Origin of the sequence: Thalassotalea litorea (assembly GCF_005843925.1) — a bacterium.
Taxonomy (GTDB): Bacteria; Pseudomonadota; Gammaproteobacteria; order Enterobacterales; family Alteromonadaceae; genus Thalassotalea_A; species Thalassotalea_A litorea_A.
Map to the genome: position 1 here is coordinate 1 of NZ_VCBC01000002.1, position 57,671 is coordinate 57,671.

At 43.2% G+C, this 57,671-nt stretch carries 50 protein-coding genes, 4 tRNA genes and 1 pseudogene (1 of these 55 running past the window's edge); 14 read left to right on the forward strand and 41 right to left on the reverse strand.

What is annotated here, in order from left to right; all coding sequences use genetic code 11:
• Nucleotides 1-4: 4 nt before the first annotated feature.
• Both FE810_RS00460 and FE810_RS00465 read right to left on the reverse strand, forming a co-directional pair.
• Nucleotides 5-80, reverse strand: a tRNA-Glu gene (locus FE810_RS00460).
• A gap of 158 nt (nucleotides 81-238) precedes the next feature.
• A tRNA-Ala gene (locus FE810_RS00465) sits at nucleotides 239-314 on the reverse strand.
• Between the two features lie 547 nt (nucleotides 315-861).
• Between FE810_RS00465 and FE810_RS00470 the strand changes: the two genes are divergently transcribed.
• Complete coding sequence (locus FE810_RS00470) at nucleotides 862-1,776, forward strand: gluconeogenesis factor YvcK family protein (protein ID WP_138318068.1); 915 nt, start codon at nucleotides 862-864, stop codon at nucleotides 1,774-1,776.
• Nucleotides 1,777-1,875: 99 nt separating this feature from the next.
• Here the strand turns inward: FE810_RS00470 and dcd are convergent, their stop codons facing one another.
• Both dcd and apbC read right to left on the reverse strand, forming a co-directional pair.
• Nucleotides 1,876-2,463, reverse strand: a complete 588-nt coding sequence (dcd, locus tag FE810_RS00475; protein ID WP_138318069.1) for a dCTP deaminase — start codon at nucleotides 2,461-2,463, stop codon at nucleotides 1,876-1,878.
• Nucleotides 2,464-2,466: 3 nt separating this feature from the next.
• Nucleotides 2,467-3,522 carry an iron-sulfur cluster carrier protein ApbC gene (apbC, locus tag FE810_RS00480; protein WP_138318070.1) on the reverse strand — a complete coding sequence of 352 codons (1,056 nt, stop codon included), beginning with the start codon at nucleotides 3,520-3,522 and terminating at the stop codon, nucleotides 2,467-2,469.
• A gap of 182 nt (nucleotides 3,523-3,704) precedes the next feature.
• Between apbC and metG the strand changes: the two genes are divergently transcribed.
• On the forward strand, nucleotides 3,705-5,732 hold the full coding sequence (gene metG / locus FE810_RS00485) for a methionine--tRNA ligase (protein WP_138318071.1): 2,028 nt from the start codon (nucleotides 3,705-3,707) through the stop codon (nucleotides 5,730-5,732).
• A gap of 808 nt (nucleotides 5,733-6,540) precedes the next feature.
• On the opposite strand, the gene FE810_RS00490 is transcribed toward metG, so the two are convergent.
• From FE810_RS00490 to seqA, 12 genes are all read right to left on the reverse strand, one after another.
• On the reverse strand, nucleotides 6,541-7,515 hold the full coding sequence (locus tag FE810_RS00490) for a transposase (protein ID WP_138318072.1): 975 nt from the start codon (nucleotides 7,513-7,515) through the stop codon (nucleotides 6,541-6,543).
• 218 nt (nucleotides 7,516-7,733) lie between these two features.
• Nucleotides 7,734-9,323, reverse strand: a complete 1,590-nt coding sequence (locus tag FE810_RS00495; protein WP_138318073.1) for a dihydrolipoyllysine-residue acetyltransferase — start codon at nucleotides 9,321-9,323, stop codon at nucleotides 7,734-7,736.
• A gap of 9 nt (nucleotides 9,324-9,332) precedes the next feature.
• A complete protein-coding gene (locus FE810_RS00500) occupies nucleotides 9,333-10,310 on the reverse strand; it encodes an alpha-ketoacid dehydrogenase subunit beta (protein WP_138318074.1) in 978 nt (325 codons plus the stop codon).
• 3 nt (nucleotides 10,311-10,313) lie between these two features.
• On the reverse strand, nucleotides 10,314-11,495 hold the full coding sequence (locus FE810_RS00505) for a thiamine pyrophosphate-dependent dehydrogenase E1 component subunit alpha (RefSeq protein ID WP_138318075.1): 1,182 nt from the start codon (nucleotides 11,493-11,495) through the stop codon (nucleotides 10,314-10,316).
• A gap of 357 nt (nucleotides 11,496-11,852) precedes the next feature.
• Nucleotides 11,853-12,926, reverse strand: coding sequence for a succinylglutamate desuccinylase (gene astE / locus FE810_RS00510; RefSeq protein WP_138318076.1), 1,074 nt, complete (start codon nucleotides 12,924-12,926; stop codon nucleotides 11,853-11,855).
• Nucleotides 12,927-13,003: 77 nt separating this feature from the next.
• Complete coding sequence (locus tag FE810_RS00515; protein ID WP_138318077.1) at nucleotides 13,004-15,154, reverse strand: peptidase domain-containing ABC transporter; 2,151 nt, start codon at nucleotides 15,152-15,154, stop codon at nucleotides 13,004-13,006.
• Nucleotides 15,155-15,358: 204 nt separating this feature from the next.
• Complete coding sequence (locus FE810_RS17140; RefSeq protein WP_212744436.1) at nucleotides 15,359-15,715, reverse strand: hypothetical protein; 357 nt, start codon at nucleotides 15,713-15,715, stop codon at nucleotides 15,359-15,361.
• 59 nt (nucleotides 15,716-15,774) lie between these two features.
• Nucleotides 15,775-15,951, reverse strand: a complete 177-nt coding sequence (locus tag FE810_RS17020; RefSeq protein ID WP_171022169.1) for a hypothetical protein — start codon at nucleotides 15,949-15,951, stop codon at nucleotides 15,775-15,777.
• 160 nt (nucleotides 15,952-16,111) lie between these two features.
• Nucleotides 16,112-17,386, reverse strand: coding sequence for an HlyD family secretion protein (locus tag FE810_RS00520; RefSeq protein ID WP_138318078.1), 1,275 nt, complete (start codon nucleotides 17,384-17,386; stop codon nucleotides 16,112-16,114).
• A gap of 238 nt (nucleotides 17,387-17,624) precedes the next feature.
• Nucleotides 17,625-18,425: a glutamate racemase gene (gene murI / locus FE810_RS00525; RefSeq protein WP_138318079.1), complete on the reverse strand. Its 801-nt coding sequence runs from the start codon at nucleotides 18,423-18,425 to the stop codon at nucleotides 17,625-17,627.
• Between the two features lie 74 nt (nucleotides 18,426-18,499).
• Nucleotides 18,500-20,146, reverse strand: coding sequence for a phosphoglucomutase (alpha-D-glucose-1,6-bisphosphate-dependent) (gene pgm / locus FE810_RS00530; RefSeq protein ID WP_138318080.1), 1,647 nt, complete (start codon nucleotides 20,144-20,146; stop codon nucleotides 18,500-18,502).
• A gap of 37 nt (nucleotides 20,147-20,183) precedes the next feature.
• Complete coding sequence (gene seqA, locus FE810_RS00535) at nucleotides 20,184-20,765, reverse strand: replication initiation negative regulator SeqA (protein ID WP_138318081.1); 582 nt, start codon at nucleotides 20,763-20,765, stop codon at nucleotides 20,184-20,186.
• Nucleotides 20,766-21,017: 252 nt separating this feature from the next.
• Here seqA and FE810_RS00540 point away from each other — a divergent pair, with 252 nt between their 5' ends.
• The 6 genes from FE810_RS00540 (at nucleotide 21,018) to FE810_RS00565 (ending at nucleotide 24,122) form a co-directional block, all read left to right on the forward strand.
• Nucleotides 21,018-21,794: an alpha/beta fold hydrolase gene (locus tag FE810_RS00540; RefSeq protein WP_138318082.1), complete on the forward strand. Its 777-nt coding sequence runs from the start codon at nucleotides 21,018-21,020 to the stop codon at nucleotides 21,792-21,794.
• Nucleotides 21,795-21,879: 85 nt separating this feature from the next.
• Entirely contained in the window at nucleotides 21,880-22,101 is a 222-nt protein-coding gene (locus tag FE810_RS00545; RefSeq protein WP_138318083.1) for a DUF2788 domain-containing protein, read from the forward strand.
• 6 nt (nucleotides 22,102-22,107) lie between these two features.
• A complete protein-coding gene (ybfE, locus tag FE810_RS00550) occupies nucleotides 22,108-22,386 on the forward strand; it encodes a LexA regulated protein (RefSeq protein ID WP_138318084.1) in 279 nt (92 codons plus the stop codon).
• Nucleotides 22,387-22,423: 37 nt separating this feature from the next.
• Complete coding sequence (gene fldA, locus FE810_RS00555; protein ID WP_138318085.1) at nucleotides 22,424-22,951, forward strand: flavodoxin FldA; 528 nt, start codon at nucleotides 22,424-22,426, stop codon at nucleotides 22,949-22,951.
• 173 nt (nucleotides 22,952-23,124) lie between these two features.
• Complete coding sequence (gene fur, locus FE810_RS00560) at nucleotides 23,125-23,568, forward strand: ferric iron uptake transcriptional regulator (protein ID WP_138318086.1); 444 nt, start codon at nucleotides 23,125-23,127, stop codon at nucleotides 23,566-23,568.
• 212 nt (nucleotides 23,569-23,780) lie between these two features.
• Nucleotides 23,781-24,122 (forward strand): GNAT family N-acetyltransferase, encoded by a 342-nt coding sequence (locus FE810_RS00565; RefSeq protein WP_246036826.1) that lies wholly within the window; start codon nucleotides 23,781-23,783, stop codon nucleotides 24,120-24,122.
• Nucleotides 24,123-24,178: 56 nt separating this feature from the next.
• On the opposite strand, the gene FE810_RS00570 is transcribed toward FE810_RS00565, so the two are convergent.
• From FE810_RS00570 to dnaQ, 7 genes are all read right to left on the reverse strand, one after another.
• Nucleotides 24,179-24,640 (reverse strand): GNAT family N-acetyltransferase, encoded by a 462-nt coding sequence (locus FE810_RS00570; RefSeq protein ID WP_138318087.1) that lies wholly within the window; start codon nucleotides 24,638-24,640, stop codon nucleotides 24,179-24,181.
• A gap of 46 nt (nucleotides 24,641-24,686) precedes the next feature.
• On the reverse strand, nucleotides 24,687-25,517 hold the full coding sequence (locus tag FE810_RS00575; protein ID WP_138318088.1) for a phytanoyl-CoA dioxygenase family protein: 831 nt from the start codon (nucleotides 25,515-25,517) through the stop codon (nucleotides 24,687-24,689).
• Nucleotides 25,518-26,222: 705 nt separating this feature from the next.
• Nucleotides 26,223-27,893, reverse strand: coding sequence for a glutamine--tRNA ligase (gene glnS, locus FE810_RS00580; protein WP_138318089.1), 1,671 nt, complete (start codon nucleotides 27,891-27,893; stop codon nucleotides 26,223-26,225).
• 235 nt (nucleotides 27,894-28,128) lie between these two features.
• A complete protein-coding gene (locus tag FE810_RS00585) occupies nucleotides 28,129-28,599 on the reverse strand; it encodes a VOC family protein (protein WP_138318090.1) in 471 nt (156 codons plus the stop codon).
• Nucleotides 28,600-28,720: 121 nt separating this feature from the next.
• Nucleotides 28,721-28,797, reverse strand: a tRNA-Asp gene (locus tag FE810_RS00590).
• A 37-nt stretch (nucleotides 28,798-28,834) separates the two neighbouring features.
• Nucleotides 28,835-28,911 (reverse strand) — tRNA-Asp (locus FE810_RS00595).
• A gap of 165 nt (nucleotides 28,912-29,076) precedes the next feature.
• Nucleotides 29,077-29,817 (reverse strand): DNA polymerase III subunit epsilon, encoded by a 741-nt coding sequence (gene dnaQ / locus FE810_RS00600; RefSeq protein WP_138318091.1) that lies wholly within the window; start codon nucleotides 29,815-29,817, stop codon nucleotides 29,077-29,079.
• A gap of 144 nt (nucleotides 29,818-29,961) precedes the next feature.
• Here dnaQ and rnhA point away from each other — a divergent pair, with 144 nt between their 5' ends.
• Both rnhA and FE810_RS00610 read left to right on the forward strand, forming a co-directional pair.
• Entirely contained in the window at nucleotides 29,962-30,426 is a 465-nt protein-coding gene (gene rnhA / locus FE810_RS00605; protein WP_138318092.1) for a ribonuclease HI, read from the forward strand.
• A 62-nt stretch (nucleotides 30,427-30,488) separates the two neighbouring features.
• Entirely contained in the window at nucleotides 30,489-31,349 is an 861-nt protein-coding gene (locus FE810_RS00610; RefSeq protein ID WP_138318093.1) for an MBL fold metallo-hydrolase, read from the forward strand.
• Here FE810_RS00610 and FE810_RS00615 read toward each other — a convergent pair whose 3' ends face one another.
• Both FE810_RS00615 and FE810_RS00620 read right to left on the reverse strand, forming a co-directional pair.
• On the reverse strand, nucleotides 31,350-31,877 hold the full coding sequence (locus FE810_RS00615) for a DUF2919 family protein (protein ID WP_138318094.1): 528 nt from the start codon (nucleotides 31,875-31,877) through the stop codon (nucleotides 31,350-31,352).
• Between the two features lie 20 nt (nucleotides 31,878-31,897).
• Nucleotides 31,898-32,614 carry a DUF599 domain-containing protein gene (locus tag FE810_RS00620; RefSeq protein ID WP_138318095.1) on the reverse strand — a complete coding sequence of 239 codons (717 nt, stop codon included), beginning with the start codon at nucleotides 32,612-32,614 and terminating at the stop codon, nucleotides 31,898-31,900.
• A gap of 254 nt (nucleotides 32,615-32,868) precedes the next feature.
• On the opposite strand from FE810_RS00620, the gene FE810_RS00625 reads away from it, so the two are divergent.
• Nucleotides 32,869-35,241, forward strand: a complete 2,373-nt coding sequence (locus FE810_RS00625) for a carbohydrate binding family 9 domain-containing protein (protein ID WP_138318096.1) — start codon at nucleotides 32,869-32,871, stop codon at nucleotides 35,239-35,241.
• Between the two features lie 213 nt (nucleotides 35,242-35,454).
• Here the strand turns inward: FE810_RS00625 and FE810_RS00630 are convergent, their stop codons facing one another.
• From FE810_RS00630 to FE810_RS00660, 7 genes and pseudogenes are all read right to left on the reverse strand, one after another.
• Complete coding sequence (locus tag FE810_RS00630) at nucleotides 35,455-35,889, reverse strand: DUF3293 domain-containing protein (RefSeq protein WP_138318097.1); 435 nt, start codon at nucleotides 35,887-35,889, stop codon at nucleotides 35,455-35,457.
• Between the two features lie 1,143 nt (nucleotides 35,890-37,032).
• Nucleotides 37,033-37,872, reverse strand: a pseudogene (locus FE810_RS17280) (DUF3300 domain-containing protein); the annotation flags it as partial.
• Nucleotides 37,873-38,372: 500 nt separating this feature from the next.
• The gene (locus FE810_RS00640; RefSeq protein ID WP_138318099.1) at nucleotides 38,373-38,765 is read right to left on the reverse strand and encodes a hypothetical protein; all 393 of its coding nucleotides are present in this window, start codon (nucleotides 38,763-38,765) and stop codon (nucleotides 38,373-38,375) included.
• Between the two features lie 260 nt (nucleotides 38,766-39,025).
• Complete coding sequence (locus tag FE810_RS00645) at nucleotides 39,026-39,421, reverse strand: hypothetical protein (RefSeq protein WP_138318100.1); 396 nt, start codon at nucleotides 39,419-39,421, stop codon at nucleotides 39,026-39,028.
• 9 nt (nucleotides 39,422-39,430) lie between these two features.
• The gene (locus FE810_RS00650; protein ID WP_138318101.1) at nucleotides 39,431-39,922 is read right to left on the reverse strand and encodes a GNAT family N-acetyltransferase; all 492 of its coding nucleotides are present in this window, start codon (nucleotides 39,920-39,922) and stop codon (nucleotides 39,431-39,433) included.
• Between the two features lie 97 nt (nucleotides 39,923-40,019).
• The gene (locus tag FE810_RS00655) at nucleotides 40,020-43,100 is read right to left on the reverse strand and encodes an AAA family ATPase (RefSeq protein ID WP_138318102.1); all 3,081 of its coding nucleotides are present in this window, start codon (nucleotides 43,098-43,100) and stop codon (nucleotides 40,020-40,022) included.
• Entirely contained in the window at nucleotides 43,097-44,326 is a 1,230-nt protein-coding gene (locus FE810_RS00660; protein WP_138318103.1) for an exonuclease SbcCD subunit D, read from the reverse strand. Before FE810_RS00660 ends, FE810_RS00655 begins: the two co-directional genes overlap by 4 nt.
• 302 nt (nucleotides 44,327-44,628) lie before the next feature.
• Between FE810_RS00660 and FE810_RS00665 the strand changes: the two genes are divergently transcribed.
• Nucleotides 44,629-45,393, forward strand: a complete 765-nt coding sequence (locus FE810_RS00665) for a hypothetical protein (RefSeq protein WP_138318104.1) — start codon at nucleotides 44,629-44,631, stop codon at nucleotides 45,391-45,393.
• A gap of 672 nt (nucleotides 45,394-46,065) precedes the next feature.
• Here the strand turns inward: FE810_RS00665 and FE810_RS00670 are convergent.
• The 6 genes from FE810_RS00670 to FE810_RS00695 form a co-directional block, all read right to left on the reverse strand.
• Nucleotides 46,066-46,578 carry a rod shape-determining protein MreB gene (locus tag FE810_RS00670; protein ID WP_212744437.1) on the reverse strand — a complete coding sequence of 171 codons (513 nt, stop codon included), beginning with the start codon at nucleotides 46,576-46,578 and terminating at the stop codon, nucleotides 46,066-46,068.
• Between the two features lie 74 nt (nucleotides 46,579-46,652).
• Nucleotides 46,653-47,330 (reverse strand): hypothetical protein, encoded by a 678-nt coding sequence (locus tag FE810_RS00675; protein WP_138318105.1) that lies wholly within the window; start codon nucleotides 47,328-47,330, stop codon nucleotides 46,653-46,655.
• 85 nt (nucleotides 47,331-47,415) lie between these two features.
• A complete protein-coding gene (locus FE810_RS00680) occupies nucleotides 47,416-47,841 on the reverse strand; it encodes a hypothetical protein (protein ID WP_138318106.1) in 426 nt (141 codons plus the stop codon).
• Nucleotides 47,842-48,459: 618 nt separating this feature from the next.
• Nucleotides 48,460-49,845 (reverse strand): RDD family protein, encoded by a 1,386-nt coding sequence (locus FE810_RS00685; RefSeq protein WP_138318107.1) that lies wholly within the window; start codon nucleotides 49,843-49,845, stop codon nucleotides 48,460-48,462.
• Nucleotides 49,846-49,878: 33 nt separating this feature from the next.
• Nucleotides 49,879-51,051 (reverse strand): vWA domain-containing protein, encoded by a 1,173-nt coding sequence (locus tag FE810_RS00690; RefSeq protein WP_138318108.1) that lies wholly within the window; start codon nucleotides 51,049-51,051, stop codon nucleotides 49,879-49,881.
• Nucleotides 51,052-51,071: 20 nt separating this feature from the next.
• Complete coding sequence (locus tag FE810_RS00695) at nucleotides 51,072-51,908, reverse strand: AAA family ATPase (RefSeq protein WP_246036827.1); 837 nt, start codon at nucleotides 51,906-51,908, stop codon at nucleotides 51,072-51,074.
• 298 nt (nucleotides 51,909-52,206) lie between these two features.
• Here FE810_RS00695 and cysK point away from each other — a divergent pair, with 298 nt between their 5' ends.
• On the forward strand, nucleotides 52,207-53,175 hold the full coding sequence (cysK, locus tag FE810_RS00700; protein ID WP_138318109.1) for a cysteine synthase A: 969 nt from the start codon (nucleotides 52,207-52,209) through the stop codon (nucleotides 53,173-53,175).
• A gap of 718 nt (nucleotides 53,176-53,893) precedes the next feature.
• On the opposite strand, the gene ggt is transcribed toward cysK, so the two are convergent.
• Together ggt and FE810_RS00710 are read right to left on the reverse strand one after the other, a co-directional pair.
• A complete protein-coding gene (ggt, locus tag FE810_RS00705) occupies nucleotides 53,894-55,654 on the reverse strand; it encodes a gamma-glutamyltransferase (protein ID WP_306416796.1) in 1,761 nt (586 codons plus the stop codon).
• Between the two features lie 22 nt (nucleotides 55,655-55,676).
• Nucleotides 55,677-56,273, reverse strand: coding sequence for a tRNA-uridine aminocarboxypropyltransferase (locus FE810_RS00710; RefSeq protein WP_138318110.1), 597 nt, complete (start codon nucleotides 56,271-56,273; stop codon nucleotides 55,677-55,679).
• Nucleotides 56,274-56,330: 57 nt separating this feature from the next.
• Between FE810_RS00710 and rrtA the strand changes: the two genes are divergently transcribed.
• Nucleotides 56,331-56,933 carry a rhombosortase gene (gene rrtA, locus FE810_RS00715; protein ID WP_138318111.1) on the forward strand — a complete coding sequence of 201 codons (603 nt, stop codon included), beginning with the start codon at nucleotides 56,331-56,333 and terminating at the stop codon, nucleotides 56,931-56,933.
• 229 nt (nucleotides 56,934-57,162) lie between these two features.
• Here the strand turns inward: rrtA and FE810_RS00720 are convergent, their stop codons facing one another.
• Nucleotides 57,163-57,671: the 3' end of a S9 family peptidase gene (locus tag FE810_RS00720; RefSeq protein ID WP_246036828.1), read on the reverse strand. 1,996 nt of this gene lie beyond the right edge of the window; the window shows 509 of its 2,505 coding nt (coding positions 1,997-2,505); its start codon lies beyond the right edge, outside the window — the gene reads right to left on this strand; it ends in the stop codon at nucleotides 57,163-57,165.

Consider the following 57,671-nt stretch of genomic DNA (forward strand, 5'->3'; position numbering starts at 1 on the left):
GAAGTGGCGTCCCCTAGGGGATTCGAACCCCTGTTACCGCCGTGAAAGGGCGGTGTCCTAGGCCTCTAGACGAAGGGGACGCAAAAAATATTTAATAAATCAAATTGACCTACTAAGTATATCCGCATAAGAAAATAAGACACTTCGAATCTTAAATTCACCTTCTACAGATTGTTTTATCAATCTGATTTGACTTTTGCCAAAGTCATTGGCTTGGAAAACCAAACCGTAAGAATTCTGGTGGAGCTATGCGGGATCGAACCGCAGACCTCTTCGCTGCCAGCGAAGCGCTCTCCCAGCTGAGCTATAGCCCCAGAACCTGCTTCCTTGAGCGACCTTACTCGTTGAAAGCGAGGCGAATTCTAAGCAGGGTGCCCATCAGAGTCAACAGTTTTTTTGTATAAAAACGTAAAAATAACAAAAAATGGGGTTAAGCGATTATTAATTCATCGCTTTGTTGTTTTTTTGGTTGGCCCTATCGATATCGGCGGCTATTTTAGCAGATCAAAACCTCAGTAATTCGAGTTTTTTAACCAACAGATCATGAATTTTTGAAGTCTCATTGTACGTTGCAGCAATGACATGGGCTAACTCACCAATTTTGCAGGGTCTATCCCCCTGCAATATAAGCTAAATGTATCGCTATAATGCAAAGCCGCACATATATAGGTAGAAATCCTCATCGGATTATCGCTACAATGGCAATGCGCAAATACGTAACCACGCAAACAAAAAAGACAATTTTCTTGTGAAGGTCTGATATAGCTCCTATAACTATGTATGCAAAAACCTTAATTATTATTTTTCTCCGCCGGTCTTATTTTGCGCAGTATTCTTGGCTCCAGAGGTAACTGAAGATTTATGCGCTTACAAAAATTAAATGTAGTTGCCATCGGCGGTGGCCATGGCCTTGGACGAGTCCTCTCTACCCTATCCTTCCTGGGCGATCAATTAACTGGCATTGTCGCGACAACCGATAACGGTGGTTCTACCGGAAAACTTAGAAAGCGAACCAGCTCTATTGCCTGGGGTGACTTACGTAACTGCCTAACCCAATTGGTCGAACCCGAATCCGTTGGCAACCAATTATTCAATTTCCGCTTTGACGGCAACGATGAACTCGGTGGGCATAATCTTGGCAACCTTATTTTATTTGGTTTAAATGAGATCCAAAGTCGACCGCTCGATTCCATTAATCTGATTTCCAGATTGTTGCGTGTTAAAACGAAGGTCTATCCAATGTCTGAAACACCAACCGACTTACTCGCCTTTTATGAACACGGTCGATGTAAGGTAGGTGAGATTTCTGTTGATGATATGCCGTCAATGCCTAACAAACTGATGTTAGCGCCGTTGGTCAAATCCATTCCTGAGTGCTTGATTGCCATCGAAAATGCGGATTTAATTATCCTTGGTCCGGGTAGCTTTCTTACCAGTGTGGTACCGCCACTACTGGTCAATGACCTGCGTAACGCCATTGAAAGGCGAACTGGGCAATGTGTATTTATTGATAATATTAATCAGGAAGACAGCCCAGCTGGCAAACTTTTGTTAGATGATAAATTAAATTGGCTTGAAAGTAATTTGGGTTGCTTACCAATCGATACGGTCATCACTCCGGATAGTGAGGCAACATCGAGTAAGGTAAATGTTGTTTGCAGAGCGTTAAATGATGCCGAGCAAGGGGACTATCACGATAAAAAGCTGTTATTAGCGGCACTTGAAGACTGTGCAGGCAAACTATCCTTTGCATCATCCGATGTAGTCAATGGCTAGCTAAGGCAATTCATCAGACACGATCAAAAAGCCCGGGACATTGTGTGCTCCGGGCTTTTTTAATGGCGCTGTCGCAATGATAAACTAACGCAGTTGAGATTATGCGTCGTCCTGACTAATACGGCTCGCGACTGCGCCTTTTTGATCTTTATATTTAGCATCATCACGTTTGTTATATGGACGGATCGCTTCACCAGACATGGTTTCAAAATTCAGCGCCGCGATTTTCATCTTAGGTCGTAGCGCCAATGGCAATTTACCTGAGTTAAAAAATTCCAGAACGATTTGGCCAGACCAACCCGGATCGATGCGGTGGGCGGTAACATGGACCATTAAACCGAGACGGGCTAATGACGAACGACCGTCTAACCAGCCAACGATATCCGCAGGCAATGTTACCGACTCATGGGTCACAGCAAGCGCCAGTTCTCCAGGGTGCAAAAAGAATGCATCGCCATCAGAAATATGGATTTCATCACTCATTAAGGTGTTCATCGCGTCTTGAACTTCCGCTTTCGGACCACTGAGATCAATATATGGCGCCGTATGATCTTCAAAAACGCGGAATTTATTGCCTAGGCAAATATCCACACTCACGCCGGAAATCATGCTTGAGTCAGGGCGAGGTTCAATACAAATTTTTCCAGCCTCTAATAGGGCTTCAATATCTTTATCACAAAGTCTCATGGCTTATTCTTCTATAATGCTCAAATTGGCAGTCGCAGGACTGCGCCAATCCAGTTGATAATACAAATCGCTTACAATGTTTGTGGCTATTCTACGGTAGATTTGGCTAATGTCACTATCTATATCGGCAAATACTGGTGAATTACCATGATCGGCCCCCTGACGAACCTCAAGATCCAAAGGGATTTGCCCAAGTAACTCGATCTCTCTTTCACCGGCTAGGTGCTCTGCCCCACCCTGGCCAAAAATATGTGACTCGTGCCCACAATTGCTACAAATGTGATAGCTCATATTTTCGACGACACCTAAAACAGGCACCTGAACTTTATCAAACATGCTGATCCCTTTGCGCACATCGATCAAAGCGATATCTTGCGGCGTGGTGATCATACAAGCGGCAGCAACTGGAACTTTTTGTGCCAGCGTTAATTGGATATCCCCGGTACCCGGTGGCATATCAATCAACAAATAATCGAGGTCATCCCAGGCGGTTTCATTTAATAACTGCGTAAATGCCGTACTAGCCATGGGACCACGCCAGATGCTGGCCTGAGAATCCGGAACTAAGAATCCAATCGACATTGCCGACAGACCCAAGCCATTTAATGGCAACATACGTTTACCATCTTCCGAACCTGGCTTTTGATCGCCAATGCCAAGCATTGTCGGTATTGAAGGACCATAAATATCGGCATCAAGTATTCCAACTCTGGCCCCCTCTTCTTGCAATGCCAAGGCGATATTAACCGCAGTCGTCGATTTGCCGACGCCGCCTTTACCCGATGCAATCGCAATAATGTTTTTAACACCACTAATATTATGCTGCCTGACAGCTTCCACCTGGACGTTCGCTTTCAGATCAAGATTAACATCGAGATCTTCAGCCATCTTTTCTATGGCAAGTTTTAATTGTGTAAAACAAGGAAATGCCAAGCAGACATCGACAAGGTAGCCATTCGAATTTTCAGTAACGTTTAGCTTTGTCAATACGTTCAATAAACCAAACGGAAAACACTTGCTGCGGTATTGCTTTATATAACTGCGGATTTCTTCTTCCATTTCTCCACCTTCTTGCAATAGGGTGCATTTAGGTACGAATACCTGCGGCTCAATACAATAAATTAACGCTTTGCTTCATAATAAGTGGCTTTTTCATCAATATCGATAATTATTAATGAAAAAAAGCCGCAAATTTTGTACTATCGCTGCCACGATTACCATTAAAAATTTAAATTCGGACAATGTCGAGTAATAAACGTAAAATCCTTGTCACCAGTGCACTTCCATATGCCAATGGTCCAATCCATTTAGGGCATCTTCTTGAATACATCCAAACCGATATTTGGGTGCGTTTCCAAAAAATGCGTGGTCACGAAACGTATTATGTCTGTGCGGATGATGCCCATGGCACGCCAATCATGCTAAAAGCTCAGCAGCTTGGAATAGCGCCAGAAGCAATGATCGAGCAGGTTCGTCAAGAGCATATGGCGGATTTTGCCGATTTCAATATCGAATTTGATAATTACCATTCAACCCACAGCGATGAAAACCGAGCATTTGCCGAAGAAATCTATCGTCGTCTGGATGCTAATGGCCATATTAAACGCCGTACTATTTCACAGCTTTTCGATCCCGAAAAAGAAATGTTTTTGCCGGATCGTTTCGTAAAAGGGACTTGTCCGAAATGTAAGAGTGAAGACCAAAACGGTGATAACTGCGACAATTGTGGCGCGACCTACTCACCAACCGATCTAATCAACCCAATTAGTGTGGTTTCTGGTGCGACACCAGTACTGAAAGATTCTGAGCATTACTTCTTTGATTTGCCTGCGTTTGAGCAAATGCTTAAAGACTGGACCCGCAGCGGTTCATTGCAGGAAGAGATGGCGAACAAACTCGCTGAATGGTTTGAGCAAGGTTTGCAACAGTGGGATATCTCCCGAGATGCCCCATATTTTGGCTTCGAGATCCCAGATGCACCAGGTAAGTTTTTCTATGTTTGGCTAGATGCCCCGATTGGTTATATGGGCAGCTTTAAAAACCTGTGTGACAAACAGGGCATCAATTTTGATGAGTTTTGGGAAAAAGACTCTGAAGCTGAGCTTTACCATTTCATTGGTAAAGACATCATCTACTTCCACAGCTTGTTCTGGCCGGCCATGTTAGAAGGCGCGAATTATCGCCAACCAACATCGGTATATGCCCATGGTTTCGTGACCGTTAATGGCACTAAGATGTCTAAATCCAAGGGCACCTTTATTAAAGGTCGCACCTATTTAGATCATTTGAATCCAGAATATCTGCGTTATTATTTTGCCGCAAAACTCACCAGTCGTATCGATGATTTGGATTTGAACCTCGAAGATTTTGCGCAACGAGTAAATTCTGACCTCGTCGGAAAACTCGTAAATATCGCATCACGTTGTGCCAGTTTCGTGACGAAGAAATTCGATGGGATTTTGATCGCAAACCCAGCAGACCAAGCGTTAGCTGACGAAGTTATGCACGCGGGTGATAGTATTGCCGCTCACTATGAAAATCGTGAGTTTGGTCGTGCCATGCGTGAAATCATGGCGCTAGCGGATAAAGTCAATGAATACATTGCTGTAAAAGAGCCATGGCAGTTAATCAAAGATGAAAACAAGCAACAGGAAGTTCAGGAGATCTGTTCTTTAGGCATCAACCTGTTCCGTATTTTGATGATTTATTTAAAGCCCGTCATCCCTGCTCTTGCAGAAAAATCTGCTCAGTTTCTAAATGATGAGCTTAGCTGGGAAGGCCATAAGGCACTGTTGAGCAATCACAAGATCAACAAATTTAAAGCGTTATTGCAACGCGTAGAAATGGATAAAATCAACGCTATGGTTGAAGATTCAAAAGAAAATTTAGCGGCTCAAGCCCAACAACCGGTAACGGGGCCGTTAGCTGATGACCCAATTGCAGATGAAATCAGCTTTGATGATTTCGCAAAAGTCGATTTGCGAGTGGCAAAAATCGTAACCGCTGAACACGTTGAAAAGGCTGATAAGTTACTACGCATTGAAGTTGATTTGGGTGGTGAAACCCGTCAAATTTTTGCTGGCATCAAATCGGCTTATCAGCCAGAAGACTTGATAGGTAAATTGACCGTTGTGGTTGCCAACCTAGCACCACGAAAAATGCGCTTTGGCATGTCCGAAGGCATGATCATTGCTGCAGGTCCTGGTGGTAAAGATATCTTTATCTTAAACCCAGACAATGGCGCCGAGCCTGGCATGCGCGTCATGTAATCGACAATCGAAATATACACAGGGACCTGTTTTTCAGGTCCCTTTTTTATGCGTTGTTATCAATTTCACCCTAGCATATCTCACGCCCCTTATTATCAAGACACCCACGATAAGCAAACCTTAGTATCGATTTAGCATAGCTCCCCCCTTACCTATCGAGACACCCATGTTAATAATTGACTGTGATTTGGAAAAGGTAGTTAACGCCTATCCATACAATAAATGGCTACATAGCTGCATTCAGACCTCGTTTGCTTATCAACCGAAATCAAGACACCCATATTAACGACTATTGGCGATTCCGGTAGAGACGGCCAAGAAGCTGACCAATTGTTAAAATAAGAATAAGACTGAAATCATGCCTTAAGACAGGGTGTTTATAGTTTTACAAGACGGTTAAGTCACGTAAAAGTATTAAAGGATAAAGAAAAGCGTTTATTGAAAAAGGAACTATCAAAGTCAAATATGCGCTCGGTGTTTATATTTACCTCTATTGCACATTTTCACTAACAGGTCCGCTTGTAATGTTAAGAAAATCGCAGTAATTAATTACTCCTATGTAACGGCAAAACATCTAACCAAATCTAAAAACCAAGAAATGGATTAAAGGCCATCGAAGCTCAAATCATTCGCAACCTGACTGAAATTCTTAGAGTATTATGGAGCCATGTCAATGATTCACGATTTATAATAAATTTCGTAGGCTCAGAGAATGCAGAAATGATAACTGTAAAAACAACTTTGTTTCTTCATTGTCCTATCAGATTCATCTTAAAGGTTAATATGGCCTAATAGAATCACAACATGTTTACTTAAAAAATCTTGTACTAGCGCAAATATTGCTCCGCCTTTCTCGGTTTTGAATTTCACAAAGATGAGTCAGAGATACGTTATTTCCCACAGGTCCTTTGAAGTGAAACTCGAACCGAGTCGCCAGACTCAGCCAATTACTTGATGAAATGTTTAAACGTGTCAGAATTTTCGGCACATCGTTGTCTAAATATCCACTATTCTTGTCTCTGATCACCCTACTAGTGAGATCCACTAAATTTAAGTAATCTTCGAATTTATACGGCAAGCCTGGAGCCATATCTTGATTTATGTCGCCGACAAACTTAATCAAAGGCTTAGGTTGCTCACCTTTCAAAGCTGACGAAACTCGCCTACGAATACTTGTATACAATGATGTTTCTGGCGTTTGGGCTAAACCGGCCCTTAACGGATTTAGATCAACATAGCTCATACAGGCAGCCAGAGCGGCTTCGTCTAATAAAGCTTGACTCGAAAAACGGCCTTCCCAGAATCGTCCTGTGCACTCATCTTCAGCGTTTGCCATCCTGGCAATTGGTTCATTTAATAATCGCATAAACCAGCTGATATCAAATAACCGATTCCGATAGGTTTTGATGGTATCGTTGAGCGTTGAAGCAAATGATTCCGAAATATGCCCATCTTCGATATATTGCTGGGTAATTAACGTACCTTTACACACCCTATGCCAACGATTGATTACCTCTATGTCATCTAATGCATCAGCTTTGCTTTTATCGACATGCAGAACAATATGGCAATGGTTTGTCATGACTGCATACGCGCAAATATCGATACAAAAAATTTCAGATAGGAATAGTAGTCGCCGTTCAACCCATTCGCGCCTGTGTTCAAAACTTTTATTAGTAAATTTGTCGTTTCCGCACAAAAATGCTCGACGCACACAGCGGCTAACACAATGATAATAAGCTGTTGCTTGAAGGCAAATCTGCCGATTTCTGGGTGTTGGCACAATTCCGCTCCTTGGAATTTAAATATAATTTGAGAATAGCTTTGCATGAAAACGGTGCCAGTCATTTTTTTAATGGAAATAGAATTGATTAGATTTAAGCGTGGGTGTCTTGGTAGCACAAGTGCTAAGTTGGGTGTCTCAATAGTCAAACACAGTACGATAGGATGGGTGTCTATATAAAGAAAAGCCCGCGTTAGCGGGCTCTGCATGCAATACTACTAGCTCATATGCATAAGCATTAAGTTTGGATTTTCCAGGAATGACTTCCATAAATTATTGAATCGAGCAATTGTCCCGCCATCAATAATCCGATGGTCTCCGGACCAACTGACTTGCATAATAGAGCGAGCCTGAACGTCACCATTGCTATCAAATCTTGGCAAAGTTTGCACCTTACCTAATGCAACAATGGCCACCTCTGGTTTATTGATAATCGGGGTTGCAACCGTACCACCTAATGCACCGATATTGGAGATACTGATAGTACCACCTTTTAAATCGGACGAAGAAACTCGACCTTCACGGGCATCTTTAGTTAAACGCGTGACTTCTTTAGCTACATCAACAATCGATTTACTCTGCACCTGTTTCACATTCGGCACTAACAAACCAATCTTGGAATCGACCGCCATACCAATATTGTGATCATCAAAATAAGTTAATTCCGTACAATCATCATTGGGTTGTGTATTCATTAGCGGAAATTCTTTAAGGGCCAATGACATAGCCTTAATAAAGAACGGCATCATCGTTAACTTAATATCTTGCCTGGCATATTCGTCTTTTACCGACTTGCGCAATGCAATCAAATCCGTCAAATCAATCTCTTCACAATAAGTAAAGTGCGGAATTGTAGTAACCGATGCGGTCATGGCTCTGGCCATTGCAGCTTTTACCCCTCGGATCGGTTCAACACGAGTATTCCCGTTTTTCCCAGAGAAACTTTCCTGAGATTCAGCCGCAACGGAGGCTGTTACTTCCCCGCCACTTTGAGCAAACTTAACAACATCTTGTTTAAACACTCGCCCTTTCGGCCCACTCCCCTGCACCAATTGAATATCAACCGACATTTCACGGGCAACACGGCGAACGGCAGGACTTGCCAAGGCTTTACCTTGTGTCACTTTGCCATTTGCAGCAGATGCTACCGAGGTATTGTCGACCTTAGCAGCAGGTTTAGCGTCGGCAGTCGGTTCAGAGCCTATCGCAGCACCAACAGACTCTTGATGTTCAATGGCAAATAATGGCGAATGTACTTTTGCAATATCACCCTTGCCATAATGAAGTTTAACGACTTTCCCTGCATATTTAGCTGGAATTTGAACCAGAGCTTTATCGGTCATAACATCGACAACGGCCTGATCTTCTTCAATAATATCGCCTTCATTGACGAGCCACTCTACAATTTCACATTCGACAATCCCTTCACCAATATCCGGCAGAATAAAGTCTTCGACGTGTGACGACGATAACGTCAAAGGTGAAGTCGCTACATCACTGGCGATTACGGGCTCTATCGCCGGCACATCACTAATGTTGTCAGAACCTGCATTAACATTTGAGTCATCAGCTTCCTGGGTCATTGCAAACAATGGCGAATGAACTTTAGCAATATCACCTTGCTTATAATAAAGCTTGTCCACGACACCAGAATACATGGCCGGGATCTGTACTAAAGCTTTGTCGGTCATAACATCAGCAACGGGTTGATCTTCTTCAATTCGATCTCCCTCATTTACCAGCCACTCGACCAACTCACACTCTACGATCCCTTCACCGATGTCCGGTAAGATAAAATCAATACTCATCACAACCCCCTAGAAATTCACTGAGGCCATAATGGCTTCAAACGTTTTTAATTCATCTGGCATATATTCTTTTTCATGTGCCAAAGGAAACGGTGTATCTAAACCACACACACGTGTTATTGGCGATTCCAGATGTAAAAAGCATTCTGATTGAATGGTCGCGGCAATTTCCCCGGCAAAACCACCCGTTAAAGGCGCCTCATGGTTAATCAATAACCGACCTGTTTTCATGACAGAGTTAGCAACGGTTTCCACATCCCAAGGTAAAATCGAGCGCAAATCAATAATTTCACAAGAGACACCTTGTTTTTCGGCCATTTTCGCCGCTTTTTCAAGAGTATCCATCTGAGCTCCCCAACCCAGCAAAGAGATATCGGAGCCTTGCGTAACAACTTCGGCTTTACCTAAAGGAATTTGATAATCTTCTTCAGGCACTTCGCCAACGGATGCGCGATACAATTTTTTCGGTTCAAAGAAAACCACTGGATTGTCATCACGAATCGATGCAAGCAACAACCCCTTAGCCTGGTATGGATTTCTTGGAACCACAATTTTCAGGCCCGGTGTATGAGCAAAATACGCCTCCGGCGACTGGCTATGATATAAGCCGCCGGCAATGCCGCCGCCATAAGGCGTGCGAATGGTGAGTTTGCCAACATCAAATTCGTTACCACTGCGATAACGAAATTTGGCAGTTTCATTAACGATTTGGTCAAAGGCAGGAAAGATATAATCTGCGAACTGAATTTCGGCAATAGGTAAACTACCTTGAGCCGCCAGACCATTGGCAAAACCGATAATCCCCTGCTCCGTTAAAGGCGTGTTAAAACAACGCGCTTTACCGTATTTTTCCTGAAGGTTACTTGTCGCACGGAAGACGCCACCAAAATGACCAACGTCTTCACCAAAACAGACGGCAGAATCATTCTCAGCCATCGCAATATCCAGCGCGCTATTAATCGCTTGTAATAAATTCATTTGCGCCATGGATTAAAATCTCCCTGCTGTAATTGGATAGGCGTCGGGGTATTTGCGAATATGCTCTTTTAATTGTTCAAGCTGTTTTTCAAGCGCCGGCGTTGGTTGATCATAAACATCCGTTACCAGCTCTTCGATGCCTGGTTTGGCAATTTTCTCCGCCACCTTCACCGCATTAAGCACATCTTCGCGAAGTTTTTCGAACAATGCCGTTTCTTGCTCTTCATCCCACCAGTTTTGACTTAACAGCCAATTTTTCATGCGAAGAATTGGATCATGGTCGGCCCATTTCGCCTCTTCTTCCCGTGTTCGATAACCGCTTGGATCATCGGAAGTCGAGTGAGCACCTAAACGGTATGACATAGCCTCAATTAACACGGGTTCGTTGTGTTCTATCGCATAGGAACGCGCCATCTGCGTGGCTTTTAACACCGCCAGAATATCGTTTCCATCGATACGCAGCGTTTTAATACCATAACCAACACCCCGTGATGCGATACCATTTCCTTTATATTGTTCATTAGACGGCGTGGAGATGGCATACCCATTGTTTCGACAGAAAAAAATCACTGGCGCCTTGTGTACTGCAGCCATATTCAATCCCGCATGAAAATCGCCTTCTGAGGCTGCACCTTCACCAAAATAACAAATCGTACAACGCTCTTTGCCCTGAAGTTTTTGGCCATAAGCATAACCTGCAGCTTGTGGGATCTGAGTACCTAACGGAGAAGAAATCGTCATATAGTGCAGTTCTTCGGAACCATAATGAATAGGCATTTGACGGCCTTTCCCGAGCTCCAGCTCGTTAGAAAACATCTGGTTCATGAATTGCTCTAAACGGAAACCACGATACATCAACGCACCTTGCTCTCGATATTGCGCCATGATCATATCTTCATCGTGCAACCCCGCTGCACTGCCAACACTGGCTGCTTCTTCACCGAGTGCTGCCATGTAAAAGCTCACTCGCCCCTGGCGTTGAGCCGCAATCATGCGCTCATCCAATACACGATGGAACGCTAGCGTTTGATAAATTTTGATGGCGAGGCTCTGATCAATCTCCGGTAAATCCGAACCTTGATAGACACTACCGTCCTGTTTGAGAATTTTGAGAATTGGGATATCGATGGAATGACCATCGATAAAATCGGCGCAATGCACTTCACGACTCGATTTATAGATTTCTGTATCCATAAGTGTCTCTTGTTGTCTGGCTTAATCCAATTGCTTACGTTTTAGTTATTTTAAAGGAGCGTAAAACACAGGCTCCTGGAAACAATGCAGCAAAGGTATTTGTAATTTTTAACTTAATTGCTGGCCACGATTATTATTTTTTGCCCAATAACACGTAAGTTTCTTGGTACTTACCAGTCGGGCTTTCGGCAAATTAGAGTCTTTATTCGACTCCAGACCGCGTGACTCCACCTTTTAAGGATTGCCAGAACTTTACAATCCGCCAATTTTACTTGCAATAAACCGCATGAATTAGCCATGTAAAGAGTCAGGTAAGTGGAAATTAAGGTTTACAGTTGAAGGGAAGGCCTGAATAAATCAGGCCGTCAGTTTGGCTGGAATTACGGTAAGTAAAGCGCGCTGGCCCAATGCAACTTCCGCATTAGGAAAGATGATTGCCTCACCTGGCAGAGAAATTTCGTGGGTGACATCACCATCGTTAGCAAGTACATAACCGATAGGGAAATCGGTAAAATTCTCGACATCATCGGCGAAATTAAGCGTAAAATTCTCTTGTGTTCGGTTTATGGTTTTATATATTTCAAAAAGGTTTAGTTCAGTGATATTAAATTCACCAAAATCAGGAGTATCTTCTGACAGTAACGCCCGCAATGTTTTATTGATTTGGCTAAAATCTTCCGGATTATTTTCACCAAATGGCCTGACCTTTCCAAGCTCAACCGTGAATGCATGGGCACAGCACTCATTTACCGAGAAATAACTAAACGTCGTTGTTGGGCTATTCGAAAGCAATATAGTATTTACGCCACTGGCATTGAGAAATTGCAGTTGTTGTTTGTTTCGAGGTTTACCATGACTAAACGGATAGACGGCAAACTTATCATTTTTAGAACCTCGTATTGCCGTGTGCAGATCATAGTGAAGGCGTTCGCGATCGTCGCCGATATTTCCACCTTGATCAAAAAAATCTCGGATATAATCTTCTAACGCCTTTGCTCGTCTGCGCTCCTGATTTACCAGACCAACATCATCGCTATGGGCGCCACTAAATAGACGATTGAGGTTTTCCTCAACAAAGCGGCTTCCTAAATTAATCGCCGGTGGATTACCAAAAAGAAATAGCACCCTCTGGCGCAACGTTAGTTGCCCATGCAATAACTCTTTAATGAGCTGTTGACAGATTTCTATCGGAGCCGTTTCATTGCCATGCACACCACAAGACAAAACTATGTCGCGCTTGGTTTTCTTATCTACCGGCTCAAAGCAGATCACGCCAGTATCGAGGACACTCACCTGAGTTTGCTGTGTTTGAGTGTTCAGGTAAAACGTAAAAGCCTGGTCGATCTGTTCAGGGTGTTCGCGTGTAAAAGAAAGAAAGTCGCCGCTTTCCAATAATTGTCGAGAAAAATCCGCCACGTTACATCGGTTCATCAAAAAAATGTTAATGGCATTTTAGGTGAAAAAGCCTGGCCTTGCACCTTTTAAGCGAGGCAGATTTGTTGAAATCATCACGAGTTGCCCGTGATTTTTGTCTGTACGTTAGAATGGCGGTAAAGCGTACCATCGTTTATTTCATACAAGGTTTCAGCCCAATCCAGAGTTTCCTGACGATGAGCAATCGTAACTCGGGTCATCTTCAACAGCGAGAATTGCTCGCTGATCAGCTTTTCATTGGTGCAATCGAGATGGCTTGTCGCTTCATCCATGAACAAAATAACCGGTTGTTTATAAAGGGCCCGCGCAAGCAATATTCTTTGCATCTGCCCACCCGATAAGCTTGTTCCCATATCCGCGATCACACTGTTGTACCCCATAGTCATTTTTGCAATTTCGTTATGAATAGAAGCCGCGCGGGCACACTGTTCAATTCGTAATAAATTAGGGTTGGGGTCAAAAAAGCATATATTATCAGCAATGGAACCGGATAATAATGTATCGTCCTGAAGCACTCCGGCGATAAGCCTGCGATAATTTAATAAGCCAATCTGGGTGATATCCTGACCATCGTGAAGCACACTTCCAGATGTTGGTTGTAACAAACCAAGCATGATTTTCATTAATGTTGATTTACCAACCCCGGACGGGCCTGTTATCGCAATTGACTCCCCTGCCGCGACAGTTAAATTAATATTTTTCAGTAATGGTTCAACGGCTTTTCCACTTTGTTGGTAACTAAAGCTAACATTAACGAGTTTTAACTCTCCTTTTGGTGCAGACAAATGCCGTTCACCTTGTCGATTCCTCTCTTCTTCATGTAACGCAATGTCGGCGATTCTATCTAAGTGCAATCGCATCATCTTAAATTGAATCAACTGTTCAATCAGTTCCATTGCCCTTGCAGTAAATTGATTTTTATAGGCGATAAATGCCAGTAACATCCCCACGGTCAACGTGGTTGACATAACCATGCCCGCAGCAATGAATATCACCAGTACATTTTCCAATCCAAATAACAATTTATTGCAGGTATCAAAGCCTATATTTAATCGCCCTAAACGTATTTCATGATTAATCACATCGACGTATTTATTTTGCCAGGCATCCTGGCGAATGGATTCATGGGCAAATAACTTTACCGTTTGCATTCCTCGAGCCGTTTCCAAAAAATGACTTTGTTCTTTGGCAGAGCTTTGAATTAATTCCTCGGAAATTCGCTTCAAAGGTCGATATAAGCTAAAACGAATCAGTGAATAAAGAGCGACGACGCTAATAACAATAAAAGTGAGCTTTACCGAGTAGGCGAACATCATAACCAGCAGCGCAAGCGACAGTATTCCATCCACTAACGTCGTAACAAACCCAGTCGTTATGCGTTCACGAATTTGTGCCAAACTTCCAAACCGAGAAACCAAATCACCAATATGCCTAGCTTCAAAAAAGGACATGGGCAGACGCAGTAAATGTGCCATCAAATTTACGCCCATTTGTAAGTTCAGTGCACTGGAAAGTCTCAGTATGATCCAGGAGCGGGTAATATTAAGAATGCAGGTAAGGAAAACAACCAGAGCAAAGCCAAGACCGAGAATCATCAGTAAAGATTGGTCGAAACTAACAAGCACTTCATCGACAACCCATTGCATATAATACGGAGCGAGTAACGCGCAAAACTGTAGTAAAAACGACAGTAAAATTAGCTTCACCATCGATGGCAAAACACCTGCACTTTTCGACCAAAGCTGATAAAACCTAAGGCGTGATTTTTCCTGTTTTTGTACAAAATTCGCGGTTGGCGTTAATTCCAGACAAATGCCAGTAAAATGTTGCTCAAATTCCTTCAGTGTTAGTCGACAGTTACCTTTCCCGGGGTCGTTGATATAAAACAGGGTCTTTTTCCCAGACTGAGTAACACGGGTTAACACCACAAAGTGATTCATATCCCAATGCAATATACATGGAAGTTTGAGCTTGCGGATGTCGTTTAAAGGACATTGCAAAGCTCGGCACGACAGATTCAGCTGCTCGCTAAGGCCAATCATTTGTTGTAATGTCATACCCGATGAGCCAGCTGAATGGCGCTGGCGAATAGCGGCCATATCTAAAGAGTGGCCGAAATAGCTGGCGATCATAGCAATGCAGGCCAACCCACATTCCGCAATCTCCGTTTGCAAAATCATTGGGACTTTTCGAGCAAAAGAAAAATTTAATACTGCTGCAGTCATATGACTCTCCTTAGTCAGTTGACTGGTTTAAATAATCATACGGTTGATTAGAAATATAATAATCACTACACACCCGCGATAAACCGTTATAAACATTTGTTTTTATGTAAAAAGGAAGTTTGGTTACTCAAATCGAAAACGTACTCACTTGTTGTGAGATTTGATCAACAACAGGAAGTTAATCAAACCACAATTGAATACAAATTAAATCTCAGATTCGTCGGAGGAATTAACTTCAGCCGCACTAACTTGAAACGTTGACAATATGACATGCAGTGACGATGTAATAATCGTTATTCTAATAGCCTGAACTGTACTGTAGATTGCAAGTAGAGCAATGATAATCTGACCAATTATGTTTCCTTCCATAAAGATAAGTAAAAACCCAAGTAGTATGGCTAGAAAAATGTGTCGAACGATGCCGTTTTTGATTTTATATATTCCATTGTGCCTTTCGATGTAGATATTTTCCCGAGGGAAATGCTGTATCTTAATAACCTCATTTTGCTCAAGGCTGCAGTTAAGACCAGAACCGTTCAGTATATTAAGTAAGGATTGCATTTATTAGCTCCGTTTGAAAAAAGGCATGAAACATGCCTTCAAATTTTTTCAATAATTAGTTAAGCCTCACTAACATTATTGATAATAAACCCTCCCAGAATCAACCACGCTCCGATAGTGGGTCCAGCAACAATCACTGCCGCTGTGGCCAAAATGGCCTCTCCTACGATTTGACCTTCGCTTTTAGTGTGGCCACCACTGACTTCTGCGATTTCACTACAATTTAACTCTTTCATAAAAAACGTCTCCTTTTGTTTTAAAAAAATGTGAATGTTTTACTGCTCCGGCTCCTCAGAGTCGCACCACCATTCAAAATTAAGCTTCGAACCATGGTATTTTCTGCACCTTTCCATGTATTTATGCAGAAGAATTTTTCTAATCAATCACCACCGAATGTTAAAGTTTCTCCGCCGCGCCTAATAAGGGTTCAAATAACCAGGCCATTAGGCTGCGTTTTTCTAAAATAATATCGGCTTGAAACAACATGCCACTGCGCAGCGGAAATTGACTGTCATTGGTTTGCATTCCTTGACTGTCCAGCTGCGCACGTATACGGTAAACCGGCTCTCGGATGGAAAATGGTGCTGATAATTCCGCAGGCTTAATAATGGTTTGATCCACCTGAATAATTTTTCCATTGATAAAGCCAAAACGTTGGTAAGGAAACGCATCAAATCGCAACTTAGTGGCTTGACCTGAGGTAATAAAACCCGCACTTCGAGTGGGTAGATATAGCTCTGCTAACAATACCGAGTGTTCCGGTATCAAACTTAACAATAACGTATTCGGACTTACCGACTCCCCCGCGACGACCTGCAAGCCCGTCACTATGCCATCGCGGTTCGCGCGCACTGTGTATTTATTGTTGGTGCGGATCTGTCCAAGTTGATTTTCCAGTTCCGCTTGATGGCGATTCAGTGCACTGATTTTTAATTGGTATTGCTCAGGAATTGTGTCTAATTCCAGCTCCATCCGAGTCAATTCTCGCTGTTGTTGCAGCTGAATTCTTTTCAGTCCCTGACGTTCTTGCTTTAAATCCAGTAATTGCTGATGATGACTTTGCTTTTCTCTGTCAGAGACAAACCCTTGATTAAACAAGCTTTCGATTTGCTGATGACGATGAGCCAATATTGAAAATTTGTTTTCCAGCAACGCTGCCTGTTGCTTAGTCACTTGTTGTTCAACACGAAGTACACTATTGCGTTTTTCCAAGCTTTGCAGCTCTTTTTTCTGGAGGCTTTGGTATTGTTCCGCTTCCAGATTTAATAAGTGTATTTGCGAGCTAAGTCGGTTAATAAGGCGCTCTGAGAGTGCCAATTGGTCATCTGTGTTTGCCGTTTCTGTTGACTGTCCGAAGCCAAACTGCCCTCGCGTAGATAGTGTGAGTAATGGCTGTCCTTGCGCGACGGTATCGCCTTCTTCGACATACAGTTCATCCACATAGCCAGTTAATTGTCCGTAGGTTTTTATCACCCCTTTGTCGGGCTTTAGGTAGCCTCTAACCGTTTCCTTGCGCGAATACGAAGCCAAAGCTAAAAAGCTAATGATTAAGAAAAACATTATTACTATGGCCGTAACCAACAAAGAAAGCGACAGTGGTTGTGTTAACACCACAGTTCCTTGCAAACGATGTTGTTGCTTTTCCAGGACTTCCTTGCGAAATAACCCCATGCGTCAAACCGAGTAATTTATCAATGAATTATGGTTTCAGCATGGTTTGTGTTATTTAAAAATCAAACGGCAAATAACCTGAACACTGAATTTCAAGCGAAAGACAGACAAAATAAGGCATGTGCGCTGCAGGATGATTAAATTTTCGTTGTCACCGGATACGAAAAATTGTCTAGGGAAGTAACCAAAACAGGAAATTCAGTGAAGGAAAAATTTTTAACTCGTTATCTTTAAGAGTTTATTGAATGTTTAACTGGCGGGCAATGTTCAACTTATCGGGCCAGCAATTGGCGAGCGCCGTGCGGGAATCATTTAGGCTGCCACTGCTGTAAAAGCTCATGGCTGGATTATTTTGCTCGGGGTTTAAAAGGTTATTTTGTCGCAAACGCCGCTCTAGTTGTTTAGCAACCGCTATCGATGTATCGACAATATTGGCTTTGTTAGCCACTAACAAAGATATTGGCTCCAATAAAAAAGAGAAATGGGTACATCCTAATACGATTTGATCACATTGCTGTGCAATAAGCGGTTGAACATATCGAAATACGGCTTCTTGCGCCTTGGTATCATTAAAACTGCCGCTTTCAACCAAAGAGACAAAATCTGGACACGCCTGCCCAATCACATCAACATCCGGACATTCCAGTAATTTTAATTGCGCAAAAGACTGACTTTCCAATGTTTGCTGAGTGGCCAACACCCCTACCTTGCCCGTCTTGGTGGCTTTCCCAGCAGGTTTTATTCCTGGTTCAACCCCAATAACCGGTAATTTAAATTGTTCTCTGAGTTTTGCAATGGAATGCACGGTTGCGGTATTACAGGCCACGACAATCGCCTTACACCCCTGCTGAACAAAAAACTCAACAATTTGCTCCGTACGTTGCAGTAGAAAGCGATCAGATTTATTACCATAGGGTGTGTTTGCCGTATCGGCAAAATAGAATAGGTGCTCCTGTGGCAAAGCATCAAGAATCGCCCGGCAAATGGATAACCCACCGAGTCCAGAGTCAAATACACCAATGGGTGAATGCTTATCCATAATTGCAATCGGTTGTTAGTCGTGAAGAGATAACGAGCGAGGCGCTAAACATGGTTTAGAACCTCGCAGTGAATTTACAGGCCGGCCTTGGTAAATACCGCACTGACTAATACTTGCGCTTCGGCAATAATCGCCTCAAGGTGTTCTTGAGAGACAAAACTCTCAGCGTAGATTTTATAAATTTCTTCGGTACCCGACGGACGTGCTGCAAACCAGCCGTTTTCGGTCACTACTTTTAAACCACCAATCGCTGCACCATTACCCGGTGCGTGTGAAAGAATATCCGTGATCGTTTCACCGGCTAAGTCGGTTTGTTCAATATCGTCTTTGCTCAATGAGGTTAATACGGCTTTTTGCGCAGTGGTGGCCACCGCTTCGACGCGTCCATAGCATGGTGTTCCGAGCTCTTCCGCCAGGCTTAAATACCATTGATATGGGTCTTTACCTGTGACCGCTAAAATTTCTGCGGCAAGCAAAGCAAGAATAAATCCATCTTTATCCGTAGTCCAACAGCTACCATCAAGGGCTAAGAATGATGCACCGGCGCTTTCTTCACCACCAAACGCATAACTACTATCGCATAGACCATCGACAAACCATTTAAAGCCAACGGGTACTTCAGACAGTGGACGCTGAAGTTTCTCTGCCAGACGATCTATCAATGAGCTAGAAACCAGAGTCTTGCCTATTTTTGCAGTTGCAGGCCATTGGCGGTGCGTTAGCAGATAATTAATTGCAACGGCCAGATAATGATTGGGGTTCATTAACCCACCGGTTTTAGTCACGATCCCGTGGCGATCAAAATCAGGGTCATTGCCAAGGGCAACATCGAAATCATCCTTCATCGCGATCAGACCTGCCATCGCATACGGCGAAGAGCAATCCATGCGAATTTTGCCATCTTTATCTAACGGCATAAATGCAAAGCTGGCATCAACAACCGGATTCACTACTGTGATGTCCAAGCCATATTGTTCAGCAATTTTAGGCCAGTAAGCAATACCGGAACCACCCAGTGGATCCACACCAATTTTCACACCTGCATCAGCAATGGCTTGCAGGTTTATCACTTTTGACAATTCATTTACGTAAAAACCGATAAAGTCCTGACGCTGCAAAAGTGGTGAGTTCATCGCATCCTGCAATGAAACATGCTTCACATCTTGTAAATTGCTGGCAAGAAGCTCATTGGCTCGTTGCTCAATCAATTTAGTAATCTCACCTTCTGCCGGACCACCATGGGGGGGATTGTATTTAATGCCACCATCGGTTGGCGGATTATGAGAAGGCGTGATAATCAACCCGTCAGCGCGGGTGTCGCTGGTATCGTTATGGGCAATAATCAGTCGTGAAATCACCGGTGTTGGCGTAAACCCTTCATCATCTTGAATAACCACAGGAACATTATTTGCAATCAATACGCTAATCGCGTTGGCAAATGCCGGCTCAGATAGAGCGTGCGTATCCTTGCCTAAATATAAAGGCCCGGTAAACCCCTGTTGATTACGATATTCGGCAACCGCTTGGCAAATGGCTAAAATATGCGGCTCGTTAAAGCTAATTTTAGTTGCGCTGCCACGGTGACCTGAAGTGCCAAAGCTAACGCGTTGCTCAGCAACATTAACGTCAGGTTTAAGCATAAAATAATCGCTCGTTAAGCGACCGATATTAATTCTATCCTGAGGACGCGCGGGTTTGCCTGCATGGGGGTGAACACTCATGGTATTTCCTTATTTACGATAGTGCGAAAGCGAATAATTACAGAAAGTCGCGAATGCTTTCAGCTTGTTCGTTGTTGTAGCCCAGCACCTGAGCCACATCCGTTAGCATTAACTTTTTCTTTGTCGTATTCGAGTTGGTTATTACCCAGTACTCCGAATCTGGAATTTGTTTTGGCTTGGAAGAACTGCCTGTTGCCAGCAAATCCGCTTCACTTTGAGCGAAATATAATCGGTCCCGACCACGAATATCCAACACTGCGGAAAATTGTTTCGGGTGAACACGATGTAAGTTGCCTAAGATATTTAAAAATCGGCCAACGGCGCCTCTTTCCATTGCCAGTTCTTCTTTGTTAATTAAATCAAAAATATTCTGGCAGCTGGTTAATGTTTTCGCTTCCTGAACAACGTTCTCGGATTCTTCAACGACTGCGTGTTGTGATGCTGGATCTTCAGTGACTGCAGTATCTTCTGCGACAGGGTTTGATTTAACAGCCGCAGCTGACAGTTCTGCGTTTTCTGTCAATAGACGGCGAAGGATATCTGAGGCACTTTCGCCAATAAATTCCGTTTTACTCGCGATGTACTGATATAGTTCGTCTTCAATCTCAATTGTTTTCATTTTAATACCACTGCTAAAAATTAGAGAGCCCCAGGCTTTAATTCAAAGATGGAAATCAAGCTTTTTGATCAATATTTGAACGAAATCAACCCTAAAGCCACTGATTAACTCTTATTATTTCAAAGATTATACTTGGCTTATAATCAACTCTCTACCCTATTGAACTGAAATTAGTGTAAATTATCGGGATTTATATAGGTCGAGTAATGTACTTGATTATTCATTTTCAATTCAACGAGTAAAACGAGCATCATGACAACCCTACTCAATTATCAACGAGGCGGCGCCGGAGCTACCGTAATCCTGATCCACGGTCTGTTTGGCGCCATGGATAATCTCAACCATTTGGCTAAAGCGTTACAAGAAAAGTGTGATGTCATCCAGGTGGATGTTCGCAATCATGGTGACTCTTTTCACCATCACTCGATGGAATATGATGATTTAGCAAACGATGTCTTTCATTTAATGGATCATCTCAACATTGAGCAATGCCACTTCGTTGGTCACTCGATGGGCGGGAAAATTGCAATGCAATGTGCATTAACTCAGCCAAACCGCTGTAAAAGTCTGGTGGTTGCGGATATCGCCCCGGTGGCATACCCGCCACATCACAATCAAATCATTGCTGGTTTAAAGGCAATAAATGTCGAATCGATTCGCCAACGCCGAGATGCAGACAAGATCCTTGCCGAATATGAACCAACTTTAGGTGTACGTCAGTTTTTGTTAAAAAATTTGGTCAAGTCAGAACACGGCTACCAATGGCGGGCCAGTATCGACAATATCGCCGATAGTTACCTTCACATTACCAAACCCGTGCGCCAGGATTGTCAATATTCAGGCCCAGTGTTGTTCATTAAAGGCGAGAATTCTGATTACATTGTTAATGAATACCGCGCCGCGATTGGCAAATTATTTCCCAATGCAAAAGCTCGGGTGATTAAGGATACTGGCCACTGGTTGCATGCCGAAAAACCCCTCGAATTTAATCGCGTTGTAGAACATTTTATTGAAAAAAATGACGTTTAAAATCTAACAATATTTTTCACTGGACACTGATGTAATTTACCTAAGGCATATGCTATAGTGCCGCTCTGATTTTTAAGGGCGAATTATGCTGGCAGAAAATTTAGAATTAATTGAAACCATAGGTTTGAATTTATTTTTTCTCATTATTTTTTTCTTTATTGGGATGTCGATTCACGATGTGATGAAAAAAAATAACGTCCCGAAAAAAGGCCAATTTGTGGTGTATTTTGTATTATTCCTAGGCTGTGCTGGATTCATTGCCAAAGGCATTATTCAGTTCGTTTGGGAAACTAGAGGAATCGGCTAAAATAGTATGGCAAAAGAAGCAGCGGATCTGACCACTATTGACTTGTTTGTTGACGAAAAACGCCCTGGGCGTCCCCGAACCAACCCTTTTCCTCGGGAAGTACAGGTAAAAATCAATAAACGCAATCAAGTTAAGCGTGATAAAAATAAAGGTTTGAAACGAGTAGAGTTTAAAATCCATCACCAATTGTTCGAACAATTGGATGAGATGGCACAAGATCAAGGCATTAGCCGCAGTGAGTTGATTGAAAACATATTGACTCAAGCGTTACAAGAAGACGCATAAATAAAATTTAAATTTAGTAATTAAGGGTTTTAAAAACATGGCAACTGTTGGACTATTTTTCGGTAGTGATACAGGTAATACCGAAGCTGTCGCCAAAATGATCCAGAAAAAACTGGGTAAGAAAAACGTAGATGTGCGCGATATTGCCAAGAGCAGTAAAGAAGATATCGCAGCATTCGATCTACTAATCCTTGGTATCCCTACTTGGTACTATGGCGAAAATCAATGTGATTGGGATGACTTCTTACCAGAACTGGAAGAAATTGATTTCACCGATAAGTTGGTTGCAATCTTTGGCCTTGGCGATCAAGAAGATTACGCAGAGTACTTTGTTGATGCAATGGGACCGTTGCGTGATATCGTGGAATCGAAAGGCGCGATCTTGGTTGGTCATTGGCCAACTGATGGTTATGAATTTGAAGCATCCAAAGGTTTGGTTGATGACGATAACTTCATCGGTCTTGCCCTTGACGAAGACCGTCAGCCAGAATTAACAGAAGAGCGTGTGGACGGTTGGATCGCACAATTAAATGACGAAATGGCTCTTTCTGAACTGTTAGATTAATCCAATAAATCGATTATCTATCGAAAAAGCCCTGCGGTTGCAGGGCTTTTCTTTGCCAGGAATTGGTTGAAGATAAATGCAATCCTTTAAATATTTGTAATTTAGGGGTTTTAACCTCTCGTTAATGCCCCTATAATTTCCTATTAATTATCGTTTAATAAAGCAGGTTTTCCATGCCGGAACAAAATGAAGAACTAAAAAGGGCTGGATTAAAAGTAACGCTTCCGCGAGTAAAAATTCTCGACATTTTACAAAATCCGGATAACCAGCACATTAGTGCTGAGGACGTTTACAAAATCCTTCTCGAGCAACATGAAGAAATTGGCCTGGCAACAGTTTATCGGGTGCTTAACCAATTTGATGATGCTGGAATTGTTAGCCGTCATCATTTTGAAGGTGGTAAATCTGTCTTTGAATTGTCGCACAAGGCTCATCACGACCACCTAGTCTGCTTAAAATGCGGGAAGGTGGTAGAGTTTGAAGACGATGTCATCGAGCAACGCCAAATCGACATTGCCAACAAAAACAAAATCAAACTAACGAACCACAGTCTGTACTTGTACGGCGAGTGCGAAGATGAAGACGCTTGTGAAGCATATCGAAAATCTAATCAATAATCGTTGCTGAAAAAGGACCTAAAGGTCCTTTTCTTTTATCTACCAAAATATATTTTCAATGCATTTATTCACCAACAAATCAAAATTTTGGGTCGCTTTGGGCAAGGCATTAACGACGGAATAATTTTATGACAATCGAAATAACTTCATCCCCGTCTAAGCAAGATTTGAAAACGATCAGTTAAGGAATACAATCATTTAATCAGACGCATTTGTCTGATCCCGTTGTCTTTGAAGCCGATACTAAGTTTGCAGTATTTGCCAGAAACGACCAAGGAAAACTACAGGGTGGGATCCGGGCCAACGCATTTTGGAATTATTGCGTGATTGAATTACTCTGGCTCAGTACGGAAACCCGAGGAACAGGAATAGGCACCAAATTAATGCTTGCTGCAGAGCAGTTTGCTGCTAGCAATGGCTTTGAGTACGTTCGCACTGAAACACTCGACTTCCAGGCAAAACACTTTTACCAAAAGCTTGGTTATCACGTATATGGCCAATTATCAGACCTTCCAAAAGGCCACACCACGTATTGTTTAGTTAAGAAGCTTTAAAGTCCGTTAATCTTGGCAACCGCCAGGTTTTCTCTAACCAGCTTTACTGTCTTCTATTATTTGCCATGCAATAACTGAGAGAAATGATGACTCGCGATATTAAATCCCTGATTTAAATATAACTTGTGGGCCAGAAAGCGTTGCACGCCTGAATCGAGATGCAGTTGCTCACAACCTTGTTCAATGGCATATTCCTGCAACCAGTTCAGCATTTTCTGGCCATACCCCCTCCCCCGAACCTTTTCATCGGTCACCAGATCGTCCAGGTAGATATGTTTTTTCCAAGCTAATTTGTAACTCAGAATAAATCCCGCCAGAGTAACCGGTTTTTCGTCCGCAACAAGCACTGCGATTTGATAGCCCGATTGCATTTGCACTTTGATGGTATCCATCAGGGATTTTTCAGTATATTGGCTTCTTAACGTTAGCATTATCTGAGCAACATCATGCAAAAATTCATCCGAATGTTGAGCTATATTACCGTCGTTAATCAGTGTAATTGATATATGTGCAGGCATATCCTGTATCCTGGTCGTTAGTCGTTAGTAGAGTGAAAGTGAACGTTCATTTATCATCCAAATGATTGATAGCATTTTCATACCAGCAAGGGTTATTAATATATTGGATTTGCGATTGCAGTGGCAAGTGTTTGTTATCTATATATTTAATCGTATCAGGATGAGGCTTGCCCACACATAAATCCAATGCCAGGCGTTGCGGCTTACAATAATGCCCCCGGTGTATCATTTGAGCGCTGAAAACTAACGCATCACCCGCTTTCAGATCGATCAACTTACTTCCTGGTAGCGGTTGGTGATTTTCATTACCACTCAGTTGTAATCGAACATTGCGCTCCTTGTCTGTATCCCAACGTCTGTGGGTACCCGGTATCAATTCAATGCCAACTTCATCAATCAGGGGAATTCTGATATGAAGATTCAGCAATGTTTTTAGGTAATCTTTTTGAACGTCTTCAGTTTTTCCATTGTATTGAGTGTCTCGATGCCAATACGGTTTACGACGATTTTTATAAGGATTAAAAAACAATTGAGTATTATGAAAATACAGTTTATTTCCAAACACTCCCGACAGGGTTTCAATCATATTGATTGGCACCAATGAATTAAAAAAATGCCCCCTTTCACGGTCAGGACATTCTCCACCTTGAAAATAAATCGCTTCCGTTAGGCCATGCATATTTACCATGGCATATTGTTGAACGTCCCTTTCATTATCACTCATCCAGAACTGATATATGCGCTCGACTTCGGCAGTTAACGCTTGTAATGCAGGAGATTTAAAGCATTCAGGAATTATAAAATACCCATCCGCCTCGTATTGTTGATGGTAGGTTGTTATCAAACTTATATCTGGCTTAGCTTTTATCTGTTTCATCGACAATCCCTAAGTGCGTTGACTGAGACAACGTCATAGATGCAAAGGAACGTTGACTTTAAATGATATAACACTCGTCTTTTCACCAATATCACGTCCGCATATAAATATACAGTCAACATTGGTTGACATAACAATCAAACCATTTAAAAAATGATATGTCTATTTAATTAAGACACCCACCATTATGGCCCAATTGCTTAGCTTTGTTTATACAATTTGCGTTGGTCCTAATTCACAAAGAACAAAACTAAACATGGGTGTCTTGATAAGCTCGAACCAAAGCTAAACATGGGTGTCTTGATAAGCTCGAACCAAAGCTAAACATGGGTGTCTTGATAAGCTCAAGCCAAAGCTAAACATGGGTGTCTTGATAAGCTCAAGCCAAAGCTAAACATGGGTGTCTTGATAAGCTCAAGCCAAAGCTAAACATGGGTGTCTTGATAAGCTCAAGCCAAAGCTAAACATGGGTGTCTTGATAAGCTCAAGCCAAAGCTAAACATGGGTGTCTTGATAAGCTCAAGCCAAAGCTAAACATGGGTGTCTTGATAAGCTCAAGCCAAAGCTAAACATGGGTGTCTTGATAAACGCAGTTTTGACAAACGCCTAGGGAATCGGCGGATTTATAAACAAAAACGGAACCAAGCAGGTTCCGTTTTAAGTGTATGGCTGTATGGGTGTGGTGCCACCCGTTAGTCGATGTGGCTAGCCAGAGATTTTTGCCCAGGTATCACGTAAACCGACGGTGCGGTTAAATACTAAGTTATCCGCACTGCCATCTTTGCTATCCAGACAGAAGTAGCCTTGACGCTCAAACTGAAACGCTTTTTCTGCTTCCGATGTGGCCAAATAAGGTTCAACTTTTGCACCTTTGATCACGGTGAGTGATTCTGGATTTAACACGCTATGGAAGTCTTCTTCACTTGCCGGGTTTGGTACGGTGAATAAACGGTCGTACAATCGAACTTCAGCATCTAGGCTTTCACTCGCGCTCACCCAATGAATAACACCTTTTACTTTACGTCCATCAGCTGGGTTTTTCCCTAAAGTATCGGGATCATAACTACAGTAAATCGTGGTGATATTACCATCTGCATCTTTTTCAACACGTTCGGCCTTGATCACATAGGCACCACGCAGGCGTACTTCTTTGCCAAGCACCAAACGTTTGTACTTTTTGTTCGCTTCTTCACGAAAGTCTTCTGCTTCGATCAACACTTCACGGGTAAATGGAACCGCTCGCGTCCCCATGGATTCATCATTTGGATGGTTTTTTACCGTTAGCGTCTCAACGCTATCTTCTTTGAAGTTTTCAATCACCACGCGAACCGGATCGAGTACCGCCATCGCACGAGGAGCATTTTCATTTAAGTCTTCTCGGATACAGGCTTCCAATACGCCCATTTCCACGGTGTTATCCATCTTGGTTACACCAATGCGCTGACAAAATTCACGAATCGACGCTGGTGTATAACCCCGACGACGGAATCCCGCGATTGTTGGCATCCGAGGATCATCCCAGCCATTGACGAGTTTCTCTTCAACCAGATCGTTAAGCTTACGCTTGCTCATCACCGTATACTCAAGATTTAAGCGAGAAAATTCATACTGGCGAGGTTGTGTTGCAATAGAGATATTGTCGATAACCCAGTCATATAAACGACGATTGTCCTGAAATTCCAGCGTACATAGGGAATGGGTGATATTTTCCAAAGCATCCGAAATACAGTGAGTGAAATCGTACATCGGATAAATGCACCATTTGTCACCGGTTTGATGATGATGAACAAATTTAACGCGGTAAATTACCGGATCACGCATACACATGAAACTAGACGTCATGTCTATTTTTGCACGCAGCGAACATTCGCCTTCTTTAAATTCGCCATTCTTCATTTTCTCAAATAAAGCCAGGTTCTCTTCAACCGACGTATCACGATATGGGCTATTTTTTCCGGGAGCGGTTAAAGTCCCACGATACTCACGCATTTGTTCGCCATTAAGGAAATCCACATAGGCGAGTCCTTTCTCAATCAGCTCAACCGCATAACCGTATAGCTGGTCAAAATAGTTAGAGGAATAACGCACATCTCCGGACCACTCAAACCCTAACCACTTCACGTCTTCCTGAATTGAATTAACGTAATCGATATCTTCTTTTTCCGGGTTAGTATCATCAAAACGTAGGTTACATTGGCCCTGATAATCCTGGGCAATGCCAAAATTCAGACAAATAGACTTCGCATGACCAATGTGCAGATAGCCATTGGGCTCAGGAGGAAAACGGGTATGAACGCCAGTGTGCTTCCCTGAATCCAGATCAGCATTGATGATTTGGCGAATAAAGTTGCTCGGACGGTTTTCAGTTTCCGACATCTAGTGAACCTCAAAAAATACGTAAGAATTTAGATAAATAGCGACGCATTATAACAACACTATCTGTTATCTAATAGAGTGAATCGGGCAATATAAATAGGTTTTTATAAAAAATGTAAGCGATGCGAATCCAATTTCTGGCAATCGTTAGTTCTGCACTATCAATAAGCAAAATCAAACTATAAGGAAAATTAAACAGCTACCGACTCGCGCTTATTGCCAAGTTCCTACAAAATCATTGCGGGTCTTGTCCCATTAACGCCTGAAACTTTTGCTCTAGCTCATCTTCACTTAAATCTTGCACATGGGTCGCCAGCGTCCAGGTATGCCCAAATGGGTCTTTCAGGGTTCCTGCTCTATCTCCATAAAACTGGTCCTCTACTTCCCGAATGACTATGGCACCAGCGTTAACTGCCTGAGAAAAAGCGGTGTCGACATCATTCAGGTAAATCATTAGGCTTACTGGCGAGCCACCTAAGCTATCCGGACTGACAAAATTCATTTGTGGTTGCTCGTCTGCCAGCATGACATGGCTATTGCCGATCATAATCTCGCCATGAGCCACGCCTCCATCCGGCATTTTCAAAACGAGTTTTGTTTCGGCGTTAAACGCTTGCTGATAGAACTCGATGGCTGCAAGCGCGTTCTTGCAAATTAAGTATGGTGTAACTGAATGGTATCCGTCAGGGATCGGTTTGGCAGTCATATTATTTACCTTTTTGGCCCGATAAATTTCAAGAATAGCAGACAAATCAGATAAATAGAGAAGGAAAAGGCTTCGTTAAATAACGACAAGATTGAAAGATGTAGATGGATAAAAGATATGTTGGCGGAGTGGACGGGACTCGAACCCGCGACCCCCGGCGTGACAGGCCGGTATTCTAACCAACTGAACTACCACTCCGCGCTATAGGGATTACATTCGCTGCTTGCAGATATGTTGGCGGAGTGGACGGGACTCGAACCCGCGACCCCCGGCGTGACAGGCCGGTATTCTAACCAACTGAACTACCACTCCGCATCTGTGTCTTTGTTCAACATGTCGTTGAATGCGGCGGGAATAATACGGTTATGAATAACATGAGTCAACACTTTTTTCAGATAAAACCTGCTGACTGAACAAATGTCGAACAAAACGGCCAAAGTCGCCGCGAGCTTGCGTATTTATTAAGCTTTATTGCGCTTACTCAGGCACAACTTCTTCAGCGGTTGACCGCCAAATTGGAGTACACCCTTTGTTGTCAACAATATCGAGGCGCTCTTCGTGAGCTCGCAACTCTTCAGGTTGAGCCATAAGCACCGGCAATGGACTACGATTCGCTTCGACTCTGCGAATGCCCGACGTATCTCCTTCACTACCATCACCATGTTGTAAATTCAGAGTATTTTGCCGGCGGGTCATTTCGATATAAACGAAAGCCAGCAATTGGGCATCAATTAATGCGCCGTGATAAGTACGGTCGACTAACTTATCGACTCGATAAAACCTCGCCAGATAATCCAAGGTTTTCGGTGAGCCAAACTCATCACGCGAAACTTTCAGTGTATCGGTAATGGTGCAGATGTCATTGGTCATTGGCAGGCCACGATTTACCATGGCAAATTCATGGTCCATAAAACCGACGTCGAATTTTGCGTTATGAATAACTAATTCCGCCCCACGAATAAACTCAATAAACTCATTCGCCACTTGGTGGAATAATGGTTTATCTGCAAGAAAGTCATTGGTTAGACCGTGAACATCAATAACCTCCTGCTCCATAACCATTTGCGGGTTAAGGTAAGCATGGTAGTTACGACCGGTTAGCCTGCGGTCAATCATTTCAACACAGCCGATTTCAACGATGCGATGCCCCGCCTTCGGGTCAATACCCGTCGTTTCTGTATCAAGAATAATCAATCGTTCTTGTTGCGTTTCTTGCACTTGATGTACCTGACAAATAAAGAGTAATAACGTATGGGTTTTGCAAAGGCCTAATTTTATCCGCCAATAACAAAACTCCAAGCTGAAAAATTAGTATGATGTTACACTGGCACCAGCAATAAGCAAAGTAAGAATAATCAGCCTATGAAAAAACAAGTCAATATATACACGGATGGCTCATGTCTTGGTAATCCGGGTCCCGGCGGGTACGGAGCGTTACTGATATATAAGCAGCATCGCAAAGAATTGTCCCAGGGTTATCAATTAACCACCAATAACCGCATGGAAATGTTGGCGACTATTGTAGCTTTAGAATCATTGAAAGAGAGTTGTGATATCACCTTAACTACGGATAGTCAGTATGTTCGACAAGGCATAACACAGTGGATCCATAACTGGATCAAAAACAACTGGCGAACAAGCGCAAAGCAGCCGGTTAAAAATGCCGACCTTTGGAAACGTTTGTATCAGGAAACTCAGCGTCATGAAATTGACTGGAAATGGGTAAAAGGTCATTCTGGCCACCCTGAAAACGAGCGGGTTGATGATTTGGCCCGTAACGCTGCGGAAGGTAAAAATTTAATCGAAGATGTAGGCTACCAGGAATAATTAAGGTAAGTTATCGCTAATTATCAACACGAGCCCATTTAAATCAAATCTCAGGATGAATTATGAACCCGGATATTAAAGCATTTTTCCATCAGGCATCATTCACTTTGACCTATGTCGTTTCCTGCCCCCAAACCCGGGAGTGTGTCATTATCGACCCTGCGTTGGATTTTGATCCGGTCGCATGTGAAATCAGTTCTAAATTCAGTGATGAACTGATCCAATATATCTCCGACAATAAACTGACTCTAACCTATATTTTAGAGACCCACGCCCACGCCGATCACATTTCCAGCGCAAGCTACTTAAAATCGAAGTTAGGTGGTGAAATCGGGATCAGTGACAATATCAAACGAACCCAGTCAACGTTTAAAGTGATATTCAATATGGCGAAGCAATTGAATGAAGGGACTCAACATTTTGATCATCTCTTACAAGAAGGCGACAGCTTATCTGTTGGCAAGTTGGCTATCAACATCCTCGAAACGCCCGGTCACACACCGGATAGCATTACCTTTGTTATCGGTGAACATGCGTTTATTGGTGATACGTTATTTATGCCAGACTCTGGCAGTGCCCGTTGTGATTTTCCCGGTGGTGATGCCCGCTTACTGTACTCTTCGATTCAAAAGCTCTATGCTCTTGGCGATGATACGCGTTTATATATGTGTCATGATTACCAGCCACAAGGCCGAGCGCTAGCTTACCAATGCACAGTGGCTGAACAAAAACAGCAAAACATCCAGGTTCGAGAAGGCATTGCCGAGCATGAGTACGTAAAAATCAGAGAACAAAGAGATGCGACTTTGACCAACCCTAAGCTCATCTTCCCTTCCCTGCAATGTAATATTCAAGCAGGTAAACTTCCCATGCCTGAAGATAACGGCCAGGTCTATTTCAAATTACCAGTGAAAGTCGCTTAACTAATTAGGTGGCTTTTTCGATCGGCCACTCTTTTCCTCTACCTGCTCTGGAAATTCAGCCAGGTTAAGACGTACTCGGGGCAACCACATTCCACAGGCAATAACGATTAACGCGATAAACCATTGCAGGTAGACTTCTGCGCTAATATTTCCCTGCCAGATAATGCTGTATACGCTAAATAACAGCGCTTCGATAACCAGAATAACGAATGCCAGCCAAATCATATTCGGCCAGAGGTAGTGGACTAAGCGTGATGCATCCGGCTTCCTGAAAAATACGACGTAAACGAACAACAATGACGGTATTGAAACCACCAAGGCGACATAAAAAGTCTCGGGTTGCGGGTAAATCATTTGAATAAACTGCAATTTATCTCGCATATTGACGACAGAAAGCAACCCAACCAGGTACGCACGATTCAAATAAATCATCACCAGATAAAACCACCAGGACAACTTAAGGCACTGGTTCCTATCGAAATCTTTTAATGAATACTTAGCATATGGATGTACAACTTTCTTATCCATCGAACTCTCTTGCAAAATAACTATTGTGGAAATGAATCGGAGAAATCATTCTCCAAGTTATTAACTCCCGCCTTGATGGCTTCTAGAGCACGAGATTTAAATTCTCGAGAATACAATATATAGACAACCGCCAGACTACTGAAGATGAACAGCAGCGGGTGGAAAAACCAACAAAGTGCCGCCAGGGCAAAGTAATAAGAACGCAGTCCATAGTTATATGCATGGCCGGCCTGATCCTGAACCACCGCCATTTGCTTGGCATAATCCATTAAATGTTGTTTTGTGGTCCCTTCTTCAAATGGCGCCGCCCCCATCATAATATTAACAAAGCCATATTGGCGCATCGACCAGGTAAACTGGAAAAATGCCATTACAAAAATAACCACCAAAACACTCAGCTTTATTTGGATCATAACCGGCCCTTTATCTGTTGCATACGGGATAGCAGATAACATGGCCGAGACATTGTCTACCTGGGTGAAAAGCGTTAACACACCGGCCAATACCAGCATGGTGGATGAAGCGAAAAATGCGACATGGCGATCAAGGTTCGACAGCATCGATGCATCCGATACCCGGATATCATGATCAAATACATGCCGCATCCAAATAATGCGGGTTTGATGCAAACAACGGGATAGACAGGGTGTCGTTTTCGCTTTAACACGAGAAAACTGGGTATAACCAACCCAACTGGCGACAAAAATGAAAAGTGCAGTGTAATCTAATAGCGTCAATGTCTAATCTCCTTGATAATCTTATTTATTATGCCTAAAACAAAACGACTATTCGACTCACATATTCAAAATTAATTGATTTTTTATATACCACAAGCCTTTAAAAAGCCGTTAACAGATTGTTTAAAAATGAATTTCAATATTCAAATTACAAAAACTTACAATTTGACATAAACCGCCAATAAAGGTATAAAAAAACAAACGTTTTCGGTATCCCGGAAAAACAAAAATAACAGCAAAAATAGGAAGTTTGAATGATTTTGCTTAGGGAAAACGTTAAAGGTCTCTTACTTTGTGTTGGTCTTTTTCTTGTCTCATTTGCCTCCGTTTCCAAACAGCAATTTTCAATTCCCCATATCAAGGCAGATATCACCCTTGACGGGGAACTCAATGAGGCTGCCTGGCAACAAGCTCAGCGTGTCGATCTCGATATCGTCAACCACCCATTTAACAATACCCCTAGCCCGGTTAAAACCGAAGTCTATATCTTTGAAGATGGCGAAAAGATTCACTTTGCGTTTAAAGCCTACGATCCAAATCCGAAAAATATTCAGGCATTTTTGCGAGACCGGGATAAAGCCTGGGGAGATGATTTAGTCGGCATCAAACTTGATACGTTTAATGACCATCGTTTGGCATACAAGTTTTTTGTTAACCCGTTTGGGGTACAAAATGATGGCATTCAAAATGAGATGACCGGGGAGGAAAGCAACCTTTGGGATGGTATCTGGTACTCTTTTGGCAAAATCACGGATTTTGGCTATTTAGTTGAATTTTCAATCCCTTACCGTGAGCTTAACTTCCAACAAGGCGATGACATTAAAACCTGGGGCATTGAAATGATGCGCTTGTACCCGAGAAACCAACGCTTGCGTATTTCTCATATCAAATTGGATCGTGACAATCAATGCTGGGTTTGTCAGATGGATGAATTGACCGGGTTTGAAAACGCCAAAACAGGTAAAAACCTTACCATAACCCCATCACTGGTTGCGTTACATAATAAAGAAAAAGCCGATTATTTATACCCAGATAACCAGTCGCAAACAAAAGATTGGCAGTCTGAAAATGACATTGAACCTGGCTTGAATGTCCGTTGGGGAATTACCCCGGATACGCTGTTAAACGTCAGTTTAAATCCTGATTTTTCGACCGTTGAATCCGATGCAGGACAACTTAGCGTGAATCAAAACGAAGCGTTATATTTCGATGAGAAACGGCCGTTTTTTCTGGATAATTCTGAATATTTTTCCAGCCAATCGGATCTGGTTTACACCAGAAATATTGTTGACCCAGATTTAGGTGTAAAACTGACGGGCCGTGAGGGTAATCATTCATTTGGACTATTTACCGCCAAAGACCAACAAACCAATTTTATTTTACCTGGCAATGTGTATTCTCGTCCGGTTGAAGTGGTTGGCGATAACTGGAGCAGCGCACTACGTTATCGATATGACGTTAACAATGACCTTTCTTTGGGATTGATCTCAACCATTCGTCAAGGAGAGCAATACCATAACCTCGTTTCCGGTGTAGACGGAAAATACAAAATCACAGATTCGAACAAAGTGGTCGCCCAAGTGATGTATTCGGATACCGAATATCCTGACGACTTATTCAATCAATTTTGTGATGAAGGTCAATGTGATCATGCCAGCTTAGTTGGTAAGCAAGATGAACGTTTTTCAGATACTGGTTTTAAAATTGGTGTTGAGCACAATAGTACAAACTGGAACCTAAGTGCCCACTATCAGGATTTAGGGCGGGATTTTCGCGCAGATTTAGGCTACATGCCGTTAATCGACATCAAGCAGTTGAAAACCAATATTGAACGCATTGTTTATAGCGATGGTAGCTGGTGGACCGACCTATATTTTGGTGCCGAATATGAATCAACAAACAATCAGGAAAACGAGTTAATTAACGAATCTTTTGCAGCAAATTTTGGTATTTATGGGCCGATGCAATCATTCGCAATATTTAGTCTGATAGAAGAAGATCGAGTAGGGCTTAGATTCAACCCCAACGATACCAGTATTGATGGCAACACCGCCTTGTTTGAATTATCAAAGATGAATGGCGTATTTCTGATCCAGCCCTTGCCAAATTTTGTCTTTAGCCTTTTTGCTGAGGTCGGAGATGGTATCGATTACTACAACGACCGGGTTGGCGATGCGATTGTATTTGCTCCTGAAGCAACCTGGAACATCAATCAAAATACTCAATTAGACATGGCCTATACCTTTGCTAAGCTCGATGCGGAAGGTGCCAATGTCTACATTGAAAGAGTATCAGATATACGTTTAAGCTATCAGTTTGATATCAACAGTTCGATAAAATTAAATCTTGTTTATACCGATTCAGATATAAATCTTAACAATGATGCTTGGGCATACGATTTTGATTATTACAATTTTAAGTATAATATTGCTGAAGAAAATAACGTATCCGCGCAACTAATTTATTCCTATCGGATCAATCCACAAACGGTATTTTTCTTGGGCTACTCCAGTAACGGCTATGAAGCGATTGGCCAACCCAATACGCCCGATCAATTCCTGTTAAAAAGACTGGCTAAAACCGAGAATGAAACGGCCTTCTTAAAGCTCAGCTACGCCTGGATGTAAGCCAAAGATGATGCATAGCAGCAAGATAAATAACCGACCGTTATTTTTTCTTGCTCCTACTAAAACAAGCGACCATAAAAAACCGTACACCTCTTAAACAATCGATATTCTGCTCCGTGCTAGCGCTTAAAATCGGTCGCTTAAACCTTAAATCGCCACCATGCGCACGGCGCCAAAGAGTTTTTGAATATCGACATTAGGGTTTAACATCAACTATTCGTCACTGACGACAATTTCTGCGAGGGTATGCGAGGGCGTGGATTGTACGAATACGAATGTATTTTGTTGGTACTGGCATGCTAACGCGCAGGCGTTACGACGATCGATATTAAGCACCAGAGCGCTTGGCTCTATCCAAGTGCTGGTGTCGTTGCGTCCTTCACCAACATAGAATTGATAGCCTTGATTGATTAAATCATCCTGAAGCGTTTGATCGGCGACTAGATTTTGTTTATCGGATACTTTTTTACTGTATGGATTATACGCACTGATCAGAGCCGCGGCATACACGCCTTGTTGCTGTAACAAGTGGTGCAGTTCACCATTAGATTTACCCAAGGGAATTGATAAAACGTCTCCATCGATGATGGCACTAAACAAGGTATCGTGATAAACCTGCATTAACTCTTCAGAGATGTGCTTAGTCATAGGATAAAACGATACCTTTGCCTTTGTCTGTGTCCTTAGCTCAAAATTCCCCGGGCAGTGCGACTAATATTGCTTTTGCCGAGAGGATGGCGGCGCAGAGCGTGTGGTTGTCTGTGCCGGCGCTCTTGGTGTTGATACTCTTGGCGTTGATGCTCTTGGTGTTGCAACCCGGGCAGGCGGCGATTGGATCGTGCGTGTCGGCGTTCGCATTGTACTGCGTGGCGTACTCATTTGCGTACTTTGCATTGTTGAGCGAGCAGGCGTCGTGCTGCGCATCGCAGGTGCAGTACGAGTCGTAGGTGCTGTGTGTACCGATGGTGAGGACGCAGGCGTCAAGCTCCGCCTTGACGACGTGGCCGAAGGCTGATTGACACTGCGGCTCGGCAACGTTGCTGAACGGCTAGGTTCGACCGTTCTTGTTGCAGATACACTCGGCTGCGTAACACGAGAATTGGTAACAGAACGAGGTGCAGTTTGCCTGACCGGTGTTGTGGCATTGCCGGTACGCATTTTCTGCTCGCGAAGCTGATTGTAATCCGCCGATGAGCGCGAAAGTTTGTCCTGCACTTTCTGGTATCGATCACGACCTTGCAATTGTCGACTCAGTTCATTGTTTGAGCGATTTATCTGTTCCGTTGCCGAGCGGGTCGCTGGCGTCGTAGTCCGTTGCTCATTTCGCGTTGTTGCTAAATCCCGACGCTGTTGTTCAAATCGTTGCTGATAACTTTGAATCAACTCTTTATTCACAGGGCGTTTTGCGACATCTTCATTGCGGTATTTTAAACGTTGCGCAGTGTCATTAACCGTTGCATCGGTTTTGCTTCTATTTGCAGGAGACAGTGTAGTATTCATACCCGTATCTCGAATTTGCGCCTGAGCATCCACTTCTTGTTGCAGTTGTTGATGTTTTTGACGCATTAATTCTTTACGACCAGCCCCCTGCTCGCCACCAACATGCCCCATTTTCCGCATATCTGCTGTAGGCGGGGTCACATAAGCATCACGATTTGAATGGTACTGTTTTTTGGCATAATCGGTTCGATAACCAACGCCTTTACGATGTTTAGGATCATGTTTCCATTGCTGACCAAGGTCTTTTTTTATCTTGGTGGCGTAGTAAGGCTTTTTATGATGATATCTTCTGCCAGGATAATGCTGGTTGCGATAATGATACGGCTTATATCGATAATCGTTATACACTCGCATATGATAACCAGGCCAGTAAAACGAATTAAAATGATAGTTAAACGAAATACTCACACCCGGCAGCCAGGTATAGTAACCAACCTGAGCAAAACGATTGTGATTATGATGCCAACGCCAATCCCAATAAACCGGCGGGTAATAACCCCAGCGCCAGTTTCCGTAGACTACGCGTGTATCGTAATAGGGAACGTAAATAACTTCCGGTTCTGGTGATTGGATCACGATCACATTATCTTCTTTATAGACTTCAACTTTGTCCATATTACTAAGACTGCCAGCCTCATCGGCCTGCTGTCGCAACGACTGAATACTGGCAAGAAGACGCGACTCGTCGTCAAGGAATGCATCTCCTAAATCCTGAAGCCAGTCCAGATCATCAGCGATCCGTTTTAATACTTCAGGAAAGGCAATCAAGGCTTTCACGCTGGGATCCCAATCTTCATCTTCCGCGGCTTTCATCGCTTTGTCGTTTGCCAAAGATTCATTTTCTGCACGCCAACGACTGGCTTGAACGACTTCAAGAGGATACGTGGATGCAATCAGGATGTGGGTTAACAGGCTATCTGGGTACAATGCGATAGGTGCCAGCATTTGCTCGAGCTCTGCATCGCTAAATATCTGTTCAGTATTGGCTTGTTGAGCCTTTTTGGGGGCGCTAGACTGTGCCGGTTCTGGCTCGCTTATTTGTCTAGCGGTGTTGTTTTCTTGCTGAGCAAACACGATTGAAGCTGAACTTGTCAGATAAAGTAGCGCAAGCAATTGAGTAAAACGTGTCATAAACCACCTCTTCGCGAAGATGCATTCCCTGCTGTCGGTTGGTACTTTCAGTATAATACCAAGTCCAATAAATAACTTTCACTGAGTTGCAATGGCAATTTGGTATGTGCCAAACGTTACTCAACTGCATGATATCGCCCCAACAGACGGAAGCTTATTTTTCAGTTTCTGTGTTCGTTGGACACCACAGTGGTCACATTAGTTTCAACGATTTTGGAAAAACGCTAATCCGATGAAATGCCAGCCCACTGAAAAGACAGCAAAATTGTTGTTCATTTTGTTATACGTGATTGACGCCAGCTTGTCTACGAAAAAGGTCGTGACTGAATAGTTAGGCGACAACTAGGCAATCACTAGACATTAACTAGGCAATAACTAGATTCTAGTTAGGTTTTAGGTGAATTCGATCAAAAAGTGACGCTGTATTATGCATTGGCCAAATGATTAACCATTGTGTACAGCATTATAGATACAGAGTCCGCAATATCTCTAATGCGTAATCAGGGTTGTTTTGAGGAAACCGATTTGAGCTGCGCAACAATATTGCTGCTGTCGATTTCTGCGAGCGCCTTTTTTAACATTTTCCTAAGATGTGACTTTAAAAATGGTGTAACTGTTGCGGGAGATATGCCCTTAAGCTGGATAAATAATGCAAGAGAAAACACATGCTCGGCCTCCGTTAAATAGCCATTACGGCTTGCTTGCCAACCTTGAGAATCGCTATCGGTATATTGGCGGAAATTAAACGCCGAATTTGCCATAAATACGCCAAATCCTAAAAATGTGGCGGTAATATCCGTGGCAAACTCCCAGTTTTCCCAACCTCCCGGAGGCTCTTGTTTAGCGCTCGCGGTTAAGTAGTGCGCCAATTCATGGGCAAATGTTGCAATCATTTGGGTCGGATTGGCAACAATTTTTGGGTTATACCAATCACACTAAGTTTGTGCACCACTCAGAGTTAGGGCAGAGGTTCATTTACAACATAGATTTTATTGATATAGTCATTCTATATTAATGAAATCTAGGGCCGTAAATGGGCCCCTGATATACTCCCTAAGGGTGAGTTTTAAAGGCGTTTATCCTGCGTTACTGATTTTGACAATGGAGTGACCATTCTCTGCAATCAAGGCCTTGTCTAAAAGCCTTTAAATTCTCACTGAGTGAGCAATAATTTAATGTGATTGGTATTAAAGGTGATCTTAACGGAATGCGTACTGTCAACCTGGAACGTACCGTTTGGATTGGCCGGCACATTGGCGATGGCAACGGTTGGCGCAACAATAGTGTTTACATCTTCTTCCTGGCTGATTAATTCACACGGCCATTGCGCCATGCCGGCATAGTGTTTTACACGTTCAAAAGTCGCCAATGCAGCTTCTTCCGGCGAGTCGATTTGGTTTGGGAAATGATTTGAGGTTGGTAAAACAAGGATTGTATCCTGATAAAAGTCATCACCTCCAAAATTTGTCAAAAGCCATTCAAAACAGGCAATTTGAAACGCTCGGTCCTGATCAGATAAAATCGGTTTCGTGGTGAAAAGCTTTAACATCCAAGGTCCTTAATCTGTTGCCAACCATTTAAACATCACCAACGCATCAACATACCCCCTGTCAGGGTGTTTAAACGCTTTGGGCAAGCGACCACAAATATCGAAACCGAGGCGTTGCCATAGTCGAACCGCCCCTGAGTTTGAGCTGGCCACAAAATTAAACTGCATCGCTTTATAGCCAAGTGTCAGGGCGATTTTCTGAGAATGCTCGCACATTTGCGTTGCTATCCCTTTGCCCCGTGCACTGCTCGCTACCATATAGCCACAGTTACACACGTGGTCGCCCGGCCCCGCCTGATTCGTTTTGATGTAGTATGTGGCTAACACCTTGTCATTTTGCTCAACCACAAACGTTTTTACCGGTTGCTCGAACCAGACATTAAAGGCGCACTCGCGATCCATGTCTCGAGGGTACGCATACGTATCTCCCTGAGCAATAATCTCCCTCATAAATGGCCAGAGTTCGTCAAAATCTTTTACTGTGGCTTCTCTTACTCGCATTTAAATTTCCACTATCTCGATAGTATTTCCATAAAGCGCGCTGTTGTAAGCAATCGAACGCAATGACAAATCCGCTAAAATTACTCGCGTAATCATTTTAGTTTGTCGCGACAATTATCCTGCTGCCAGCACTATCATTACTACTGCCGGTACTATTTTGCACATCAATGCGCAGCGCCATTTGCTCTTTCAGTTCATTGACGTGAGAAATAACCCCGATTGTGCGACCGGTTGACTGTAAATCAATGAGTGTATTGATCGCCAATTGCAAAGATTCCTGATCGAGACTGCCAAACCCTTCATCAATGAATAATGTGTCCAGTTCAATACCGCCAGAACGTTGTTGAACAACCTCAGAAAGCGCCAATGCCAGCGCTAACGAGGCCATAAAAGACTCGCCACCGGAAAGTGTTGCCACCGGTCGAACCTTACCGGTATGGGCATCATCGACCGCCAAGTCTAAACCCGCTGTTACATTACGCTTTTGCTGCTCTTCCGCCTGGCGAACCAATCGATACTGGCCTTTACTCATCACGTGTAATCTTTGACTGGCAATTGACAACACATTGTCGAGGATATCCCCAAGGACAAAACGCTCTAATGACACGCGCACTTTTCCTTTACCACTGGCCGCATTGGCCAAGGTACCTATCACTTCATAATCCTGTTTATGCTGTTCCTGACGTTTTTGATAGGTTTCAATACGTTGCAGCACATTAACACTGTTTGCCAGGGCGATAGCGGCCTGATTCACCTCTTTGTCATGCAACTGGTAACGCCCTTCTATACCTTCTAGCTTTGCCTGTAAATCGATAAGATCAGGGGCCGTTTTATCGGTCAATCGGGTGGAAAGCAATGCCAGGTTATCCGCCAGAGTCTTTGATTTTTGCTGATACTCATTTACTTGTGTTTGCAAGCGTTGCAAGCTGATTTCTTCCATACTTGCTGCACAAAACGCCTGTTCATCGCAAAAGCTGCTCGACTTCAATTGTTGTTGCCATTGATTTTGCAATTGCTGGCATTTTTGCTGTAACTGTTCGAAATGCTGACAATGCGTTGCCTTTCGACTGTCAATGGCACTGAAATGTTCACCGGCTTGCTGATGCTTCTGCTGGGCTTGTAGTAACTGATACTCCAATTTCGCCAATGCCTGCTGATTATCGCGAATCGCTTGGGTTAAAACACCTTTATCACGATATTGCTCCGGCAAATCTTTTTCTGCATCCGCCAGTTTCATTTTTGCGGTCGCGCTTTCGGCCGCGATAGCCGGCAATGCCTGTTCTAACTGTTGTAAATTCGCTGACAATCGCTGCAATTCTTCTTGCATTGCCTGGAGCTTTTCTGATGCTTTTACGAGTTTTTGCTGATCTTGCTTTCGCGCATTAATCAGCGCCTGATGGGTCGATACGGCTTGTTCCATTTCGGCAACTGAACTAACCTCTCCCTGCGCTTGTTGTTGCAACTGCTGTTGCTGTAACTGACAAACTTCAAGCTCTTTTCGCAATGTTGCTAATTGCACCTGCGCCTGTTGTAACGCGTGTTGTTTTTGCTCAACAACTCCACGTTGCTGGTCGATCATCGACTTATTGACCGGCGGTACTGCTGGGTCAATTTGTGCGGGATTTGGATGCTGCGTTGAGCCACACACGGGACAAGGATCTGATGGATGTAACTGAGCCGCCAACACTGCCGCCTGAGAGCTATGCCAGTTAAATTCAAGCGTCATTAACACTTTGTTTTCGGCTTCTAATTCCGCCTGACTCAAATTTACCTGAGTTTGCTGTTGCGCTAACACTTGCGTTAACTGTTGTTGCTGCCCGACGAGCGCATGCAACTGACGACTTGCGGTTAATTGCCGCTCTAACACGCCCTGTTGTTCAATGATCTCTGGCAAAGTATCAACATCTTTCTGTAACGACAGGATCAGAGTTTCGCCGTTTTTGACCCGTAAAGAGTACTCCGTAATTTTGGTATTCGCCTGCTCTATGCGCTGACGAGAATCAAATTCTGCTTGAGTTTTTTGCTGACATTCCTGACCAATGCTTTCAAATCCCGCCAATATCTCCTGATATTTCGCTAATTGTTGTTGAGCATCAAGCATCGGTTGTCTTTGCTCATATTGCTGCTGCGCCGTCGCTAATTCATTTTGGCGTTGCAACAGCTGAGATTTCGCTGCCGTTTGCTGCTTTTCGGTTTCGTCAATCAGCGTTTGCAGTTGACCAAGATCCTGTTGCATTGATTGCAACGCCTTAAAGGCCGGTTCTATTTTCGCCGCCTGCTCTGCGTGCTGTAACGTCTGGCTTTGCACCTGCATTGCTTGTGCATCGTTCAGGTGTTCATTCTGAGCTTGCTGTAATCGAGTCCGCTCGGCGAACTGTTCACTGATTTTCTTACCATCCTGAACTGCGATAATCGCCTGTTGTCGTTCTTTTTCAAGTTGCTGTTTTTGTTCCGACAGGCTATCCAGTTGGCGTTGCTGCTGAGCTTGACGGCTTTGTAATTGCGTAACTTCCTGAACATCCGCTTCTTGCAGCGCCTGATTAATCATCTCCTGGTTTTGCTCGTAATCGCCTTTGATTAACGCCGCTTTGTCTTTTAATATCTGCTCAATTTTTTGAAAAATTTGGGTTTGAAAAAGTGTCGATAGTATCGATTGCCGGGCATCGGATTTCGCTAACAGTAGTTCCCGGAATTTGCCCTGTGGCAAGACCATAACCTGACGAAATTGTTCCACACTTAAGCCGATAATTTCTCGGATCATCTCGTCGGCATCTTTTTTCTTTTTCGCGACTAACGTGACCTCGGTATCATCCGCAAGCAGCTCTCGAAAATGCGCGCTGGCTTTTTCTTCGGTAAAACCATCACCACGCTTGGCAGGTCTTAGTTGCGTCGGGGTACGGGTAATTCGATATCGCTTATCGCGTATCGAAAAGGTTAGCGTCACCTGAGTAAGCACATCATCATTGGCATTATCACAACGCACCGCAAAATCTTTACGGGCTTCATCGGTTGTTTCACCGTATAGGGCAAAGCATATGGCATGCAGTATCGACGACTTACCGGCCCCGGTGGGTCCATCAATCAAAAATAACGGAGAGTTACCAAGCTTTTGAAAATCAATCTCTTGCTTATCGGCAAATGGGCCAAACGCTTGAATTGAAAGGTTTAAAAACTTCATTCTTTGCCCTCCGTTAACGCTTTTGCCTGATTAATTGCATCTTGCAGTACCTGTTGTTGGCTGGCAGACAATTCACTTTCCGTGACTTGCGAAAAAAATTCTGAAAATATCTGCAGCTCGTCTTTTTTCTGCCCTGTATTTTCACCATTACCGTCAGCCTTGTTGCCCGCTTGATAGTCCTGAGTAAATTGCTTGCGCTCCAATTGCAAAACATTGGGATATACTTTGCGAAGACGCGCCAATGGCTCCAGTAAACTTTGTTTATCGGTTAGCCGTACCAACAAATAATCGTCAAAATTCGGATCTTGTTTACCGTTTTCGATAAGCTCGCTCAGTTCCCCTTCTATCACCCTGAGGTTATGGCGCGCTTTGAGCGGCAACAGAGTAATGCTCGGGTTTGCAGTCGAAGCATCATTCGCAGCAAACTCAACTAGGGTGACGGATTTATTTTGTTTATATTCTGAAAACGAATACTTTAGCGGCGAGCCGGAATAACGAATTTGCTCGGCACCTTTAAATTGCGGCCCATGCAAATGGCCAAGTGCCACATAATCAAAACTCGTTAATGGCTGCCACGACACGCGATCCGCCCCACCGATTGCCAGTGGACGCTCTGAATCCGATTCACTGGCGCCATCAATAAAGCAATGGCTAATCAATACCGAGGTCATCTGTGGTCGATGTTTTTTGTGCTCAGAGAGAATTTTCTCTGCCATAAAGGTATGGGCATCATCATAAGTGCGTATGCTTTTTTCCCCAATACCGTCGTCATCAATATCATTGGCAAACGCTTCTCTGACTTCGACCGGGTCATGATAGGGTAATCCATAGAAGGCAATACAATGTTCGCTGTCCTTGCTTGCGCCTTTAGCCTTGACGATTACCGGCTCAGTCGCATGGTCTAAGTCGGCAAGAATATGTAGATTTGCTAAACGCATCTGCCTTGCACCAAATCGTAATCGTTTGGCACTGTCATGGTTACCACTGATCATGATCACCGGAATATCATGTTGTTGTAGATCCACTAAAAATCTATCAAGCACATCGACCGCATGGGCTGGAGGCACCGAGCGGTCAAAAATATCACCGGCGACGATTATCGCATCAACGTTATGCGCCAGCGCGTAATCTTTGATTTGAGAAAGCACATATTGCTGATCTTCGAGAAGGGAAATATTTTGGAAAAGTCGACCAATGTGCCAGTCTGATGTATGCAAAAAACGCATGCCAATCCTTTGTGGTTTGCTACGTTGTAGCCAAATAGAGTCTAAAGATAACCACGAGTCTACCACAAGCATTTTTATCGGGCAGTAGCCATAATGCTTTTTTATTATCAGTCGTTCAACGCTGTTGTTATTGCGGTTGTATATATTGTGATATATGCCGCAATCATTGCCGGTGTCCTTGTTGTTAATGTCGTTTTAAGAGCCGTTGTTGTGCCAGCGCTTAAGCTTGCTCTTTCGCCTTCAGTCCGATAAATTGAGCACCATCAACACTGCCAATGAATTAAAATCCGTAGTTAAAAAACATGTTCTCAAATCTAGTAAAACCAAAACCCATAATCGATACGCAAACGAAGCAGTGGATTGACGACGCATATGCATGGCTTGAACTGCATTTTGTCAGTGCCGATCCCGAACTTAAGCCATGCTGTATTTTACCCACCAATGATTATTATCCTGGACGGGTGGGAAGTGTCGATGAAATGGCGCAAAGTATATTTATCAAGACCGCGGGATATGCAGGTATGCGTCAATGGCCAGTGGCGCTGCGCTCCACCAGACTGGGACCGCCTCCGGTAAATAATGCCTTACCACAGTTGAGTTTCCCAAGTGGCTTACGCGGATCAGATATTAAAGTCATTAACAATGATTTTTCCATGCAAGGTGCACAACCTATGGTTTGGCCTTACCAGGAACAACAAATCAATCATCCTCAATTAATGATCGCAAATTTTGCTCAGGGATATGCATCGTTATTGATGCAGCAAACCCCGGACAATCCGCCAGGTGGCGAAGAGTTTCGAAATCAAACCATAGAGCTATTGGCCTGCTATCTGGGGTTTGGGGTAATGATGGCAAATACCGCCTACCAATTTCGCGGTGGTTGCGGCAGCTGCTATAGTCCGTCGGCGAATCGACAAACCATGTTAACCGAAGAGCAGACCGTATATGCATTAGCACTGCACTGTAGGCGCAATGAACTCGACACTAAGCCTGTGCGCAAACAGCTTAAATCTCATCTTCAAAAAGATTTTAAGCGGGCTTTGAAGCAAGTTGAGAACGGAGCATAAGCGCATTTTGCGGGAATTGAAATTCCCTTAGGGTCGAGAAAGAAACACGTTTCTTTGGGTGGAGATTACGATTAATCGTAATGGAGGGATAATGCGAAAAACGCATTAGGTGGATAACGTTTCATTTTATGAAACGTTGGTAAAAGCCACAAAAACCTACGTCATCCCTGATACTACAGAGAATCTATCACCACCGGTTGAATGGCGGCTATATGCCAACAACGGGTGTTGAAACTCCCTTAGTACGTATCGCAAGCGATACTCCGGGCACGTGACGGAAATCGTCACTTCGAGTACGCTGATGTCATCAGCTCCAAGGACACGCTGTTTCGAGTGAAAAGCAACCTAACCTCGCGTCATTCCCTGACACTACAGGGAATCTTAGCTAGAGCCGAACGTCTCTTAGGTCGACTTACCCCATTTATTTACACCGTCATCCCCTGCTCCGACAGGGGACCTCCCTTCGTTTTACTGATACTTGTTTACTTAGCTCTTTAGTTAAGAAGTTGAAATAAATAGGATCACAGCATGCGATAGGAGGTCCCGCATCAAGTGCGGGATGACGGCGCATTATTAAAAGAAAGTGGGAGGTTCAATGACTCAAACTCGCTCATCTGAGACATTAACCTTTTCAGTTAGTTAACGTCAAACTTGGAACCAAACGATAAAACATTAAATACTTGAAGCGCTCACAATATCGTCCAGCTTCTTAAGATTTTCTATATCTATGCTCTTTATACACAAAGGGCTTCCCGTGTATACAACAACGTCATATGCACCAGCTCCCAACGCTAATTCTCGGAAGGCTCTGTCTTCAATCTGACTCAGTCCACCCTCAATTTTTTCCATTGGGTGAATTACAATCGTGGGTGCTGGTCTAAGAGAAAACTTCCCGATTAATGTATATATGGCATGCTGCAAAATTTTCTCTGCGACAAAAAAGTTATTAAGTAAAAAACGAGGGTGGGAAAATGGATTTATCGATTCCTCATTAGAGGAAGTTGCATGCTGGGCATTATTGCCAATGGCCGCTACGACCTTTACCCCTTTGCTGTTTTCTCTGGTTAATAGATAGGGTTTTTCATCAAACTCTTTACCTGTTTTCGTATCCACCACTCTTATGCGGTTTTCCCATATTTGGATATAAATTATTGGGTTAAACTTGTTTAAAATTTTTCTAAACATTTAATACTTCATCCATCATGATACTGCTTTGGCTAACGGCTCTTGTTCGCTCAAAGCCGTCCCTTTCGTTAAGTCTATTTGACAGGCTCGGGACTGCGCTTTTCGCCCACCAATATGTCTGTATAAGTTAACACGTCTTTGTATAAGGCTTCATAAGCTGAATATTGATGCTCGCTATTGTTATAAATGAGGATGCAGTCACTCCGAGCTTCAATACAAACTCCATTTTTGTTGACTAATTCTTTCATCAGTTCAGGAGGAAAGTTTCTCTCAATAATTTCTTTATTTAAAGCCGTTAAAGCATATTTTTTCGAAAATTCTTTGTAATCATCGTAATCAATATCTTCGAATCCAATAGCCTGTTTTACTTTATCAAAAAAGCCCTCTGGCTTAAGCTCGAACTGATAAAGTAACTCGCCTGGGAGTTGGACATATACAACTCTTTGTGAGGCCGTTCGGGAATTTCCATTGCCACTATTTATGATGTACTTGAAATCAAAGATATAGATATCTTTAGAATGAACCTTTTTAAATAATATATTCTCAATTTGACCGTCGTCATCAAGAGCGAATATGTTGAACCCCTTCTTGTAAACATTTGATGAAATAGTGTTTACCTTTTTAAATCCATGACTTGATATGAATTTATCCGCTGATTCTTTAAATTGATCTTTCTTTTTCCTAGCCATCAAGGACGTAATAAATGCAAGAATTACAACCGTTGCTAGAAAATATAAATCTACTTCACTCATTTGTTATTCGCTCACTACAGCCTCCGGGTGTCCGTTCAAGTTACAGGACTATCTCAGTCGTTTCAAACGTGCCAACTATGGTAATTTAGCTTTGTTTCTTTTTAAATAGATCAAACAACATTTCCCTTTGGTTTGAGGAAAATGTGTAATAGCTAAATTCAATATTCTCTTGAGTTTCAAGTTCAATGATCACCCTGTAAGGTATTGATTTTGTTATTTTGTAACCCTTAAAACCTCTCCAATCTACTTCTCTTTTCATCTGATAGTCATAATAATCAAAGCCATTTTCATTCATGACTATTTTTTTTGACGGTTCAGGGTGAAGAAGCCACAGATAAATTATGAATAATGAAGTAAAAGCTAATGAAATCTTTATGAAGAAGATGATATCTATGCTTGTCGAAAAAAATATTGAAGCTGGAATGCCAATAACGACATACCAAAAAATATGTACCATCATGACATAAAGTCGAGAAAAAACATTTTGAAAGCGAGATTGAACAATTTCCATATAATTCACTTACGGTATTAACATCCTTTATGGCGAGGGCTAAATCATTATCAGTTTTACAAGCTCTTGCTAGTTAGGTTGAACTCACAGCTCATATGAGTCGTCCATTTATTTGGAACATGAGCAGGCAATTTCGCCATTTGAATCCACCCATTCATCATAATCATTTAACGGGCAACGACTCTTAACATTGGCACAAGCGATTCCATTATCTGTGAACTCACTTTCTGTTAGCTTTTGCCGAGCCAGTTCAACCAAAATGTCGGACATAGTTTGAGTCGTAGACGAACATCCAGTTAGTACTAATGTGGCTACAAAAATCCATATTTTCACGTAATTTTCCTTATGTAAAATCCAAAATAAAGCGAGTGATTCACGATCGCTATTCTCTATTCTCTACAACTATCTTCTTGATTAAATACCTTACATTGTACTTAACCCAGTCCATTACCTTTATGGTTTCACGTTCGTGTCACACTGAACTCTAATCACGAGTTTTTCTACATCAAGATAGTAATTCGGATACGGCTTTTATGCCTGAAAATTAAAAATACTGGTTGGATTAAGTTCTAATCCCACTGCAACCATGCTATTTGCTCAATCTCCCCACAATGAAAGCTATTCTTTATCGTGCGTCGCTCTGGCCATAGCCACTAATTCAGGCGCGGCAATTTTTCTCTCATCAATAACCACAGTGGCAGATATTTTATCCTGGATGGCCTGGCGGTTTGCGTCCCAGTATATTTGTACAAACCCAAGTAAACCGGTAGCAAGGCCAGCACCATAGCCACCATAACGACCAAAACTATCCCAAAGTGAAAGTCTTGTGCCATCGAGCTGGATCACTCGAATGCCGAATAGTTTCTTGCCGGGTGTTTTGCCATTGAACATTGACCCACAAACGGTAAAATAAAACGCTGCCCAACCAAATCCAAGACCAAGGTCCCGTATCAAGGCTTTAAAATATTCAACAATGGAATATATCGGCTTGGTGGCTTTATCCTTGATTTTTCCGGCGTTTGTCTGCGCTGGCGCCGATGTGTCTGCTGTCGTTATCACTTCTGACGCCTCGGATTGGTTCATTTCCGTGCCATTTATACCAGCCCCATTATCCGTTTGATTGCTAGGTTTCGCTTCTTCTACAGGATGATTGGGATCTGCTTTCGCTGCTTCAGTAATCGTTGCCTCAGAGGTATTAGGTACATTAGTCGACTCGCTTTCGCTAACTCCATTGTCATTGTTTAGAGGTTTTTTAGCCGCAGATTGTGCGACCAGCTTTCCGTAAGAGCTGGTTAATTCCGTCGCTAATCGCTGACGCTCTTCACGAGAAATGGGCAATTCGCTGGTAATTTCTGAAAATAAATCCGCCGCCTGTATTTCAGTCAAACCAAACGAAAAAGCCTGCTCTGGTACTGGTGCTAACACTTCTTGCCAGCATGACAGTTCCTGATCACATCCTTTCTCTTTCACGGCATTCACGGTTTTAATGATAAACCCAGTGAGCTCTAAGGTTTTACCGAGATTAAAATCCGCAGCGATAACACCGTCTTCTGAATAGTTTTGTGTGGCATCGTAAGAATTGAAATCGTCCGAATCTAAAGGGTTACTGCCGTTAAACATTGATGGCAATATTTGCAGCAATAAAACGAAGATTATCAACGCGCCGATAAAACGCATCGCTGCACGGCGCTTAGTGCCATTGACTTTACCCAGTTGTTCAGCGCGTTTTCTACTGCCAAACCGAAAAGCGGCAATGGCAATTGCCAAGGCCAGAAACTCCCCGCCTGCTGAAGAAAGTATGGCGATCAATATTAAATCGATTAGCATCGCCGCGCCGCGTTTCCATGGGGAGGCAATCGCAGTACCAAACAAATTCTGATCAATTGAAAATGCAAAAGGGGTAATCACTTCACGAGTTTCACGACGAGTAAATTGCGCGTGTGCTTCATTTTCTATCGGCATTGCGTTCATCTTATCTTTTGAGAATTTATTGTTATTTTTCAATTGCTACCAATACAGTAAGGTAACATGACAATACTACAATAACGCTTTTATGCCATTTGATAAACCGTCTAATGTCATCTCATACATCTCCCCGGCCATGATTTGATCCATTAATCCAATCGACTGATAATACGGCCAATAGGTTTTAGGTTGAGGATTTAACCAAATGCTGTGTTCGAAATGCTCTAACAGGCGTTGCATCCAGACACCACCCGCCTCTTTATTCCAGTGCTCAACGCTGCCACCCGGATAGGTAATTTCATAGGGCCCCATGGTGGCATCGCCGACAAAGATTATCTTGTAATCTTTTGGGAAGGTACGAATGATTTCCCAGACATCAATCGTATCATTGTGACGTCTCTCATTATCTCGCCAGACTTGCTCATAAATGCAGTTGTGGAAGTAATAATATTCAAGGTGTTTAAATTCGCTATGCGCCGCCGAAAATAGCTCTTCACAGGCAAGGATATGATCATCCATCGAACCACCAATATCAAAAAACAATAATACCTTGATAGCATTATGCCGTTCAGGTCGCATTTTCAAATCCAGAAAACCTGCATTTTCAGCGGTGGCTTTGATGGTGTTGTCTAAATCCAGCTCCGATGCGGCGCCGGTACGGGCAAACTGACGCAATTTGCGCAGCGCCATTTTAATGTTTCGCGTCCCCAGTTCAACATCCGCATCGAGATTGCGAAACTCGCGTTTATCCCATACTTTCGCGGCGCTGCGATTGCGACTTTCATGCTGCCCGATTCGCATCCCACCGGGATGTTCACCATAGGCTCCAAAGGGGGATGTGCCACCGGTACCAATCCACTTATTGCCGCCCTGGTGCCTTTTTTCCTGCTCAGCTAAACGCTCTCGCAGGGTTTTCATTAACTCTTCCAGGCCGCCGAGTTGTTTTATTTTCTTGCGTTCTTCGTCTGTGAAGTGACGTTCAAAGCGCTTTTCCAGCCAATCTTTGGGGATTTTATCCAGGTTTAAGTCGATGCTTTCTACCCCTTCAAAATAGTCTGCGAATGCGCGGTCAAATTTGTCGAAGTGGCTTTCATCTTTTACCAGAATCACCCGGGAAATCATGTAGAAATCATCCAGAGACGCAAATATCACCCGTTTTTCCAATGCCTCGATCAAGTCCAGTAGCTCTTTTAAAGTAACCGGCACTTTGTAGCGCTTTAAGGTAAAAAAGAATTCAATTAACATAGCAGCATAATCAGTGGTCGCTAGCGGGAGCGATTTAAAAACGCGAGTTTTTCGAACAGATGAACATCCTGTTCATTTTTCAACAACGCGCCGTGCAGAGGCGGGATCACTTTATTCTGATCACTCTCATGCAAAACATCAGGGCTAATATCTTCGGCTACCAGCAGTTTCAGCCAGTCGATTAACTCAGAGGTTGATGGTTTTTTCTTTAAACCGGGCACGTCTCTTAACCCAAAAAACAGTGATAAGGCTTCATCAAGCAAGCGTTGCTTGATATTGGGGAAATGCACATCGACAATGGCCTGCATTTCGTCTTTTTCTGGAAATTTAATGTAATGGAAGAAGCAGCGTCTTAAAAATGCGTCGGGTAAATCCTTTTCATTATTGGAGGTAATGATGACAATTGGGCGCTGCTTGGCAACGACTTTTTCCTGAGTCTCGTAAACAAAGAACTCCATTTTATCGAGTTCAAGCAATAAATCATTGGGAAACTCAATATCGGCTTTGTCAATTTCATCAATCAACAATACCGGGCGCGTGTCTTGTTCAAATGCCTGCCACAGTTTGCCTTTAACAATATAGTTGCCAATATCCTTAACCCCTGCTTTCCCTAGCTGGCTATCTCGCAATCGGGAAACCGCATCGTACTCATACAAACCCTGCTGGGCGCGGGTAGTGGATTTTATGTGCCATTGAAACAACTGACAGTTGAGGCTGGCCGCAAGCTCTTCCGCCAGCATGGTTTTGCCAGTTCCCGGCTCGCCTTTAATTAATAAAGGTTTCTCAAGGATCATAGCGGCATTTACCGCCAATTGCAGATCCTGACTGGCAATATAATTTTGTGTACCTTTAAACACGGACAAACCTCCAATACCGTGCACAACGATGTGCGATATTTTTATAATGAATAGAAATAAAGAAATTACAACTGAATGGAATTAGTTATAACGTTCTATTACTTCTTTGAAAACTGAAAACTGAGTAATCTTAACTATAATACCAACTACCATCATCAAACCTGTATTAGAAAGCGTAATTTATCGCGTTTCAACAACAGGTTAGAGCATGCAGTGTTGGAGTGCTTATTAATAAACGGCGGCAGCTATTATGGCTACGGCAGCGTTTAATGCAAAGAATAACCCAAAGGATCATACCATGACCAACGTATATCAAGATAACTCCCAATCTATCGGGAACACCCCGCTAGTAAAGCTAAATAGTATCACTAGCGGTAACGTTTACGCCAAAATCGAAGCCCGTAACCCGAGTTTCAGCGTTAAGTGTCGTATCGGTGCCAATATGATCTGGGATGCAGAGAAAAGTGGTAAGTTGACCCAAGGTAAAACCATTGTTGAGCCTACCAGTGGTAATACCGGTATCGCACTTGCTTTTGTTGCCGCTGCCAAAGGTTATGATTTGATCCTGACAATGCCAAGTACGATGAGCCTTGAGCGTCGTAAATTGCTTATTGCATTGGGCGCCAAGTTAGAGTTGACCGAAGGCCCTAAAGGCATGAATGGTGCGATTCAAAAAGCCAATGAAATCGTAGCCCGTGATCCGGAAAACTACATTCTAATGGGCCAGTTTGATAACCCTGCCAATCCACATATTCATGAAAAAACCACAGGTCCGGAAATCTGGAATGATACCAATGGTGAAATCGATATTTTTGTCGCCGGTGTTGGTACTGGCGGTACGATTAGTGGTGTAAGCCGTTACATCAAAAATGAACAAGGTAAAGCCATTCAATCCGTCGCCGTTGAGCCGACAGATTCACCAGTGATCAGCCAAACAATGGCTGGTGAAGAACTCACGCCTGGCCCTCACAAAATCCAAGGCATTGGTGCTGGTTTTATTCCGGGCAACCTTGACTTGTCATTGATCGACAGCGTTGAAAAAGTTGGCAACGATGAAGCTATGGAGATGGCTCATCGCCTAATGCGAGAAGAAGGTATTCTTGCCGGTATTTCATCTGGCGCAGCAGCCGTTGCCGCTAAGCGACTAGCAGAAGATCCAGCTAATGAAGGCAAAACCATTGTAGTGATTTTAGCAAGCTCTGCAGAGCGCTACTTAAGCAGCCCGCTGTTTAGCGAAACATTCACCGATGCCGAACTAGTACAATAAATAGCAGGCAAACTTCGAGTTTAAACTAGGGGAAGCGAAAAACAGAGCAGTATCCTGTTTTTCTTTAGAACAATCCCTGCCAGGTTTCTGGCAGGGATTTTTTTTGTCTCAGCAATCCTTATCAAGACACCCACAGTAATCCTTATCAAGACACCCACAGCAATCCTTACCAAGACACCCACAGTAATCTTATCAAGACACCCACAGCAATCTTTAGATTTTCGTCAGATTAGTAAAGAAGGAATGAAAAAATAATCCTCCGAAATCAGGACGATTGCGATACGAAGGATTGAGGCTCAAACGGTTTATAGGGTGGGTGTCTAGTTAAGAGAGTGGGATGTTATCGCTATTCAACTTCTGTTATTCAACGGTTTTAGAGGTATGAAGGCACCAATTGGCTAGCTAGCCTGATAAGAGCAACGGCTTTGGTTATCTTGCATTGTTATCGACATAGATTGATTATGGAAAATATCCTCCTCCTCCGGTGCTGAACCTAAGCAGGTAACTTATCAATACCGCATGCGCTGATTTATTGTGGGTGTCTTGTTAATTATTGTTAATAAAGGTGGGTGTCTCGTTAAACGCGTACCTGAAATCGGGATAATTTCGACATTTTTTGTTTAGGGATATGGTAAAAACCCGTCATGTCACTGACGGGTTTTGTATGGGATTAACATCAATCTACAATCAAAGGTGTGAGGGGGACTTAAATAATCCGTTACTCGCCCAACACCACTCCTTCCCTGCGCGGGTCTGCCCCGCCCACTAATTTATCTTGAAACACTTCGATACCATGTAGACCACTATTCAGATCTCGTATACTTACCTTATGCCCCATAGCTTCAAGCGCAGGCTTAAGCTTCTCCAGTTCTGTGCCTTTTTCCAGGGTTGTTACGTCATTGCGATGAGTAACTCTTGGTAGATTAATCGCGTCTTGAATTGACATTTTCCAATCCAGTACGCCAATTAAAGTCTGTGACACGTAATTGATGATCCGACTACCACCTGGAGAGCCTACGACCAAACGTAAACTGCCATCGCCATTAAATACCATCATCGGCGCCATGGAACTGCGAGGGCGTTTTAGCGCTTGTACTCGATTAGCGACTTTCACGCCATCGACCTCAGGTGTTTTTGAAAAATCGGTCAACTGGTTATTTAACAAGAAGCCATTCACCATCACCCCTGAACCAAAAGCCATTTCAATGGTTGCGGTCATGGACACGGCATTACCATCTTTATCTACAATGCTCATGTGCGTGGTAGAAGGCAGTTCATAGGCGTTGTCATTGGCCCGAGATAAGGAAGAGAATACGCCAGGTCTCGCTTTACCCATATCTTTTTCAGGATCAATTAAACCGCCACGCATTTCTAAGTATTCAGGCGCCAGCATTTGCATTACGGGTACATCAACAAAAGCTGAATCGCCGATATACTTATTACGATCTGCAAAAGCCAGTCGCGCGCTCTGCGTATATAAATGCACGCCTTTTACATCATCAGAGGCTAACGGTGTTAAATCAAATTGTTGTAGCTGACCTAATATTTGCATCACCGCGATACCACCTGAGCTTGGTGGTCCCATGCTGCATAACTTAAATGCGCGATACGGCGCACAAACTGGGTCTCGCTGTTTGGCAGAATAGTTTTTCATGTCGCTGACTGACAAGCCACCTGGAGATACCACTGAACTTTGCACTGCATTGGCAATATCTTTACCAATCCAGCCATTATAAAACACATCACTACCCTGCTCTGCGACATCTTTTAATACCCGTGCAAACTCTGGGTTTTTCAAGCGCATACCGGCTTGCAAGGGTTTGCCATTTGGGAAGAAATAATTACTCGAGGTCTTTAATGTTTTAAGGCCTGGATTTATTTCAAGCTGAACCAGTTTGGCAAGGCGCGGAGAAACGATAAACCCTTGCTCGGCTAATTGAATCGCTTGTTCAAAAAGGCTCGCCCACGGCAATTTACCATGTTGTTGATGCGCCATTTCCATCATTTTAAAAAGCCCTGGCACACCGACACTGCGGCCACCGACAACCGCTTCAATCCAGGAAACTGGTTTGCCTTGCTCGTCTAAAAACATGTCTTCGGTAGCCGACGCCGGCGCAACTTCTCTACCATCAAAAGTGTTCAATTCACCTTTGTCTTTATCGAAATACAACATAAAGGCACCGCCACCAATACCAGAAGATTGTGGCTCGACCAAGCTTAACACCAGCTGCACGGCAATCGCCGCATCAACGGCGCTTCCACCTTGTTTCAAAATGTTATAACCCGCTTGCGTCGCCAAAGGGTTGGCCGCGGTAACCATAAAGGACTCTTTGACTACAGCCTGTTTTTGAGTCACACCTGTGGCTGCTTCTGGTTCACCTTCTTCACGTTTTTGTTTCGCGACAGGCGCTTCATTGATACAACCGGACAGCATCGTGATACATACGACGAGTGCCGACAACTTTTGGATACTTAACACAAAATCATCCTTCTATTTCTGGTTAACTAGGGTTTGGCCTAGTATGCGCAAGTCGTGCCTGAAAATCATTAAATTGTTCAAAGCCAGACAAAATTTTCTGATATTTATTTGGATCGGCTTCCAGTACGCCTAAAGCATGCGCTGTCGATTCCAATGTTGACAGGCCTCGGGGGTCGTGGTGCTTGCGTATGTGATATTGGCTGGTGAAGGTGTCCGGTAAAGTTACTTGGTCTAATGCATGCAGATTTTTCGACAATTGCAGCATTTTATAGGCTTTTTTCCATGTGCCATCGAGCACGATTAAACGAAGCTTATGTTGTTGCTCACTGGACTTCGGTGCAACAATTTCCGATTTTTCACCTGGATATAATAGATAGGTTTGATATCCCGGTGCTTTGATTAACTCGTTTAGCTGTGCATGTTCGCTAAAATTTTCACCGACAAACAAATGACACCGGTGCAGGCTTAATGCCAATAAACCTGCCGTGCCCTTCGCTTGTTTTTCTTCACTTGTGTGCTGCAAAATAACAACATCGATGTGGTTTTGTGTGGGCGATGAAAATTCACAAATACAGGTGACTAGCGGTCGTTGGCACCTTGTGCAATACTGTCTGCTCATTGGTGAAAGCCGATTAAATAATTAAAACAACACCCATTATATGCGCGAAACCTATTTATGTTGAAGTTATCTTTGCCACTGCAAGTAAATGCCTGGCTTACTCCTCTCATTGTACTGCTAATATCCATTGTCGTATTTTTCGTACCGGAAACGTTTTCACAATCACTGGTATTTGATCGTAACGACATTGCAAATGGTGAATTATGGCGTCTGTTCACCGGCCATTTTGATCATACCAACCTAAATCACATGCTATTAAACCTGGCTGGCCTAACCATGCTATGGGCCTTGCATGGTGATCATTATCGACATGGGTTATTCATCGCGGTGTTTTTTACATCGGCAATAATCTGCAGTCTTGGTATCTATTTTTTCGACCCTCAGATGACCCGATATGTTGGCTTATCCGGCGTACTGCACGGCTTATTCGTATTCGGCGCAATTGCCGATATCAAACAAGGGGATAAAACGGGCTATCTGTTATTGCTTGGTGTCACGGCAAAAATCATCTACGAACAATTCGCAGGTGCCAGCGCTGATATGGTGGAATTAATCGGTTCTGATATTGCCATCGATGCACACTTATTTGGCGCCATTGGCGGCCTGATTGCCGGGCTTGTGTGGCTGGTGCTGCAGTTTAAAAAACCTGATAAGGGTTGATGGCAACAAATACGAACAGCGAATCACCACTTAGCGTTAGCCTTGTGGGTTAGTCGGGTACTCATACAACAGATTCTGCGTCAGAGCCATTCAATTATTTATCCATCGTCAGAAAACAAAAAAAGCTACAACTCAATCATTAGAGCCAGTAGCTTTTTTTATTTGTAGTGCTGAAAGTACGGATTATCCGTTACTTAACTAGCTGCTTAACGAGTTGTTTGATAGATAGTTAAAGAGTCTCTTCAAACAACTTAAAGATCCGACGGTATTCATCTAACCAACTGCTAGGTTGCACGAATCCATGGGGTTCGACCGGGTAAATCGCCGTTTCGAAATCTTCTTTTTCCAACTCAATCAATCGCTGAACCAGGCGCACGGTATCTTGGAAAAATACATTGTCATCAATCATCGGCGCGTTAATCAGTAGCGGTTTTTCAAGGCCTTCGGCAAAGTAAATCGGTGAACTACGCTCATAAGCAATTGCATCATCGCCCGGCATATTCAAAATATTCGAGGTATAACCGTGATTGTAATACGCCCAGTCAGACACCAAACGTAACGCCGAACCCGATGCAAATACGTCAGGCTCTTTAAACATGGCCATCAAGGTTAAGAAACCGCCATACGAACCACCATAAACACCAACCTTACTTGGATCAACATCCGCATTTTCTACCAACCAGTCGACACCACTTAACATATCCTGAACTTCAGGCTCGCCCATATGGCGATAGATAG

Coding starts and splice junctions, on each gene's coding strand:
- FE810_RS00470 (WP_138318068.1), top strand. CDS start 862: ATGCGCTTACAAAAATTAAATGTAGTTGCCATCGGCGGTGGCCATGGC.
- dcd (WP_138318069.1), bottom strand. CDS start 2,463: ATGAGACTTTGTGATAAAGATATTGAAGCCCTATTAGAGGCTGGAAAA.
- apbC (WP_138318070.1), bottom strand. CDS start 3,522: ATGGAAGAAGAAATCCGCAGTTATATAAAGCAATACCGCAGCAAGTGT.
- metG (WP_138318071.1), top strand. CDS start 3,705: ATGTCGAGTAATAAACGTAAAATCCTTGTCACCAGTGCACTTCCATAT.
- FE810_RS00495 (WP_138318073.1), bottom strand. CDS start 9,323: ATGAGTATTGATTTTATCTTACCGGACATCGGTGAAGGGATCGTAGAG.
- FE810_RS00500 (WP_138318074.1), bottom strand. CDS start 10,310: ATGGCGCAAATGAATTTATTACAAGCGATTAATAGCGCGCTGGATATT.
- FE810_RS00505 (WP_138318075.1), bottom strand. CDS start 11,495: ATGGATACAGAAATCTATAAATCGAGTCGTGAAGTGCATTGCGCCGAT.
- astE (WP_138318076.1), bottom strand. CDS start 12,926: ATGAACCGATGTAACGTGGCGGATTTTTCTCGACAATTATTGGAAAGC.
- FE810_RS00515 (WP_138318077.1), bottom strand. CDS start 15,154: ATGACTGCAGCAGTATTAAATTTTTCTTTTGCTCGAAAAGTCCCAATG.
- FE810_RS17140 (WP_212744436.1), bottom strand. CDS start 15,715: ATGCAATCCTTACTTAATATACTGAACGGTTCTGGTCTTAACTGCAGC.
- FE810_RS17020 (WP_171022169.1), bottom strand. CDS start 15,951: ATGAAAGAGTTAAATTGTAGTGAAATCGCAGAAGTCAGTGGTGGCCAC.
- FE810_RS00520 (WP_138318078.1), bottom strand. CDS start 17,386: ATGGGGTTATTTCGCAAGGAAGTCCTGGAAAAGCAACAACATCGTTTG.
- murI (WP_138318079.1), bottom strand. CDS start 18,425: ATGGATAAGCATTCACCCATTGGTGTATTTGACTCTGGACTCGGTGGG.
- pgm (WP_138318080.1), bottom strand. CDS start 20,146: ATGAGTGTTCACCCCCATGCAGGCAAACCCGCGCGTCCTCAGGATAGA.
- seqA (WP_138318081.1), bottom strand. CDS start 20,765: ATGAAAACAATTGAGATTGAAGACGAACTATATCAGTACATCGCGAGT.
- FE810_RS00540 (WP_138318082.1), top strand. CDS start 21,018: ATGACAACCCTACTCAATTATCAACGAGGCGGCGCCGGAGCTACCGTA.
- FE810_RS00545 (WP_138318083.1), top strand. CDS start 21,880: ATGCTGGCAGAAAATTTAGAATTAATTGAAACCATAGGTTTGAATTTA.
- ybfE (WP_138318084.1), top strand. CDS start 22,108: ATGGCAAAAGAAGCAGCGGATCTGACCACTATTGACTTGTTTGTTGAC.
- fldA (WP_138318085.1), top strand. CDS start 22,424: ATGGCAACTGTTGGACTATTTTTCGGTAGTGATACAGGTAATACCGAA.
- fur (WP_138318086.1), top strand. CDS start 23,125: ATGCCGGAACAAAATGAAGAACTAAAAAGGGCTGGATTAAAAGTAACG.
- FE810_RS00570 (WP_138318087.1), bottom strand. CDS start 24,640: ATGCCTGCACATATATCAATTACACTGATTAACGACGGTAATATAGCT.
- FE810_RS00575 (WP_138318088.1), bottom strand. CDS start 25,517: ATGAAACAGATAAAAGCTAAGCCAGATATAAGTTTGATAACAACCTAC.
- glnS (WP_138318089.1), bottom strand. CDS start 27,893: ATGTCGGAAACTGAAAACCGTCCGAGCAACTTTATTCGCCAAATCATC.
- FE810_RS00585 (WP_138318090.1), bottom strand. CDS start 28,599: ATGACTGCCAAACCGATCCCTGACGGATACCATTCAGTTACACCATAC.
- rnhA (WP_138318092.1), top strand. CDS start 29,962: ATGAAAAAACAAGTCAATATATACACGGATGGCTCATGTCTTGGTAAT.
- FE810_RS00610 (WP_138318093.1), top strand. CDS start 30,489: ATGAACCCGGATATTAAAGCATTTTTCCATCAGGCATCATTCACTTTG.
- FE810_RS00615 (WP_138318094.1), bottom strand. CDS start 31,877: ATGGATAAGAAAGTTGTACATCCATATGCTAAGTATTCATTAAAAGAT.
- FE810_RS00625 (WP_138318096.1), top strand. CDS start 32,869: ATGATTTTGCTTAGGGAAAACGTTAAAGGTCTCTTACTTTGTGTTGGT.
- FE810_RS00630 (WP_138318097.1), bottom strand. CDS start 35,889: ATGACTAAGCACATCTCTGAAGAGTTAATGCAGGTTTATCACGATACC.
- FE810_RS00640 (WP_138318099.1), bottom strand. CDS start 38,765: ATGATTGCAACATTTGCCCATGAATTGGCGCACTACTTAACCGCGAGC.
- FE810_RS00645 (WP_138318100.1), bottom strand. CDS start 39,421: ATGTTAAAGCTTTTCACCACGAAACCGATTTTATCTGATCAGGACCGA.
- FE810_RS00650 (WP_138318101.1), bottom strand. CDS start 39,922: ATGCGAGTAAGAGAAGCCACAGTAAAAGATTTTGACGAACTCTGGCCA.
- FE810_RS00655 (WP_138318102.1), bottom strand. CDS start 43,100: ATGAAGTTTTTAAACCTTTCAATTCAAGCGTTTGGCCCATTTGCCGAT.
- FE810_RS00660 (WP_138318103.1), bottom strand. CDS start 44,326: ATGCGTTTTTTGCATACATCAGACTGGCACATTGGTCGACTTTTCCAA.
- FE810_RS00665 (WP_138318104.1), top strand. CDS start 44,629: ATGTTCTCAAATCTAGTAAAACCAAAACCCATAATCGATACGCAAACG.
- FE810_RS00670 (WP_212744437.1), bottom strand. CDS start 46,578: ATGTTTAGAAAAATTTTAAACAAGTTTAACCCAATAATTTATATCCAA.
- FE810_RS00675 (WP_138318105.1), bottom strand. CDS start 47,330: ATGAGTGAAGTAGATTTATATTTTCTAGCAACGGTTGTAATTCTTGCA.
- FE810_RS00680 (WP_138318106.1), bottom strand. CDS start 47,841: ATGGAAATTGTTCAATCTCGCTTTCAAAATGTTTTTTCTCGACTTTAT.
- FE810_RS00690 (WP_138318108.1), bottom strand. CDS start 51,051: ATGTTAATTGAATTCTTTTTTACCTTAAAGCGCTACAAAGTGCCGGTT.
- cysK (WP_138318109.1), top strand. CDS start 52,207: ATGACCAACGTATATCAAGATAACTCCCAATCTATCGGGAACACCCCG.
- FE810_RS00710 (WP_138318110.1), bottom strand. CDS start 56,273: ATGAGCAGACAGTATTGCACAAGGTGCCAACGACCGCTAGTCACCTGT.
- rrtA (WP_138318111.1), top strand. CDS start 56,331: ATGTTGAAGTTATCTTTGCCACTGCAAGTAAATGCCTGGCTTACTCCT.